Here is a 57671-nt window from a genome sequence, read left to right on the forward strand (position 1 = left end):
GACGTCTTCCACGCCCTGGACGAGCAGACCGTCGTCGTCCCCGGCACCGGCACCGGCACCGGCACCCTGGACGTGATCGTGCCGTCCCTGGCGAAGTCCCTCGCCGCAGTTCACGAACAACGCCGGGCGCTGGAGACGCAGATCGAGGCCCTCCTGGAGGCCCACCCTCTTCACCAGGTCCTGACCTCGATGCCCGGCGTCGGCGTCAGGACCGCCGCAGTCCTCCTGGTCACCGTCGGCGACGGCAGCAGCTTCCCCACCGCCGCCCACCTGGCCTCCTACGCCGGCCTCGCACCGGCGACCAGGTCCTCCGGGACCTCCATCCACGGCGAACACGCCCCCAGAACAGGAAACCGGCAGCTCAAACGCGCCATGTTCCTCTCCGCCTTCGCAGCCCTCCACGACCCGGCCTCCCGCACCTACTACGACCGCTGCCGAGCCCGAGGCAAAACCCACACCCAAGCCCTCCTCCGCCTCGCACGCCACCGCATCAGCGTCCTGTTCGCCATGCTCCGAGACGGCACCTTCTACCAACCCCACACCCCCGCCAACACTTGACGAAAGACATAGAGGCACCCCCCCCCCGCACACCCCGCCCCAGCTTCCGCGCAGCCGCGCGCAGTACCGCGCACCGGACGGTTGCACACAGCGCCCCGGAACGCGCAGCGCCGTGCGCGGTACGCTCGGCACCTGCACGGACGAGTGAGGAGACGCGGGTGGCGGCACACGAGCGATGGACCCGGCTGTTGGAGATCCTGGGCGAAGAGGGCCGGATCGACGTCGCCCGGGCCGCCGAACGGCTCGGGGTCTCCGCCGCCACCGTCCGCCGCGACATGAACGAGCTCGCCGGGCAGCAGATGCTCACCCGCACCCGTGGGGGCGCGGTCCTGAGCGCCGTCGCCTACGACCTGCCGCTGCGCTACAAGACCGCGCGCCGTGCGGACGAGAAGCACCGCATCGCCCGTGCGGCGGCCGCCCTGGTCGCCCCCGGCAGCGTGGTCGGCCTCAACGGAGGCACCACCACCTCGGAAGTGGCGCGCGAACTGGCCACCCGCACCGACCTGATGAGCGAGACCAGCACCCCGTCGCTCACCCTCGTCACCAACGCCATCAACATCGCCAACGAACTCGCTGTCCGCCCCCACGTGAAGACCGTGGTCACCGGTGGCGTGACCCGTCCCAACTCCTACGAGCTCACCGGCCCGCTCGCCACCGAGGGGCTCCGGGGACTGGCGCTGGACCGCGCCGTCCTCGGGGTCGACGCGGTGCACCCGGAGTTCGGCGCCGCCACCCACGACGAGGGCGAGGCGGGAGCGAACCGGGCCCTCGCGGAGCGGGCCGAGACGGTCGTCGTGGTCGCCGACTCCACCAAGCTGGGACGCCGGGCCTTCGCCCAGGTCTGCCCGGTGCACGTGATCTCCGTGCTGATCACCGACTCCGAAGCCCCCGACGAGATGGTGGAACGCTTCATCGCGGCGGGCGTCGACGTCCGCCGCGTCTGACGCGAGAGCGCCGAGCGCCCTGCGGGCACGTCCCGCCCACGTCGCACGCACGCGGCACGCACGTCTTGTCGCGCGCTCGACCGTGCACGAGACTGCCGCTGTCGCCGCCGTACGCGCCAGCCGCCGCCCGTGCGGGCCGCCCGGACCCCACAGCGGCCCGGAGTCGCCATGACCGAACCGCTGCTCCGCTCCGCGGAGGCTCCCGTGCTGGTCGGGCGCACCGGCGAACTGCATGCGCTGCTCGACGCGGTGACGCACCCGCCGTCGGTGGCCTTCGTGGAGGGCGAGGCCGGCATCGGCAAGACCCGGCTGATCCGCGAGGCCCTGGGACACCCGTCGGTGCGCGGCCGGCGCGTGCTCCTCGGCACCTGCCAGCCGCTGCGCGAGCCCTTTCCCTACGGCCCGGTCTTCGACCTGCTGCGCCGGCTGGCGAAAAGGCTGCCCACCGGGCTGGACCCGGTATGCGGCGCGCTGCGCCCCTACCTGCCGGAACTGGCCGGCAGTCTGCCGCCCGGGCCCGAGCCGCTGCGGGACCTGCGGGCCGGCCGGCACCAGCTCTTCCGTGCGGTGCGCGCCCTGCTGGAGGCGCTGGGCGGGGCCGTGATCGTCGTGGAGGACCTGCACTGGGCCGACGACGGCACCCGCGACCTGCTGCGGTTCCTCGTGGACGACCCGCCGGACGGGCTGACGGTCGTCCTCGGCTACCGGCGCGAGGACCTGCCGGGCGCGGGCCTCCCCCTGGGACGCGCCTACCGGCACCCGCCGGGCACCACGTCCGTGCTGATCCCGCTGGGCCCGCTGGACGTTCCCTCGGTGCGCAGCCTCTACGCCTCGCTCACCGCCTCCCCGGAGACCTCCGGCGAGTTCGCCGCCGAACTGCACCGGCGCACCGCGGGCATCCCCCTGGTGCTGGAGGAGGTGATCCGCGCGCTGCCCGGCGACGTGCGGCAGCGGTGGCGCGACGTCGAGGCGGGCCGGGACGCGCTGGACGAGATGGAGGTGCCGGCGCTGCTCCGGGACGCCATCGCCGACCGGATGGCCGGGCTCTCCCCCGCCGCAGCCGACGCCGTGCGCGCGGCCGCGGTGCTCCAGGTGCCGGCCGGAGAACGGCTGATCGCCGCCGTCATGGACGACCCCGGCACCCCGGCCCTCTCTCCGAACGGCACAACCAGCGGCACGACCAGCGGCCCCCCGAACGACACGGCGGACGGCCCGGCGGACGGCGCCGCGGCGGCACTGCGCGAGGCGCTGCGCGCCGGGGTGCTCCACGAGTCGGGAGCCGACCGGTACGGCTTCCGCCACTCACTGGCCCGGCAGGCCGTGTACGCCGCGCTGCCCGGCCCGGACCGGCACCGGCTGCACCGGAGGGCGAGGGAGGTGCTGGCCGCCGAGCGACCGCAGCCCCTGGTCCAGTTGGCCCACCACGCGCGGCAGGCGGGCCCGGTCTCCGAGTGGCAGCGCTACGCCGAGGCCGCCGCGACGTCCGCCCGGGAGATGGGCGACGTGGCACTCGCCGTGCAGGTGCTGGAGGAACTGCTGTCCGACGCGCGGCTGGAGAGGCTGGAGTGCGCACGGATCGCCGCCGAGCTGAGCCGCGACGCGGTGGTCGGCCTGGCGCACCGGCGCGCCACCCGGCTGCTGAGCCGCGTCGTGCGGGACGACCGGATTCCGGAAGGGCTGCGCGGCGAGATCCGGCTCAACCTGGGGCTGCTGCTCTACAACCAGGCCGGCAACTACACCGAGGGCCGGGTCGCCACCGAACTCGCCGTGGAGGAGCTGCGCGACCGCCCGGCGCTCGCCGCCCGCGGCATGGCCGCCCTGGCGTTCCCCAGCTGGGACGTGCACCCGCTGGCCACCTGCCAACGGTGGATCGAGCGGGCCGAGGAACTGGTCGCCGACGAGGGGGATCCGGCACTCCGCACCGCGGTCCGCGGCAACCACCTGGCGCTGCGGATGTCGACGGGCGACCCGGAGGCCGCCCCCGCGGCCGAGCGCCTCATCCGGGAGGCCGGCGCGGACAGTGACGTCCGTCAGGTGGCGCGCGCCTGCGGCAACTTCGCCGAGGCGGCGACCTCGCTGGGGCACTACGCGGCGGCCTGGCGGTACCGGGCGGAGGGCCGTCGGCTGGCCGCGCAGTGCGGGGCGGCGTTCTTCGAGGGCATCGTGGAGGGCACGGCGCTGCGCCTGGAGTGGTACGCGGGACGGTGGACGGGCCTGGCCGAACGCGCCCGGCACACCCTGGAGGTGGTGCAGGGGGTGTCCGGGATCGCCGCGGACGCGCGACTGGTGCTGGGCCTGCTGGCGTCCGCGCGGGGCGAATGGGACGAGGCGGTGGAGCAGCTGGAGGCGGCCGGGCTCGCCGACCCGGGCAACGCGCCCGCCCCCATCCTGGCCTGCGCCTCCGCGGCCACAGCCCGGCTGCACCTGGCGCGCGGGGAGCCGGAGGCGGGCTGCGCGGAGGCCGAGAGCGGCGTGGCACGGATCCGGCGGAAGGGCGTGTGGGTGTGGGCGGGCGACCTGGCGCCGATGGCGGTCGCCGCCCTGGTGCGCGCGGGGCGCCCGGAGGACGGGGCCCGGATCGCCGACGAGTTCGCGGCCGGGATCGAGGGACGCGACGCGCCACTGGCCCGCGCGGCCCTGCGCGCGTGCCGGGGCGTACTCGCGGCGGCCTCCGGCCGCCAGGACGAGGCGGCGGAGGTGTTCGGCGCGGCCCGGGAGGCATACGCGGCGCTGCCGCAGCCGTACTCCGCCGCCCGTACGGGGGAGGCGGCCGCACGCTGCCGGCTCGCGGCGGGCCTGCCCCACGCGTCGGAGGAACTCGCCGCGATGGCGGAGGAGTTCGCCGCCCTCGGGGCGACTCGGGACGCGGCACGCTGCCGCCGGGTGCTGCGCGGCAGCGGCGTCGTCCTGCCCTCGCGGCGTGGCCGTCGCGGGTACGGCGACGCGCTGTCGCCGCGCGAGACGGAGGTGGCCCGGCTGGTGGCGCTGGGCCGCACCAACCGGGAGATCGCCGACGTGTTGTTCCTGTCGCCGCGCACCGTCGAGCAGCACGTCGCCCGGGTGCTGCGGAAGCTGAACGTCTCCTCCCGCGACGAGATCGCGCTGCCCGGCACGGCGTGACACGGCGCACGGCGTGACACGGCGCCGCCCGGCACGGTGTGCAACGGCGCCTCCGGCACGTGGTGCAACGGCGCCTCCGGCGCCGACTTTGCGTAGCCCTACGTACCGCATCCCGGATTGTTCCGCGCCGGGCCCGCCCCGAAGGTGAGGTCGCGTTCGGCCGGCGCTCCCCCGCCGGCCGGAGACCCCACCGAAGGAGCAGAAGCATGCAGATGGGAACGAGGCGCTTCAGAGCGCTCGCGTGCGGGGCCGTGGCCACGGCCGCCCTGCTGGCCGCGGGCCACACCGCGTCGGCCGGCGAACCGGGCGCGGACGCACCGCGCGAGGTGGTCCGGAACGCGGACGCCCCCGGGGCGGTCGAGGGCCGGTACATCGTGGCGCTGAAGGGCGAAGCGTCGGTACAGGCCGACGCGCGGACACAGGTGCGCTCCGCGGCACGGAGCCTGGCGGCGGACCACGGCGGCGAGGTGGAGCGGGTGTACTCCGCCGCCTTCCGCGGGTTCGCGGTGTCGGCCACCGCGGCGCAGGCCCGGGAGCTGGCGGCCGACGACGCCGTCCGGTACGTCGAGGCGGACGGCGTCGCGCGGGCCACCGGCACCCAGCCGAACCCGCCCTCCTGGGGCCTGGACCGCGTCGACGGCGTCCTGGACCGGAGCTACACCTACCCGAACGAGGGCGACGGCGTCACCGCGTACATCGTGGACACCGGCATGGACCTGGACCACCCGCAGTTCGAGGGCCGGGCACGCAGCGGCTACGACTTCATCGACGACGACACGGACGCGAGCGACTGCCAGGGGCACGGCACCCACGTCGGGGGCACCGTCGGCAGCCGGGACCACGGCGTGGCGAAGAACGTCGACCTCGTCTCCGTCCGGGTCCTGAACTGCCAGGGCACCGGGCAGTGGTCGCAGATCATCGGCGGCATCGACTGGGTCGCCCGGAACGCGGACGGCCCGTCCATCGGGAACATGAGCCTCGGCGGCGGAGCCAGCTCCTCGGTGGACGACGCGGTGCGGGGCGCGCTGGACGCGGGCGTGCAGTTCGCGGTCGCCGCGGGCAACGCGAGCGAGAACGCCTGCAACACCAGCCCCGCGCGGGTGCCGGGCGTCCTCACGCTCGGCGCCACCACCCGCAGCGACGCCCGCGCGAGCTACTCCAACTACGGCTCCTGCCTGGACCTGTTCGCGCCGGGCAGCGACATCACCTCCACCCGTAACGGCGGCGGCTCGCACAACCTGAGCGGCACCTCGATGGCCACCCCGCACGCGGCCGGCGCGGCGGCGCTGTACCTGTCGGAGAACCCCGGGGCCTCGCCGCAGCAGGTGCACCAGGCGATCGTCGGCGCCACCGACTCCGGCGAGGTGTCCAACCCGGGCGGCGGTTCGCCGAACCTGCTGCTGAACGTCTCCCGGCTGGGCGACGGAGGCGGGGAGCCGCCGAACGGCGAGGCCCCGCAGGCGGCGTTCGACGTGCAGTGCGGCTTCGACTCCGGCTGCACCTTCGACGCGAGCCGGTCCACGGACGACGCCGGGATCGTCTCCTACGCCTGGGACTTCGGGGACGGCACCACCGGCGAGGGCGAGACCGCCCGACACGGGTACTCCGGTGCCGGCACGCCGACGGTCAGCCTCACCGTCGAGGACGAGGAGGGGCGGACGGACACCGCCACCCGCAGCCTCCAGTGCTTCGACTTCGGCAGCGGCTCCGCATTCTGCTTCCCGCAGTGACGCGGCGGCGGAGGAGGGGCCGCCGAACCTGCACCGGAGCATGAACGAGGGCCCCGGCACGCACAACCGCGTGCCGGGGCCCTCCGTCTGCGAAGTCGGGGTGATCCGTTCAGCGCCCCTCCGGAGCGGTGCCGTTGGGAAGCCGGCTCAGCGACCGCGGCCCGGCCGGGGCAGGGGTTCGCCGTACCAGCGTTCGACGAGCCGCGCGGCGATGGAGATGCCCGACGGCGGCAGCACCTCGCCGGAGGCGAACGCGGCGCGCAGGTCTTCGCGGGAGAACCAGCGGGCCTCCTCGATCTCGTGACCGTCCACCTGGATGCGGGAGGAGGAGGCGCGCGCGGTGAACCCGAGCATCAGGCTGGACGGGAACGGCCACGGCTGGCTGCCCACGTACGCGACGCCCTCCACGGGCACCTCGACGCCGACCTCCTCGCCGACCTCCCGGACCACCGCCTGCTCGATGGACTCGCCCGGCTCCACGAAGCCGGCCAGGGTCGAGAAGCGGCCCTCCGGCCAGTGCACCTGGCGGCCCAGCAGGGCGCGGTCGTGCACGTCGGTGACCAGCATGATGACCGCCGGGTCGGTGCGCGGGTAGTGCTCGGCGCCGCAGGCGGGGCAGCGGCGCACGTGGCCGGCGGCGGCGATCACGGTGCGTTCGCCGCAGCGGGAGCAGAACCGGTGCAGACGCTGCCAGTTCTCCAGCGCGACGGCGTGCACCAGGAGTTCCGCGTCCCGCTCCGGCAGCAGCACGCCGGCCTCGCGCAGCCCGGCCGGGCGGGCGATGTCGTCCATCCGGCCGGGGAGGGCGTCCTTCTGCAGCGCGAAGTAGGCGACTCCCTCCGGGTCCACGCCGAGGAAGTAGCGGTGCGACTCGGTGACGGGCGCGTCGAACGACGGCATGGTGACCAGCTCGGTGCACCCGTCCCCGGTGTCCTCGATCAGCGCCTGCCCGCCGGACACCACGAAGACGCGCGTCGTCGGATGGCTCCACGCGGCCGCGAGCCACGCCTCGTCGAGGCGGCGGTGTGCGGCGCGGTCGATGCCGCCGGTGCCGGTCAGGGTGATGGCGGGGGCGGCTTCGGAGCTGTCGGCGTCGGGTGTCCAGATGGTCACGGCTGCTTACCGGTTCCCCTCGTCGGCGGCGTGCGTCCAGTTCAGGCCCAGATCCTCCCAGAGGTAGGCGGCGGTCTCGACACCCTTCGCGAGAAGGTCCAGTTCGACCTTCTCGTTCGGCGCGTGCCAGCCGTCGGACGGGACGGAGATGCCGAGGAACAGCACGGGGGCGCCCAGCACGTCCTGGAGGTCGGCGGCGGGCCCGGATCCGCCCTCGCGGGTGAACCGGACGGTGCGGCCGAAGGCGCGGCTCATCGCGCGGACGGTGGACTGCAGGGCCGGGTGGTCGAGGGGCGTCAGGCAGGGGCGGGTGGCGCCCCAGAAGGTGATCTCGTGCCGGATCCCGGCGGGCACGGACCGCGCCGCCCAGTCCCGTACGGCCTGCTGGACCTTTTCCGGGTCCTGCCCGGCGACCATCCGGAAGGAGAGCTTCAGTTGGGCCGCGGAGGGCACGATCGTCTTGCCGCCGGGGCCCTGGTAGCCGCCGCCGATGCCGTTGACCTCGGCGGTGGGGCGGGCCCAGATGCGCTCCAGCGTGGTGTACCCGCGCTCGCCGCTCGCGGCCTGCGAGTGCGCGGTGCGCAGCCAGGCCGCCTCGTCGAACGGCAGCTCGGCGAAGAGCGCGCGCTCGCGGTCGGACAGTTCGATCACGCCGTCGTAGAAGCCGGGGATCGCGACCCGGCGGTCGTCGTCGTGCAGGGAGGCGGCCAGCCGCGCCGCCTCGGTCGCCGGGTTGGGGACCGCCCCGCCGAAGGAGCCGGAGTGGATGTCCTGGTCCGGCCCGTACAGGTCGATCTGGCAGTCGGTGAGCCCGCGCATGCCGGTGCAGACGGTGGGGGTGTCGGCCGCCCACATGCCCGTGTCGGAGACGACGACCGCGTCGCAGGCGAGCCGGTCCGCGTGCACGCGCACCAGGTCGGGGAAGTGCGGGGAGCCGGACTCCTCCTCGCCCTCGATCAGCAGCTTGAGGTTCACGGCGGGCGCGCTGCGGCCGGTGGCGGCGAGGTGCGCGCGGACGCCGAGCGTGTGGAAGAACACCTGCCCCTTGTCGTCGGCGGCGCCCCGGGCGTACAGCCGGCCGTCCCGGCGGACCGGTTCGAACGGCTCCGTGTGCCAGCCGTCGGCACGCTGCGCGGGCTGCACGTCGTGGTGGCCGTAGACCAGCACGGTGGGCGCACCGGGGTCGCCGGAGGGCCACTCGGCGAACACAGCGGGGTGGCCGGGGGTCTGCCACACCTCGACCGTCGGGAATCCGGTCGCGCGCAGGGCGTCCGCCAGCCAGTCGGCGCTGCGTCGCACGTCGGCGGCGTACGCCGGATCGGCGGAGACGGAGGGGATGCGGAGCCAGTCCTCCAGGGCGGCGAGGAAGTCCTCACGGTGGGTGTCGACGTAACTGCGGACCGCGCTGTCCGGGGTGGTGCTCATGCCCCCGACCCTATCCGGCCCCTCCCCCGGTCCTTCCCCGCCGCCGGGTGCCCCCCGGCGGGCGCCGGGGCGGGGAGCCGCGGCAGGCGGGCGCCCGGGCTTCACGGCAGGAGCAGTCGCTCCAGCGCCGCGCGGTCGGGAAGGCCCGGCGGCCGCACGACACGGCCGGAGCGCACGTAGAGGAACGCCGCCGTCACCGCCTCCGGCGGGACGCCGCACTGCTCGGCCCACGCCACCCGGTACACCGCGAGCTGCAACGGGTCCGCGTCCTGCCTGCGTCCCGTCTTCCAGTCGACGATCTCGTACGCCGGGCCGCCGTCCGGCCCGGCGCCTTCCTCCCGGTAGACGGCGTCGATCCGGCCCCGCACGGTGCGCCCCGCGAGGGCGAGCTGGAACGGCGCCTCGACCCGGTACGGCGTCCGGTGCGCGTACGCGGTGCGGGCGAAGGCCGCCTTCAGCGCGGCGAGATCCCGTTCGTCCTCGATGCCCGCCGCTTCGTCGGCGCCGGGCAGCTCGTCCGGGCCGAGCATCGGCAGCGTCAGCTCCTCGAAACGGGACTCCACCCAGGCGTGGAAGCGGGTGCCCCGGCGGGCCGCGGCCGGCTGGGGCGGGCGGGGCATGGGGCGGGCCAGTTCGCGGGCGAACCCGTCGGGGTCGGCGGCCAGCCGCAGCAGCTGGGAGGCGGACAGCGACCCGGGCAGCGGCACGTCGTGCACGGTGGCGCGGGAGCGGCGCAGTTCACCCTCCAGCGCGTCGAGGTCGCGGTCCCACCCCTCCACCAGCCGTGCGTCCTCGGGCGCGAGCCCGGCGGGGGCCTCCGCGCCCCCGTCGCGCGGGCCGGGCAGGGCGGTGGCCGGCGGCACCGCGTCCGCGTCGCTCGCGCCGGGGTCGCCTCGGTCGCCGCCAGGGTCCTCGCCGTCGCCGTGCAGGTGGGCCAGTACGCGCGCGGCGGCGGTCCGGCGGCGGCGCAGCGCGACCGGGTCGAGCGGCAGCGGCCAGGCCGCGTCGTCGCCGTCGCCGGACAGGGCGGGGTTCTCCGCGCCGTGTTCCGGTGCGTCGGCCCACGCCTCGACCTCGCCGTACGCCGGGCCGGCCGCACAGTGGTCGCGCAGCGCCTCCAGGAAGGCGGACGGCCCGCGCGGGCGTTTCTGCGTCGGCCCCCACCAGTGCCCGGAGCCCAGCAGCAGCGACCGGGGGCGGGTGAAGGTGACGTAGCCGAGCCGCAGTTCCTCGGTGGCCTGGTGGTCGCGCTGGCGGACGTCGTACGCCTTGAGGGCCTTGGCGTTCCATCCCTCGACGCGGGGCAGGGTGTCGGCGTCGCCCCGCAGGTCGTGCGGCAGGACGCCGGGACGGGTGAGCCAGGACTCGCGGGGCTGAGTGCTGGGGAACTGCTTGGCCACCAGGCCGGGTACGGCGACCACGTCCCATTCCAGGCCCTTGGACTTGTGCGCGGTGAGCACCTTCACGGTGTTCTCCCCGCCGGGCAGCGAACCGTCCAGACCCTTCTCGTACTGGGTGGCCGTGCGCAGGAATCCGAGGAAGGCGAGCAGCGTGGTCTCGCCGTCGAGCGAGGCGAACCCGGCGGCGATGTCCAGGAAGGCGCCGAGGGTCTCGCGGCGGCGGGCGGCCAGCGCATGCGGGGAGGCGGAGAGTTCGACCTCCAGCCCGGTGACGGCGAGGACGCGGTGCAGCACGTCCATCAGCGGGTCGCCCAGGGACCGGCGCAGGTCCCGGATCTCGGCGGCCAGCCGGGCGAAGCGGACGCGGGCCTCGGCGGAGAAGGGGAGTTCGTCGTCGGCGTCGCCCTCGAGGAAGGTGTCCAGCGCGTCCGCGAGAGAGGTCACCTCGGCCGGGTCGACGCCCTCCACGGCCGCCGCGAGGCGCAGGTCGGCGTCCTCGCCGGCCGCCGCGTCGTCCCGCCGGACCAGCAGCCGGGCCCGCCGGCCCAGCAGCGCCAGGTCCCGCGGGCCGATGCGCCAGCGGGGCCCGCTCAGCAGCCGCACCAGGGGGGCGTTGGCCGTCGGGTCCTGGAGCACCTCGCACACGGCGACCAGGTCGGCGACCTCCGGCAGGTGGACGAGCCCGGAGAGGCCGACGACCTCGACCGGCACGTCCCGCTCCACCAGGGCGCCCTGGACGGCGGCGAAGTCGCCGCCGGTGCGGCACAGGACGGCGATCTCGCCGGGCGGGGTGCCGGTGCGCACCAGGTGCGCGAGGGAGTCGGCGAGCCAGTCCAGCTCCTCGGCGTGCGTGGCGTGCAGGGCGCAGCGCACGAGGCCGTCGTGTTCGGCGCCGGGCGCGGGGCGCAGCGCCTCGACGCCCTCGTGCCGCTCCCGCAGCGGCGCGGCGAGCGCGTTGGCGAGGCGGAGCAGGCGACCGCCGCTGCGGCGGTTCTCGCTCAGCGCGAGCCGGGGGGCGGGCGTGCCGTCCCGGTGGGGGAAGTGGCGCGGGAAGTCGTCGAGGTTGGCGACGGACGCGCCGCGCCATCCGTAGATGGCCTGGCAGGGGTCGCCGACGGCGGTCACCGGGTGCCCGGCGCCGGCGCTCGTGCCGCCGCCCGCGCCCGCGCCGAACAGTCCGGCGAGCAGGATGCGCTGGGCGACGGAGGTGTCCTGGTACTCGTCGAGGAGGACGACCCGGCATGCGTCGCGCAGGATGCGGCCGACCTCCGGGACGTCGCGGGCCAGGGCGGCGGAGAGCGCGATCTGGTCGCCGAAGTCCAGCAGGTCGCGGTCACGCTTCCGGGCCCGGTACTCCTCGACCAGGCCGAGGAGTTCGGCACGGCCGATCGCGGTCCCGGGGACACGCCGCAGGTCCTTGTTGGTGAGCTCGGTGGCGGCGAGCTCGGCGCGCAGCCGGGCATCGTACGCGCGCAGGCGAGCAGGCGGCACCAGGTGTTCGGACAGTTCGGCGTCGAGGGACAGCAGGTCCTGCACGTGGGTGCTGAGGCTGTTGCGGAGCCCTTCGAAGGGGCCGCTCGCGGCGGCGAGCACGCGGGCGGCGAGCTGGAAACGGGTCGCGTCGGCGAGCAGCCGGGCGCCGGGCTCGACGCCGAGGCGGAGGCCGTGGTCCTTGAGGAGCCTCCCGGCGAACGCGTGGTAGGTGAGGATCTGCGGTTCGCCGGGCGGGTCCTCGTCCGCCGCCTGCGCGGGGGCGGGATCGGGGTCGGTGACCCCGGCCCGCACGAGGGCGGCGCGCACGCGTTCGGCGAGTTCTCCGGCGGCCTTGTTGGTGAAGGTCAGCCCGAGCACCTGCTCGGGGGCGACCTGACCGGTGCCGACCAGCCAGACGACGCGCGCGGCCATCACGGTGGTCTTCCCCGACCCGGCGCCCGCGACGATGACCTGCGGCGCGAGCGGCGCGGTGATGCAGCGGAGCTGTTCGGGGGTGAACGGGATGCCGAGCAGCGCCTTGAGCTGTCCGGGGTCGGTGAGCGGAGGTGGTGCGGGCACGCTGCAAGACGGTATCCGCCGGGTCCGACAACGGGCCGCAGTGGGGCTCCGCGCCGCGCCCGCCGGTCCTCACTCGACGACGTGGCGCCCTTCGGGCTGCGCCGAACACGCGGACCGGAACGCGCAGTTGCCGCAGTGCGCGCCCGTCGACGGCGCGAAGCGCTCGTCCAGGACGCGGCCCGCGGCCTCCGCCAGCAGCTCGCCGACCCATTCCCCGTCCGGCGGTTCCTGCCGCTGCACGGCCGGCAGCGCGTCGCCGCCGTCGCGCCGTGTCGCGCCGATCCGCAGGTGCACCAGTTCACCCCCGCCCGGTTCACCGCCGCCCGGCTCGGCGCCGTCCGCGTGCAGCGCGAGCTGGTAGACGGCGAGCTGCGGGTGCCGTTCGACGTCGGCACCGCTGGGCTTGGCCTTCCCGGTCTTGAAGTCGACGACGTACGCCCGCCCCTGCGCGTCCCGTTCGACGCGGTCCATGCTGCCGCGGATGCGGATCTCGTGCGCCCCGGCGTCCAGCGTGACGTCGAAGCTCTGCTCGCTGCCGAGGACTTCGCGTCCGGCGTCCTGGCCCGAGACGTGCCAGCGCAGGAACCGTTCCAGCGCGGCGCGGGCGTTGTCCTTCTCCTGGCGGGATCTCCACGGCGCGTCGAAGGCGAGCCCGTCCCACACGCTCTCCAGACGTTCCATCAGCGTCGCCAGGTCGGCGGGGGTGCCGCCGGAGGCGACCTCGTCGGCCAGGACGTGCACCACGTTGCCGAAGCCCTGCGCGGTGCTCGCCGGGGCGTCCGCCTTCACCTCGCGGCCCAGGAACCACTGGAGGGAGCAGGTGCGCGCGAGCTGGTCCAGGGCGCTGCCGGACAGCGCCACCGGCTGGTCGCGGTCGCGCAGCGGCACCTCGGCACGGGTCGGCTCGTACAGCCCCCACCAGCGGTGCGGGTGCGCGGCGGGCACGAGGGAATGGCCCTCGTCGTCGCGCAGGGCGGCGAGCCGGGCCAGGCGCCGGGCGGCGGCCTCGCGGAGCGCGGGGGACGCGTCCGGGTCGACGGTCGTCGCGCGCAGCTCGGCGACCAGCGCGGGCACGGACAGCGGTCGGCGCGGGCGGCCGGCCACCGCACGCGGCTCGACGCCGAGTTCGGCGAGGAAACGGGACGGCTGGTCGCCGTCCTCGGCCTGCGCGCGGACGGCGGTGACGACGAGGCGTTCGCGGGCGCGGGTCGCCGCCACGTAGAACAGCCGCCGCTCCTCGGACAGCAACGCGCCCGGCGGCAGCGGCTCGGCGAGGCCGTCCCGGCCGATGCGGTCCGCCTCCAGCAGCGACCCGCGCCGCCGCAGGTCGGGCCACAGACCCTCCTGCACACCCGCCACCACCACCGTGTGCCACTCCAGGCCCTTGGCGCGGTGCGCGGTCATCAGGCGCACGGCGTCCGGGCGTGACACGCGGGCGGTGAGAGTGTCGGCGGCGATGTCCTGGGCGTCGATCTCCTCCAGGAAGTTGAGCGCGCCGCGGCCACCGATGCGTTCCTCGGCACGTGCGGCGGCGGCGAACAGGGCGCACACGGCGTCCAGGTCGCGGTCGGCGTTCCGACCGGCGGGACCGCCGCGCAGCGCCGCGCGTTCCAGCCGGTCGGGCCAGGGGGTGCCGTTCCACAGCTCCCACAGGGCCTCCTCGGCGGTGCCGCCGCCGGCGAGGAGTTCCCGGGCCTTGCGCAGCAGCAGCCCGAGCCGCTGGGCTCCGCGCGCGTACGCGGTGTCGTGGGCGACGAGGCGTTCGGGCTCGGCGAGTGCCTCGGCGAGCAGCGTGTCGGACGGGCGGGGCACGACACGGCCCGCCGCGCGTTCCTCGTCCCGCAGGGCCCGGCCCAGCCGCCGCAGGTCGGCGGCGTCCATGCCGCCCAGCGGCGACGCGAGGAGCGTCAGCGCGGTCTCCACGTCCCACCCGGCGCCCGTCCCCGGCGCGGCGGGTGCCGCCGCGGCCGGCGCGGTGTTCTCGTGGTCCGGCGCGGTGTTCTCGTCCGCCTCCGGTGCGGCGTCACCCGGCACCTGAGGGGTACCGGGGGCCGCCTGGCCCAGCCGGGGGACGGGCCCGGCCGGGGGCGGCGCGGCGGGGCCGTCGGTTCCGGGGCCCTCCGCGGGGGGCGCGGGCCCGGACGACGCGGGCGCCGGTGCCGTGGGCACGGGCGCGCCCGGACCCGGCCGGACGCCCGGACGGGCCGGGGGCAACGGCCCCGAGCCCGCCTCCGCCTCCGCCTCCGGCAGGGCCTCGGCACCGCGCTCCGCAGGGGGGCGCGCGCCGTCGGTCACGGCCTGTGCGGCCGCGCGCAGGGCGGTGAGGAGCGGGGCGACGGCGGGTTCCTGGCGGAGGGGAACGTCGTCGCCGTCCGTCTCGACGGGGACGCCCGCCGAGGTGAGGACGCGCCGCACGACGGGCAGGGTGCGCCCGCCCGCGCGGACCAGCACGGCCATCTCGCCCCACGGCACGCCGTCCTCGAGGTGGGCACGGCGCAGCAGATCGGCCACGGTGTCGAGTTCCGCACCGGGGGTGGGGCAGGTGAGCACCTGCACGCGTCCGTCCCCTCGGGCTTCGCCCTGGCGGCCTCCCGTGTCGCGGCCCGTGCCGCGGCCCGGCTGCAGCGCCCGGTGGGCGCGCACGGCGTCCGCGGGGAGGCGGTGCAGCGGCATGCGGCGGGCGAGTTCCCGCGTCGCGGCCAGCAGGTGCGCGCCGGAGCGTCGCGAGGTGCCGAGCACCCGCACGGGCGCCGGTGCGCCGCCGGGCTGCGGGAAGGTCGCCGGGAAGTCGAGGATGCCGCCGACGTCCGCGCCCCGGAAGGCGTAGATGGACTGGTCCGGGTCGCCGAAGGCGACCAGCGTCGGCGCGCCGAGCGCGCGCAGCAGCCGCACCTGGGACGGGTCGGTGTCCTGGTACTCGTCGACGTACACCGCGTCGTAGCGGGCGCGCAGCTGCGCCGCGACGTGGTCGCGCTCGGCCAGCAGCACGGCCCGGTGGACGAGTTCGGCATAGTCGAGGACGCCCTGCATGTCGAGCACGTCCAGGTATTCGGCGAGGAAGGCGGAGGCGGCGCCCCAGTCGGGGCGGCCGGTGCGGCGGGCGAACGTGCCCAGCGCCTCCGGGGCGAGGCCGATTTCCCGGCTGCGGGCGAGGACGGCCCGCACCTCGTCGGCGAAGCCCCGGGTGGTCAGGCAGGCGCGCAGTTCGTCGGGCCAGGCCGTGCGGCCGCGTCCCTCCGCTTCGAGGTCGAGCTGCCCGGCGAGGAGTTCGCGGATGTAGAGGTCCTGTTCGGGGCCGGACAGCAGCCGCAGCGGCTCCGCGAACAGGACGGCGTCCTGGTACGCCCGCACCAGCGCGTAGCAGTAGGAGTGGAAGGTGGTGGCCTGCGGGGCACCCGTGCCGCCGAGACGCGCGGTCATCCGGTCGCGCAGCTCGACGGCGGCCTTGCGGCTGAAGGTGAGCACGAGGAGCCGTTCCGGGTCGGCACCGCGGCGCACGCGCTCGGCGACCGCCTCGACCAGCGTCGTGGTCTTGCCGGTGCCGGGTCCGGCCAGCACCAGCAGCGGACCGGTGGGGTGGTCAACCACGGCGCGCTGCCGTGCGTCCAAGGCAGGGACGTCGGCGGGCACCGGCGGCGTGCGCAGCAGCCGGTACGCGCCGGCCGCCGCCGGAGCGGACGGCGCGTACCGGTGCGACGCGGACGGAGGAAGGGAGGTGCTCACGTGGATCGCCTTGCGGAGGGTGGCTGGGCCGGCGGGGGCTACGAAGAGCCGACGATACGCGGTGGGCACACGCCGTGCGGGGTTCCCCGCCGGCCCGGAGTGCGCCGCGGACGCGGCGCGCACCGTGGGTCGCCGGGCCCGCTGTCCGGCCCGGCTCTCCGTCCTCCGCCGCCGTGCCGCGCGCCGGGGACGCCCCGCCCGGGGCCGCCTCCCGGGCCCGGCGTCGTGCCGGACGGCCCCGTCCGGCACGGGGACCTCACCCGGCGGGCGAGGGCGCGCGGATCAGGGGGCACCGGGGTCGTCCGCCCGGCGCGTCGCAGGCGCACCGCGGGCACGGCGCATGTCGAGGCGGAGGCCGTGGTCGCCGGACGAGCGGCCGGCCTCGCGCAGCGGGGTGCCCTCCTCCCGGTAGTGGCCGAGGGCGCGCAGCTCGGAGCCGGGCAGCGGCCTGCCGTCCGCCCGGACGACGCGCCACCAGGGGACGGCCCCGCCGTAGAGCGCCATCACCCGGCCGACCTGACGCGGTCCGCCCTCGCCCAGCCACTCCGCGACGTCGCCGTACGTCATCACCCGGCCGGGCGGAATGCGCTCGGTCACCTCGAGCACACGCTCCGCGTAGTCCGGCAGCTCCGGCGGTTCGCTCACTGGCATGCGAGCCATGGTGCCGTACGGCACCGACAGCTCACCGGGCGCAGTGTTACGCATCTCGCGCCCCACGAATACGCCCTCATACCCCCGGGCACCATTCCGACGTGTCACCATCTTCGTCCGGGCGGTAACAAGTGATGCGAGACCAGGACGAGACGGCGGCCTACATGCGACGGGGGAACGGGCTTCGGGCGGAGCCACCGAGAGCGGAGCCACCGGAACGGCCGGCGCCCCTCGCCGACGGTTCTTCGCAGGACGGCGCACAGATGCGGGACGAGCACGGCAGCCCCGACGGCGCACCGCGCGACGGCGGCGGCCAGGACCGCGGCGGACGCGACGAGGACCGCCGCGACCCCTTGGCGCGCCCGGACCGCGAGCCGCACGACGACGCCGGCACGCCCCAGGCCCGGCCGGGCGGTGCCGCGTCCGCCGACGCCACCGGGCCGGCAGACGCGGCACAGCGGGACGGCGGCATCGACGAGGACGTGCCGCTGCTGCCCGCCCGCGTGCACCGCCCCTCCGACCTGCTGCGCCTGGGCCTGGGCGTGCTGGGCATCGTCGCGGTGCTGACGATCGCCGCGTTCGCGCACGGCACGACCAGCGGCCTGGAGAGCGACGTCGAGAAGGGCACCCAGCAGGCGCCGGCGCTGCTCATCAGCGTGACCGGGCTGGCGGCGAGCGTCGCGGTGCTGCTGGTGCCGGTGGCCTTCGCCATCGAGCGGCTGATCAAGCGGGACGGCCTGCGGATCGCGGACGGCGTGCTGGCGGCCGTGCTGGCGCACGGCGTGTCGCTGGCCACCGACCTGTGGGTGACCGAGGCGGCACCGGGTTCCGTCGAGGACGCCCTGACCAAGCAGCTCGGCGACGGCGTCGTCAGCACCCCGGTGCACAGCTACCTCGCCCCGGTGATCGCCTACATGACGGCCGTGGGCATGGCGCGGCGCCCGCGGTGGCGGGTGCTGCTGTGGGCGGTGCTGCTGCTGGACGCCTTCGCGGTGCTGATCGCGGGCTACTCCACCCCGTTCTCCCTCGCGGTCACCGTGCTCGTCGGCTGGAGCGTCGCCTACGGCACCCTGTACGCCGTCGGCTCGCCGAACGTCCGCCCGACCGCCCAGACGCTGCTCGCCGGCCTGCGCCGGGTCGGGTTCCGGCCGGAGGGAGCGGTGGGGATCGAGGAGCCCGCCCCCGAGGGCGAGCACCCGGACCACGAGCGCGGCCGCCGCTACCGCGTGCGGCTGGAGGACGGCTCGTCCCTCGACGTCACCGTCGTGGACCGCGAGCAGCAGGCGCACGGCTACTTCTACCGGGTGTGGCGCCGCCTCGCGCTGCGCGGCCTCACCCAGCCGCGCAGCACGCAGTCGCTCCGGCAGGCGCTGGAGCAGGAGGCGCTCATCGCCTACGCCGCCATCGCGGCGGGGGCGAACGCGCCGCGGCTGATCGCCACCTCCGAGCTGGGCCCCGACGCGGTGATGCTGGTCTACGAGCACATCGACGGCCGCCGCATCGAGGCGCTGCCCGACAAGGAGGTCGACGACGACCTGATGCGGGCGACCTGGCGGCAGGTGCAGGCGCTCCAGTCGCGGCGCATCGCGCACCGGCGGCTGATCGGCGAGTCGCTGCTGGTGGATCGTTCCGGCGCGGTGTTCCTCACCGACCTGCGAGGGGGCGAGATCGCCGCCGGGGACCTGGTGCTGCGCATGGACGTGGCCCAGCTGCTGACGACGTTCGGCCTGCGGGTCGGGGCGGAACGTTCGGTCGCCGCGGCGGTGGCCGTACTCGGGCCGGACGTGGTCGCGGACAGCCTGCCCCTGCTCCAGCCGATCGCGCTGAGCCGCAGCACCCGCACCACCCTGCGCCGGCTCGCGAAGGAACGCGCGCAGCGGGAGCGGGAGGCGGTGCTGGAGGCCTCCCGGCTGCGCAAGGAGGCGCGGGAGGCCGCCGAGGAGACGTACGCGATCGCGCACGACCGCAAGGCGCTCAAGGCGGAGAAGAACGCCGAGAAGAAGGCGCTGGACGAAGCCCTGGAGGAGGCGCGCGAGGAGGACCTGCTGGCGCAGATCCGCAGTCACGTGCTGCTGATCCGGCCGCAGGCTCCGGTCGAGCCGGCCCGGCTGGAGCGGATCAGGCCGCGCACACTGATCAGTTTCATCGCCGGTGCGCTCGCCGCGTACTTCCTCTTCAGCCAGCTCAGCCACGTGGAGATCGGCCAGGCCGTGGCCGGCGCCGACTACAGCTGGGTCGCCATCGCGCTGGGCTTCTCCGCACTGACCTACCTGGCGGCGGCGATCGCGCTGCTCGGCTTCGTACCGGAGAAGGTGCCGTTCCCGCGCACCGTACTGGCGCAGATCGCCGGATCGTTCGTGAAGCTGGTGGCACCGGCGGCGATCGGCGGCGTGGCCCTGAACACCCGGTTCCTCCAGAAGGCGGGCGTGCGGCCGGGCCACGCGGTGGCCAGCGTGGGCGCGTCGCAGTTGTTCGGCCTGGGCGCGAACATCCTGCTGCTGCTCGCCTTCGGCTACCTGACCGGCACCGAGCACACGCCGACGCTGTCGCCGTCCCGCGCGGTGATCGCCGGACTGCTCGCCGCGGCCGTGCTGGTGCTGATCGTCACCGCGATCCCGGGGCTGCGGAAGTTCGTCTCGGAGCGGCTGCGGTCGCTGTTCGCCGGGGTGGTGCCGCGCATGCTGGACGTGGTGCAGCGACCGAAGCTCCTGCTCACCGGTGTGGGCGGCACGCTGCTGCTGCCGTTCGCGTTCCTGATGTGCCTGGATGCGTCGCTGCGCGCGTTCGGCTACGACGACATGAGCTACGCGACGCTCGCCGTGGTCTTCCTGGCGGGCAACGCGCTGGGCTCGGCGGCACCGACTCCGGGCGGTCTGGGCGCGGTCGAGGCCGCGCTGATCGCCGGTCTCATCACCTTCGGCGTGCCGAAGGAGATCGCGACCCCGGCGGTCCTGCTGTTCCGTCTGATGACCTTCTGGCTGCCGGTGCTGCCGGGCTGGCTGTCCTTCACCCAGCTCACCCGCAAGGGCGCGCTGTAGCGCCGGGCCGGACAGGCGAACGCCGGGCGGACCGCGTACGGGTCCGCCCGGCGCCGTTCTGCTGCGAGGCCGGGTCCGCCGGGGCCCGGTGCCAGGGGTGGGGCCGGCGCCGGGCCCGGTCAGTAGACGGGCTTGTCCGGCTCGATCTGGTTGACCCAGCCGATGACGCCGCCGCCGACGTGCACGGCGTCGGAGAAGCCGGCGCTCTGCAGCACGGCCAGGACTTCCGCGGAGCGGACACCCGTCTTGCAGTGCAGGACGATCCGCTTGTCCTGCGGCATCTCGCCGAGCGCGTCACCCATCAGGAACTCGTTCTTCGGGATCAGCTTGGCGCCGGGGATGGAGACGATCTCGTACTCGTTCGGCTCGCGGACGTCGATGATCTCGAGGTTCTCCCCGTCGTCGATCCACTCCTTGAGCTGCTTCGGGGTGATCGTCGCACCGACGGCGGCCTGCTGGGCCTCGTCGGAGACGGCGCCGCAGAACGCCTCGTAGTCGATCAGCTCGGTGACCGTCGCGTTCGGGCCGCAGACGGCGCAGTCCGGGTCCTTGCGGACCTTGACCTGGCGGTAGGTCATCTCCAGGGCGTCGTAGATCATCAGCCGGCCGACCAGCGGGTCGCCGATACCGGCGAGCAGCTTGATGGCCTCGTTGACCTGGATGGAGCCGATCGACGCGCACAGCACGCCGAGCACGCCGCCCTCGGCGCAGCTCGGGACCATGCCCGGCGGCGGGGGCTCGGGGTAGAGGCAGCGGTAGCACGGGCCGTGCGCGCTCCAGAACACCGACGCCTGGCCGTCGAAGCGGTAGATCGAGCCCCACACGTACGGCTTGTTCAGCAGCACGCAGGCGTCGTTGACCAGGTAGCGGGTGGCGAAGTTGTCCGTGCCGTCCACGATCAGGTCGTAGTCGGCGAAGATCTCCTTCACGTTCGAGGAGTCCAGGCGCTCCTCGTGGATGTTCACCTTCGTGTGGGGGTTGATGCCCAGCACGGTGTCCTTGGCGGACTCGGCCTTGGGACGGCCGATGTCGGCCTGGCTGTGGATGATCTGGCGCTGCAGGTTCGACTCGTCGACCTCGTCGAACTCGACGATGCCGAGCGTGCCGACGCCCGCCGCGGCGAGGTACATCAGCGCGGGCGAGCCCAGGCCGCCCGCACCGACGCACAGGACCCGGGCGTTCTTGAGCCGCTTCTGACCCTCCATCCCGACGTCCGGGATGATCAGATGACGGGAGTACCGGCGGACCTCGTCGACGGTGAGCTCGGCAGCCGGCTCGACCAGTGGTGGCAGCGACACGAAGACCTCAGCAAAGGTGGTCGGTGGATGGTGACCGCCCGGGCGCCGGGCGCCGGACGGACGTTCGTTCCTCCGGTAACACTGCCACGCGCCGTCTCATTCCGAGACACCCGTACCGAGGCGCGAGACGATCTCGTCCCAGTAGCCGGGCAGCGACTCCCAGGGGCTGACGCCGCCGCCGGTGCCGCGGTCGGTGAAGTAGACGGTGCCTGCGCCCTGCCAGCGGGCGATGCGCAGCGCCTCCTCCAGATGCGTGCCCGGCACGCCGTGCACCAGGTGGCAGAAGCGCTCCGGTGGATGGTCCGCCGTCCATTCCGCGACCTGCGACCAGCGGTAGTCCGGCCAGCCGCCCTCGAAGGTGACGAGCTGGTCCGCGAGCTTGGCGTACCCGGGGTAGGGGTGCGTGCCGTGGCCGAGGACCAGGAGCCCGCCGTCGCTGAGGGCCCGCAGCGTGCGGGTGGTGCGGCGGGTCTCGTGCAGATGGGCGGGGTCGGACGGGCAGCGCGCCAGGTAGAAGCCGCTGACGCCGTACCAGTCCAGGAAGCGGCGCGCGTCCGCGACCAGCTCGGCGAACGGCCGGAACCCCTGCCGCAGCTCCAGGTGGCCGAGCACCGGCGTGCCGGCCTCGCGCAGCCGCGCCGCCGCGGCCAGGCAGTACGGGTCGGGGCGGGCGCCGGGGCCGCGTCCCACGTTCAGCACGGCCCAGTGCAGCGGCGGCGCCTCGGCACGGGCCGGCCCCCGCCACTCGCGCGGCGCCAGCATCGGATGGGCCCAGCCGGGCGCGGCCAGGCCGATGCGGGCCGCCGGGGCCTCGGTCGCGGCGGGGGTCCCCGGGGTGGTCAGATGCGGCATGCCGCCTCCATCCAGATGTCGGCGAGCGACTCCTCCAGGCCGATGCGGGGCCGCCAGCCGAGCCGGTCGCGGGCGGTGCGGACGTCGGCCTGCTGCCACAGTCCGCAGCCGTCGGGGTAGGGGAAGGCGGCCGGAGCCCCGTTCGGGCCGGGCACCGTCGGTTCCAGGTCGTGCACGGCGCCGGCGTAGCCGGCGACCCGCGCCAGCACGGACACGGCGTCCCGCATCCGCACCGCGCGACCCGTGCCGATGTTGACCACGCCCTGTGCGGCGGACAGGGAGGCGGCGTGCACGGCACGGGCCACGTCCCGGACGTCGACGAAGTCGCGCTGCACGGCGAGGCCGGGCAGCTTGAGCTCGCTGTCGCCCTGCTGCAGGGCGCGGCGCATGCCCTCGGCGAGCCGCCCGAGCGGCGAACCGGCCGGTGTGCCCGGCCCGGCCGGGGAGAACACCCGCAGCACCACGGCGTCCAGGCCGGAGCCCAGCACCAGTTCGGTGGCGGCCAGCTTGCTCACCCCGTACGGGCCGCCGGGGCGCGGCAGCGCGTCCTCGCTCGTGGAGCTCCCGGGCTGCGCCGGGCCGTACTCGGCGGCGCAGCCGATGTGCACCAGCCGGGCGCTGCAACTGCTGCGGCGCAGCGCCTCGCACACGGTGGCGGCGCCGACGGTGTTGTGCCGGGTCAGCTCCCGTGCCCCGCCGCGCACGGCGCCGGCGCAGTTGATGACGACGCCGGGGTGGACGGCGTCGAGGAAGCGGGTGAGCGCCCCCGGGCTTCCGGAGGACAGGTCGAAGCGCACGTCCGCTTCGTCGCCCCGGCCCAGCGCCGTCAGCTGCACGGCGGGGTCCGCGAGCAGCCGGTCGGCGACGTAGCGCCCGAGGTAGCCGTGCGCACCGATCAGCAGCACTCTCATCGTGCGGCCTCCTCGTGGCGGGTCGTTCCGGGGGACTCGGATGCGGTCATCGGTGGAGCTCCTGTCGGTGTCGTGCACGTGCGTGCGCAGTGGGGTGGTCGGGAGGGCCGCCGGAGGCGGGGCGGGGCGGCGGTCACCGGGCCTGCCGGGCGAGGCGGTCGCCGGGCGGATCCGGCTCCACGCCCGTCGGCGCCGGACCCGGCGCAGGCCCCTGGCGGGGGAGGCGGCCGGACGCCTCCCGGGCGGCGGGCCGCTGGTGCGCGGACGCGCCGGTCAGGGCACGCAGCCCGTACGCCAGCAGCGCCAGGGCCGCCAGCGCGCAGGCGGCCGCCGGAACGACGGTCGGGCCGTACGCCGCGACGGCCTGCTCCACCGGCCGTCCGACGGCGGCGGCGCCGGGCAGCCGGGCCGCCAGCACGGTGCCCAGTGCGGCGGCGATCAGCAGGCAGGCGGCGGCCAGCCCGCCCGAAGCGGCGCGGGGGAAACCGTGGCGGCTCAGCAGCAGCGCCACGAACAGCAGCACGCCGAGCGCCGCCGTGGCAGCGTGGGTGGCGTGCGGGGCCGCCGCGCCGCGCACCAGCAGGTGAGCGGCGGCCTGCACGGCCGACAGTGCGACGGCGAAGAGGCCGACCGTCAGCAGCAGCAACGGCCGTACGCCCGCGGCGAAGTCGCCGAGGCTGCGGCTGCCCGCCAGCCTCCGCCGGGCCCGCGCCGCGAACAGGTGCGCGGACCAGGCCGCCGGCGCGACGCCGAACGCCAGGGCCAGGGGAACGCACAGACACGCGAGCGCCGGCAGGAGACGCCCGACGCCCGCCCCGCCCGCGAGCAGCTCGGTCAGCAGCCAGTCGCCGTACAGCACGTAGCCGAGCAGCCAGCAGGCCCACAGCGCGGCGGTGCGCGTCCGCGGCACGCCGCGCAGCGACAGGCGTACGGCGGCGAGCACCGCGAGTCCGCCGAGCGTCCCCACGGCGGGCCGGGCGTACGGCGGCTCCAGCGGCACGTAGGTCAGCCCCACGACGGTGGCGGCGCAGAGCACACCGGGCAGCAGGTGACTGAGCCCGCGGCCCGCCGCCCGGACCCGGCGCGGCTTCTGCGGCCCGGATCCGTCGGCCGACGGATCCGCGACGGCCCCGTCCTCGGCGCGGGGCACCCGGACGTACAGCTCCTCGGCGAGGGAGAACACGTCGCGGTGCCGGTAGCGGGCGGCGGTGCGGTCGGTGATGCCGTGCGCCTCCAGTCCGGCGGCGATCTCCAGCGGGTCGACGGCCCGCTCGCACAGAGCCCGGTGGCGGTGCATCAGCTCCCGCACGGGATCCGCCGACGCCCCGCGCCGCCCGCCGTCCGCGCGGGACGTCATGCCGTCGGACGGTGCTGCCGCGTCGGCGGCGGGCGCCACCCCTGCGCGGTCGGCACGGCCCGGCTCGCCCGCGAACGGCGGGCGGGCGCCGGCGTCCGGGGCGGGTGCCCGGCGGCCCGAGACCCGTACACCGGGTGCGGGCCCTCCCGGCTTCCGGGGCGCGGAGTCGTCCCGGGGGGCCCGCGGGGCGGCGGAGGGGGGCCGGGGGGCGGCGGGCTCAGCGGACTCAGGCGGTTGGGCGGCCTCGGCCGGCTGGGCGGCGGCCTCGGCCGGCTGGGCGGGCCCGAAAGCGCCGGTGTGGAGGCGGGATTCGGGGGCGGGCGGCGCGGGGCGGGGGGCCCGGGTGGGTGTCGCGGCCGCACGACGACGGGGCGGCGGGCCGTCCAGGGCGTGCAGCGGCCCCGTGGGCGGTTCGGCGAGCGGCACGCCCTCCGCGTCCAGCGCGGCCGACGCGGGATGCCCGGCCTCCGGCCACACCACCTGGTCTCCCGATCCCGGGGTGGCCCCCGCACCCCCCTCGGAACGCCAGGAGTCGAGGGGCTCGGGGCCGGATTCGGCGGGTGGACCGTCGACGTCGTCGACCAGGGTCCACGAACGGGTGTCCCACGCCCCCGGGTTGACGGGGGCGACGGGCTCCGCGGGCTCGGCCTGCCCGGGCGGGCCGGCGCGCCTCCGGTCGGGCCCGGACGGTGGAGGCGTGCCCTCGGGGGCGCGCCGGTGCGGATGGCGGGACGTCATGCGGGGTCCTCCTGGCCGGGCCGGACACCGACGGCCGGGGTACCGGACGCGGCGTGCCGGGCCCAGCTCGGGCCGTGGACGGTGGCGGTCTGCGCCGGCCGGGCGTGCGCGGGCGGGCGCATTCCGGCCGGGCGGGGCGAGGCGGTCGCGGACGCGAGCGCCGCCGGGGGTCTGACGGTGCTGGCCCAGCGGCCGGGGACGTGCGACTCGGCGGGCTGCGCGAACGGCACCGGCGCGCCGTCGGTGTCGAGAGCCGCGGGGGCGCGCGTGCTGCGCGACATCAGTTCGAGGTAGATCCCGCGGAACGCCTCGACGTTCTGCTCGACGGTGAACAGTTCGAGCGCCCTGGCACGCGCCGCCGCGCCCAGGCGCGTGCGGCGGGCGGGGTCGCGGAGCAGCGCGAGACACGCGTCGGCGAGGGCGCGGGGGTTGCGGGGCGGCACCACCAGGCCGGTGCCGCCGATGACCTCGCACACCGCGCCGACGTCGGTGGAAACCGTGGCGCGGGCGCAGAACATCGCCTCCACCAGCGAGACGGGGAAGCCTTCGACGACGCTCGAGAGGACGGCGACGGTGCCGCCGGCGTAGGCGTCGGCGAGAGTGGGGGCGACGGGACCGCCGATCTCCTCGAAGGCCACGGGGCTCTCCCCGACGCTGTGCGTGTCGGCGGCCTCGTCCGGGAACAGGTGCGCGGCGAGCGCGCGCAGGTGCGCCGCGTAGGCGGCGGCGTCGGGTGCGGTGCCGAGTCCGGTGGAGACGATGCGCAGGCGGGCGCCGGGCAGTGCGTGGCGCACCTCGGAGAAGGCGTGCAGCAGAGCGACGAGGTCCTTGGCCGGTTCGACCCGTCCGACCCAGAGCAGGGTGGGCCGGGACCGGCCGCCGCGGCCCGGCGTGTCTCCGTCGCTGCCGCCCGCGGGGACGTCCATCACGGCCTCGCCGACCTCGGTGAACGGCTCGGCGTCCATGCCGGGGTAGACGGTGCGGAGCCGTTCGCGGCGGGCGCCGCAGCGTTCCTGCCAGCGGCGCGCGTGGGTGTTGCCGGGGGTGATGAGCTGAGCGCGGGCGTACGCCTCGTGCGCCAGCCGGCCCTGGAACGAGGCGAGCAGCGCCCGCACGGGCTGCCGCGCGGCGTCGGGCCGGACGCCGGGCGTCGCGCCGCCGGGGCCGACGCCGCCCGCCTGCGCGGGAAGGGGGGTGCTGGCGAGGTAGTGCTCGCGGAGCCGGACCCCGTACTCGGTGATCAACAGGGGCGTGCCGTAGGCACGGGCGGCGAGGAGCCCGGCGAGTGCGGCGGGGCCGCCGCCGACGGCGTGGCACAGGTCGGCGTCGCCCAGGCCGGCGCTGCCGGGGCCCTCGTCGAGCCAGTCCAGGGAGAGCGGGCGCAGGGCACGTTCCAGCCGGTCGACGACGGCGAGCAGGTCGGAGACCTGGGCGGCGTGCGCGGCGCGCAGCGCGCCCGGCGCGCGGCACGCGGACTCCAGGACGCGGACGGCGAGTTCGGAGCGGATCGCGTCCGGCAGGCCGCCGTGGTCGCGGGCGAGGTCCGCGAGTCCGTGCAGACCGGCGGCGAAGCGTTCCGCCGCCGTGGGGCCGGTGCGGTCCGCCCGGTCGGGCTCGTCTCCGTCTGCGGCGGGGGTGCAGATCGCCGCGGCGAGCTCCGCGAAGCACTCGGCGAAGCGGCGGCGTTCGCGGCGCCCGGTGACGCCGCGGGCGGCGGCGCCCTCGGCGCAGGCGACGTGCGCCGGGGGCTCGCCCCACAGCGGGGCGGTGCGGACGTGCCGCACGTTCTGCGGCAGGTCGCACCAGCCGGCCTGTTCCTGGCGCGGGCTGCGGCTGAGCGCGTAGAGCTCGAACTCGTGTCCGCCCAGCCCTCGCACCAGCCGGTCGCACCACAGCACCGACTCACCACGCGCGAAGGGGTAACCACCCTCCGTAAGCAGTGCAACGCGCACGAACGCACCCCCGGCCGATCGACGAGTGGGCCACCGCGTCGGATGCGGTGGATGTGACGCCGACGACGGTATGCGCGACACGGGGGGCTACGACGGACGGTTGTCCGTCGCACCACCGGAAGGGGTGAACGGCCGTGACTTTCCGGACGTTTACGCGTTCAACGGTCTCGCCGAGGCACGCTGTGCGCCGGTCAGCCGTCCTTCTCCGGGTGCGGCCAGGCGTTCGGACGGCAGGTGGCGGCACCGGTGGTGAGGGTCTTGGTCTGCTGCATCATCACGGGCGCGAGGGCCCCGTCGGACCCGCAGAAGCGGTGTCCGAGCCCGAGCCGGTGTCCGACCTCGTGGTTGACCAGCATCTCGCGGTACTCGCGGATGCGGTCGTCGCCGAAGGTCTCCGAACCCTGCGCCCAGCGCCAGGCGTTGATCATGATGCGGTCGGTTGCCGCGGAGTCGCACGACACGTTCTGCACCGTGGTGTCCAGGCCGGACTTGGCGCACCATGCGCCGGTGGTGCCGGGGCTGGCCAGGGTGATGACGAAGTCGGCGCCGTCGGAGGCGACCCGCTGGAAGCTGCGCGCGCCGTCGTGCGCCCAGCTGCGGTCGTCGTTCAGCGTGCGGTGCACGGCTTCGGCGAACAGCTCGGTGTCGAGCGGGAGTTCCTTCTCCACCTCGACGCGGTAGCGGACGACCTCGCCCCGGCCGTCGCCCTCCTCCCGGCCCTCCACGGTGCTGAACTCGCCGGTGCCGTGCAGGTCCGGGTCCAGGGGGAGGACGGTGGCGATCCGCTCCGCGTAGGTCAGCGGACGGGCGGCCTGCGTGTCGGACGGCGTGGGGCGCGGCGCACGGCGGGAGGACTCACCGTCGTCGCCGCGGGCCTCGCCCGCTCCGGCGGCGGCCCGGTCGTCCCGCCGCTGTTCCAGACCGGTGACCTGGCCGGCCACCACGATCGCCAGCACGGTCGTGACCGCTGCGGCGGCCACGCCGGTGAACGTGCGGCCCTTGGTGCGGGCGCGCTGCGGCCCGGTCTCCGGATCGTCGTCGTGGTCTCCGTCGCCTTCGTGGTCGCCGTCGGGGCCCGGCGACGCGGTGTCCCACGGGTCCTCGGCGCGGGGCGGCGGGGCGCCGCGGCCACCGCCGGCGGCACCGGAGGCCCGACGGCCCGGCATCTCGGGCGGCGGTGCGGAGCGCGACGCGGAGCCGCCGACGAACACGTCGTCGTCGAAGGCGTCCAGATAGTCCTGGCGCGGGCCGTCCCGCGGGCCGGGCGCCGCTCCGCTGCGCGGGGCGCCGGGCCGGGGACCGCCGGAGCGCGGCGGTCCGACCGTAGGGGTGGAGCCGGTGGCAGGGCCGTCGCCCCAGGCGCCGCCGGGTTCGCGGTGCTGCGGGTGACCGCCGCGCGCCTGCGGCGTCCCGCCGGGGGGCGTGCCGTACGCGGCCGGGCCCGGATAGGGGACTCCCGCCGGGCCACGCTCGCCCGGGTAGGGCCGGGGCACGGCCGGACGGCGCACGGAGCCGGACGCGAACGGTGCGGGGCCCGAGGAGCCGGGGGGCGGCGCGGGCCGGGCGGCTGCGGCACCGTCCGGACCACCGGTCGCCCAGGGCTGGGCACCCACCACGGGTCCGGCCTCGGCCACGGTCCGGGCCGGGGTCTCCGGCGGAGCGTTCCGCTTGCGGCTGTGGCGTCCCACTACGCTCCCTTCACTGCCTGCTCGCTCCGTTCGGATGTCTCCGCCAGCAGCTCGCGGAAGGCCCGCGCGACCACGTCGGGGTACTCCATCATCGCCACGTGCCCGGCCTCCGGCAGCGCGACCAGCCGGGAGGAACGGAAGGCGGCACTCGCCCGGCGCGCCATGCGGAACGAGACCAGCTGGTCGCGGCCGCCGTAGACGAGCAGCGTCGGGGCGAGCACCCGCTCGGCCTGGCGCCACAGGGAGTGCTGACCGCCGAGAGTGTAGGCGTTCACGAGCCCGCGCGCCGAACGGGTCAGCGCGTCCCAGAAGTACGGGAGTTCGAGCCGGCGCGCGTACTCCCGCACCGCGACCTGGAAGTCCTCGGGCGCCACCCGGCCGGGATCGCCGTAGCACAGGGCCAGGACCTCGCGGGTGCGGCGCTCCGGCGTCCAGTCCTTCGTCAAGCGGCCGAAGAGCGACGTCACCCCCGGGAGGGCCAGCAGCGCGGTCGGTACGGCGGTGCGCTGCGGGCGCAGCTCGGGCAGCGCCGGGGAGACCAGAGTGAGCGTGCGCACCAGGTCGGGACGCATCGCGGCGACGCGGGTGGTGACCGCGCCGCCGAGGGAGTTGCCGAACAGGTGGACCGGGCCGCGCTCGGACGCGTCGAGGTGTCTGACCACGGAGCGGGCGTGCGCGGACACGGAGTAGTCGCCGTCGTCCGGCGGCGGCGACCCTCCGAAGCCGGGGAGGTCCACGGCCTCGCCGTCGAGGTGCCCGGCCAGCTCCCGCATCAGCGCGGACCAGTTCTGCGACGACCCGCCGAGACCGTGCACATACAGCGCGGGCGGCAGCCCGCGACGCGCCGGCGGCCGGGCGCGCACGGAGAGCGTGAGACCGGCGAGGGAGACGTCGCGCAGCGTCTCCCCCTCGTGGACGTGCGGCCCGCTCAGGTCGGGGATCGCGTGCGGGACGGCGGTACGCAGATCCGGCTGCTCGGTCGACGACATGGAGCAATGTTACGAGACGATCACGCGGGTACCCATGTGTTCGCCGTCACTGCTGCGGGGACCCGTACGACATACCGCGGGGAACCGGCCGGAACCGGTCGCGTCCCGCAGCGGTTGCACCCGCCTGGAGCAGATTGCGGGACGCCCGCACCGGAAAGGGGAGCCCACATGTCTGTCGACCCGACCGATCCCGAAACGTTCGACGACGTCTACGAGGAGGAGCCGGAGGGAGCCGAGTTCGAGGCGCCCGAGGCGGACGCCGCGGAGCAGCAGGCCGATCTGCTGCGGCAGCGCAGCGAGCCGATGACCGGCCGCGGCTCCGACGAGGTGGACCCGGCGGACGCCGCCGAGCAGGCCCGTGTGGTGGAGGTGAACGAGGACGAGTACCGCTGAGGCGCTTCCGCGGCGCTCCCCGGGCCGGGCGGCCGGGGCGGCGCGATCGCCGTGCGGGCGCCTCTCGCCCCGCCCTGCGGCCAGAGGGTGTCCCGATAGCCTGCGCTGAGCGAGAATGTGCGCTTGCGGAGCGCGGACCCGGGTTACCCGAAAGTACGATGGCGGTCTCGGCGCGCACCGCGCGGAGAAGCAGCAGTCCCCTGGCCCGGCCGGGGAGGCACCAGGGAGGCGAGCGTGACGATCGAGCAGACAGCAGCAGAGGCGCGCCCCCGCGGCACGCGCCTGCCGCGCAGGGCCCGACGCAACCAGCTCCTGGGCGCCGCCCAGGAGGTGTTCGTCGCACAGGGCTACCACTCCGCGGCGATGGACGACATCGCGGACCGCGCGGGCGTCAGCAAACCGGTGCTCTACCAGCACTTCCCCGGAAAGCTCGACCTCTACCTCGCGCTACTCGACCAGCACTGCGACGCGCTCCTCCAGCAGGTGCGCAACGCGCTGGAGTCGACCCACGACAACAAGCAGCGGGTCGCGGCCACGATGGACGCCTACTTCGGCTTCGTCGAGGACGAGGGCGGCGCGTTCCGGCTGGTCTTCGAATCCGACCTGACCAACGAACCGGCCGTGCGCGAGCGCGTGGACCGGGTGAGCCTGGACTGTGCGAAGGCCGTCTGCGGGATCATCGCCGAGGACACCAAACTGCCCTCCGACCAGGCGATGCTGCTGGCGGTGGGCCTGTGCGGGATGGCGCAGATCACCGCCCGGTACTGGCTGGGCGCCGGCCAGCGCATCCCGCGCGACGCGGCGGCCCGCCTGATCTCGTCGCTGTCCTGGCGCGGCATCGCCGGTTTCCCCATGCAGTGAGGCCGCAGCGGGCTCACCACGTGGGCCGGGCTGCGCCCCGGTGTTCGCTGTCGGCATGCGGGCGGGGCCCTCGGCGGGATGCCCGGGGGAGCTAATCTGTGCTGCGTACGGCGCGGCTGTCCGCGCACCCCGACCGTCGGAGGGACATGGCCGTGGAGGTCAAGATCGGCGTGCAGCACGCGCCCCGCGAGATCGTCATCGAGAGCCGGCAGAGCGCCGAGGAGGTCCAGGCCGCCGTGGAGGCCGCGCTGGGCAAGAACAGCACGTTGCTCTCCCTCGAGGACGAGCACGGCCGCCGGGTCCTGGTGCCGTCCGACAAGGTGGCCTACGTCGAGATCGGCGAGCAGGCCGGACGGAAGGTCGGCTTCGGCGCGCTCTGACGACGCGTCCGGGGCACACTCCGAACACCTTGTGGGGTACGGGAGTTGACTCCCGTACCCCACACGTGTGTATGCGGGCGCCGGTTCTCCGCCCGTACGCCCGATGTTCACCTTCACAGCAGTTTCACGTTCTGCGCGGCGAGGGTAGGACCGGATCGACCGGCTCCGCACCAACGGCTCGGGAGGTCCCGTGGTGGCGTACGCACTCGGCTCGGCGATCGTCGGACTGGCCCTGGCATGGGCCGCGGCACACCGGCTTTCCGGGCGGCTGCCGCAACGCAGCCTGGTGCTGCCGACCGGTGCCGGCGGCGGACTGGTGGGCGGGCTGGTGGCCTACGCGGTGATGGGCCCGGGGAACCTCGGCCTCGCCCTGGTGATCTCGGCGGCCGTGAGCGTGGCGATGCTCTCGCTCCTCCACGGGCGCTCCGCCCGCCCCGCCCCGCGCGCGACGGCCGCACCCCGTATCCCCTGAACTCCGGTGTCCGGGGCGGCGGTCCGCCGCCCCGGACAGGCGGGCGCTACGCGGCGAGACCGAGGGCGGCCATCCGCTTGGTGTGGGCCTCGGTGATGCGGGAGAACATGCGCCCGACCTCCGCGAGGTCGAATCCGTCGGCCAGCCCGCCCACGAGCATCGTCGACAGCGCGTCCCGGTCGGCGACGACCCGCTGCGCCTGCGCCAGCGCCTCGCCCATCAGGCGCCGCGCCCACAGCGCGAGCCGGCCGCCCACCCGGCCGTCGGCGTCGATCGCGGCGCGCACCTTCTCGACCGCGAAGCCGGAGTGGCCCGTGTCGTCCAGCACCGCGAGCATCAGCGCGCGGGTGTCCGCGTCCAGCCGGGCCGCGACCTCGCGGTAGAAGTCGGAGGCGATGGAGTCGCCGACGTACGCCTTGATCAGGCCCTCCAGCCAGTCGGACGGCGCGGTGAGCCGGTGGAACTCGTCGAGCGGCGCGGCGAACGGCTCCATGGCCTGCGTCGGGTCCGCGTCGATCTCCGCCAGCCGCTGCCGCAGCCGCTCGAAGTGCTGGAACTCCGCGGACGCCATCGCCGCGAGCTGCGCCTTGTCCGCCAGGGTCGGTGCGAGCTTCGCGTCCTCCGCGAGCCGTTCGAAGGCGGCCAGCTCCCCGTAGGCCAGGGCGCCGAGCAGGTCCACGACGGCGGCCCGGTACTGCGGGTCGGCGGAGGCCTGCTCCCAGCTCTGCGCGGCGATGCCGGTGGCCGCGGCGTCGCCGGCGGCGGCGTCGGTGTGTGTGTCGGGCGTCTCCATAGCCCAGCACGATAGCCCTCCCCACCAGGACCGGAACCCCGCAGCCCCGGTCCGGCGACCGCAGGTGTGAAGTCGTACACACCCGTCGCCCCGGTACACCTGCACGGATCCGGGGTACAGTGCTATAGGAGCCCGCCGGACACGGTGGGCCCGACGCATATCGCGGATGCCCGGTCGGTGGCCCGATCGGCTCCGACCCGACAAGCCCTCCACGTGGCTGGGTGCACCGAGCACCGGCCATGTTCCATGAGGGACCGCTCGCGCGAGATGAGCGCCAGAGCGATGAGCTAGTGGTCCCGCGCCGATCGGTGGACCAGGCCGCAGGAAGGCCCCCGCCGCAACCGGGCACGGTACTGACCCGCCTCGCTCCACCGGGCCCCACCGGTGCCGCCTCGCCTCGCGTCACACAGAAGAGGCAAGCATCCTGTCCACCACGTTCCGAGAGCTCGGAATCCTCTCCGAGACCGCCGAGGCCCTCGAGGCCGTCGGCATCACGTCCCCCTTCCCCATCCAGGAGATGACCCTTCCGGTCGCGCTCGCCGGCGCCGACGTCATCGGCCAGGCGAAGACCGGTACCGGCAAGACGCTCGGTTTCGGGCTGCCGCTCCTGGAGACCGTGACCGTCCCCGCCGACGTCGAGCTGGGCCGGGCGAAGCCCGAGCAGCTGACGGAGGCGCCGCAGGCGCTGGTGGTCGTTCCCACCCGTGAGCTGTGCCAGCAGGTCACCAACGACCTGCTCACCGCGGGCAAGGTCCGCAACGTCCGCGTGCTGTCCATCTACGGCGGCCGGGCGTACGAGCCGCAGGTCGAGGCGCTGCGGAAGGGCGTCGACGTGGTCGTCGGCACCCCCGGCCGCCTGCTCGACCTGGCCGGCCAGCGCAAGCTCGACCTGTCGCACGTCAGGGCCCTCGTCCTCGACGAGGCCGACGAGATGCTGGACCTCGGCTTCCTGCCGGACGTCGAGAAGATCATCCAGCTGCTGCCGGCGAAGCGGCAGACGATGCTGTTCTCGGCCACCATGCCGGGTCAGGTCATCTCCCTCGCCCGCCGGTACATGAGCCAGCCCACGCACATCCGGGCCACCGCCCCCGACGACCACGGCCACACGGTCGCCAACACCGAGCAGCACGTCTTCCGCGCGCACTCGATGGACAAGCCGGAGATGGTCGCCCGCATCCTCCAGGCCGAGGGCCGCGGCCTGGCGATGATCTTCTGCCGCACCAAGCGCACCGCGGCCGACATCGCCGAGCAGCTCACCCGCCGCGGCTTCGCCGCCGGCGCCGTGCACGGCGATCTGGGCCAGGGTGCCCGCGAGCAGGCGCTGCGCGCCTTCCGCAACGGCAAGGTCGACGTGCTGGTCTGCACCGACGTCGCGGCCCGCGGCATCGACGTCGACAACGTCACGCACGTGATCAACTACCAGACGCCCGAGGACGAGAAGACGTACCTGCACCGCATCGGCCGTACCGGCCGCGCGGGCAACTCGGGTACGGCCGTCACGCTGGTCGACTGGGACGACATCCCGCGCTGGCAGCTGATCAACAAGGCGCTGGAGCTGTCCTTCCCGGACCCGGAGGAGACCTACTCCACCTCGCCCCACCTGTACGAGGCGCTCGGCATCCCCGAGGGCACCAAGGGCGTCCTGCCGCGCTCCGAGCGCACCCGGGCCGGCCTCGCCGCCGAGGAGATCGAAGACCTCGGCGAGACCGGGCCGCGCGGCGGCCGCGGTGGTCGCGGCGGTGCCCGCCCGGGCGGAGACGCCACCGAGCGTCCGAGCCGTGAGCGGAAGTCGCGGCCGCGCCGGCGCACGCGTGGCGGGCAGCCCCTCGACGCGGCGGCGGCCGAGGCCGCGGCTCCGGCGGCGGCACCCGGCCAGGGTCCGTCCGAGGGCCCGGCCCGCAAGCCCCGGCGGCGGCGCCGCACCCGGAGCGGTGCGGCAACGGCAGCCGGTGGCGCCGTCGCCGAAGCCCCGGCTCAGGCGCCGCAGGCGTCCGGCGGGGCGGAGGGCGGCGCGGCCGCCAAGCCCCGTCGTCGCCGTCGCACCCGCGGCGGATCCGCCTCCGCTGCGGAGAGCTGAACCCCCTGACCGGTCGGCCGGGCCCTGCCCGGCCGACCGGTCGGTGCCGCGCCGGGCGGGCTCGCACGAGCCCGCCCGGCGCGTGTGCGTCCGGTGCGGCATCGTGCCGGCCGGCCACTCCGCCGCGCCGGGCTGCGTGAACCGTCGGGCCGGGGCTCTGTTCGCTCCGGCGCGCCCTTCCGCGCCTCACGGTGCGGCGGCCCCGGGGGCGGCCGGGCACGCGCCCCGCGGTTCTCGCCGGGGCACCGCACACGCGGTAGCGTCACGGCATGAGCCGACCGCCCCTCCTCGAACTCCCCCACGGTGCCCGTGCGCACCGGCTCCCCACCGCACGCGGCCCGTTCGCCGTCCACGAGATGGGCTCCGCCACCCGCGGCACCGCCCTGCTGATCCCCGGTTTCACGGGCAGCAAGGAGGACTTCATCGGCCTTCTGGAGCCGCTGGCTCATGAGGGATACCGCGTGGTCGCCGTGGACGGGCGCGGGCAGTACGAGACGGGCGGACCGTGCGACGAGAGCGCGTACGCCCCGGAGGAGCTGGCGGCCGACGTCCTGGCGGTCGCCGAGACGCTGAAGGCGGAGTACCCGCTGCACCTGGTCGGGCACTCGCTCGGGGGCCTGATCGCCCGCGCCGCCGTGTTCCGCGACCGCACGCCGTTCGCCTCGCTGACGCTGATGAGCAGCGGTCCCGGTGCCGTCTGCACGGCCCAGCAGTCACGGCTGAAGATGCTGCTCGGCGCGCTGCCGGTGATGGAGATGGAGGACGTCTGGCGGGCGATGCGGGAGCTGGACCCGCCGGAGGCGGCGGACGACCTCACGCCCCCGGCGGTGGCGGAGTTCCTGCACCATCGCTGGCTGGCCAACGTGCCCGAACAGCTGATCGCCACCGCGCAGCAGCTGCTCACCGAGCCGGACCGCACGGCGGAGCTGACGGAACTGGCCGCGAACGGCATGCCGGTGCACGTGCTGTCCGGGGAGCTGGACTACGCCTGGCCGGTACCGCAGATCGACGCGCTGGCCGCGGCGATCGGCGCGCGCCGGACCGTGATCACCGGCGCCGAGCACTCGCCGAACGCGGACCAGCCGCAGCAGACCGCGCAGGCCCTGCTGGCCGGCTGGGCGGTCCCCGCGCGCTGACGGGCGGCGGGACGGGCGACGGCAGGGCCGAGGAGAGTTCCCGCCGGCACGCTCAGGGCGCGTCGGCGGTGAGGTAGCGCTGCACGGTGGGCCCGAGCCAGGCGACGACCTCGTCCCGGCTCATCGCGGCGGCGGGCGGCAGCCGCAGCACGTAGCGGGCCAGCGCCATGCCGAGGATCTGCGCGGCGACGAGGGCGGCGCGCCGCGGCGCCTGGCCGGGCACCGGGCACACCCGGGCGACCGCGGGTCCGAGCTGCTCGCGGAAGATGTGCTGCATGCGGGCCGCGCCCGCTTCGTTGGTGACGCCGACACGCAGCAGGGCGGTGAGCGTCCCGTCCTGTTCCCAGCGGGCGAGGAAGTGCCCGACGAGTGCCGCGCCGACCTCTTCGCGCGGCACTGCGGCGAGGTCCGGGAGCCGCAGTTCGAATTCCGAGGCGGCCGCGAACAGGCCCTCCTTGTTGCCGTAGTACCGCATCACCATGGACGCGTCGATGCCCGCGTCCCGTGCGATGGCGCGGATGGTCGCGCGCTCGTAGCCGTCGGCCGCGAAATGGTCGCGGGCAGCGTGCAGGATCGCGGCGCGGGTGGCGTCGGAACGCCGCGGAGCCGTGGTGGACGCCGTGGTCGTGGCCGGTGTGCCGGCGGGCTTCTCCGTCATGCCAACAATCGTAGGCCAACACATGTTGACAACGCCAGGACCGCGCGCTGTACTGACATCAACAAGCGTTGGCACACACTCGTTGGCACGCTCGCCCGACGCCCCCGGGAGGCGCACATGTCGCACGCCCAGCACCCCACGCGGAACCCCGGCCCCACCGGCCGCATCGACCACCCCGAGCGCACCGACGTCGTGGTGGTCGGCGCGGGCCCGACCGGCCTGCTCCTCGCCGGCGACCTGGCGGAAGCCGGCGTCGACGTCACCCTGGTCGAGCGGCGGCCGCCCGGCCTCAGCAACCTCAGCCGCGCCTTCGGGGTCCACGCCCGGACCCTCGAGCAGCTCGACGCGCGGGGGCTGGCGGACGCACTCGTCGCCACCGGCTCCCGGCTCACCCGCCTCCGCCTCTTCCGGCGGCTCGACCTGGATCTGTCCCGGCTGCCCAGCCGGTTCCCGTTCCTGCTGATCACCCCGCAGTACCAGGTGGAACGGCTGCTGGAGCGCCGCGCCGCGGCCGCGGGGGTGCGCTTCCGGTACGGGACCGAGGTCGGCGGGCTCACCCAGGACGCCGACGGCGTGACCGTCTCCCTCGGCGCGGGCGGCACGCTGCGCGCCGCGTACGCGGTCGGCACGGACGGCCACCGCAGCGCGGTACGGCGTGCGCTCGGCCTGCCGTTCCCCGGGCGGTCGGTGATCCGTTCCCTCGTGCTGGCCGACGTCCGGCTCGCCGAGGAGCCGGACGAGGTGCTCACCATCCGGGGCGTCGGCGACACCTTCGCCGGGCTGGTGCCGTTCGGCGACGGCTGGTACCGGATCATGGGCTGGAGCCGCCACCGCCAGGTCGACGACGACGTGCCCCTGGACCTGGAGGAGGTCAGGGAGATCGCGCGCCGTGCGCTGGGCACCGACCACGGCATGCACGACGCACGCTGGCTCTCCCGCTTCCACAGCGACGAACGGCAGGCCCCCGCCTACCGGGTGGGCCGGGCGCTGCTCGCCGGGGACGCCGCACACGTGCACTCCCCCGCCGGCGGCCAGGGCATGAACACCGGCCTCCAGGACGCCGCCAACCTCGGCTGGAAACTGGCCGCAGTGGTCCGCGGCCGCGCGCCGGAGCACCTCCTGGACACCTACCAGGCCGAGCGCCACCCCGTCGGCCGCACGGTGCTGCGCAGCAGCGGCGCGCTGGTCCGCCTCGCGATGGCGCACCGACCGGCGACGCGGGCGCTGCGGGCCGCCGTGTCCCGGCTGGTGTCCGCGGCCGGTCCGCTGGCCGACCGGGCGATGGGCACGGTCTCCGGCGTGGGCATCGCCTACGGCCGGGAGCGCGGCACGCACCGCCTCACCGGCACCCGCGTGCCGGACCTGCCGCTGGCCACCGGCCGGCTCTACCAGGCCCTGCGCGGGGGCGGGTTCGTCCTCGTGACCCCGGGAGGCGAGGGGTCGCCCGCGGCCGAGGAGCACGGCGTCACGGTCGTCCGCCGCGGCGACGGGGCGGCGTACGGGGTGTACGGGCGCGGCCTGCGGCTGCTGGTCCGGCCGGACGGGTACGTCGCCTGGGCGGGCGGCGCCGCCGACGAGACGTCGCTGCGCGCGGCCCTGAACACCTGGACGGGTACGCCCGCCACGGAGACGGCCGCCTGAGCGCGCCGCCGAGCACGACCGGTCCCCAGCCACGGATGCGGCGCGCGTCCCCCCGGCCTCACGGTCGGGGACGCGGGCCGGGTCAGCCGTTGCCGGAGACGAACCGCGTGACGCCGTTGGCGATCTGCTGAACGGCGATGGCGGACAGCAGCATCCCGGAGAGCCGGGTCACCAGCACCACACCGCCGTCCTTGATGACGCGGATGACCAGCAGCGAGTAGCGCATCACCAGCCACAGCACGAGGTGCATGGCGACGATCGCGCTCCACACCGCGAGGTGGCCGCCCCAGCCGTCGGCGCGCTGCACGGCGAGGATCACCGACACGATGGCTCCCGGCCCCGCAAGCAGCGGCATGCCGAGCGGGACCAGGGCCGCGTTGACGTCCTTGGTCTGCGAGGGCTCGTCCGCCTTGCCGGTGAGCAGGTCCAGCGCGACCAGCAGCAGCAGGAGTCCCCCCGCGACCATCAGGGCCGGCACCGAGACGTGCAGGTAGTCGAGGATCTGCCGGCCGCAGATGCCGAAGACGGTGATCACACCGAACGCGACGGCCGTGGCCTGGAGCGCCATCCGGCGCTGCACCTTGGCGGGACGCCCGGAGGTGAGACCGAGGAACACCGGGGTGATCCCCGGCGGGTCCATGATCACGAAAAGGGTGAGAAAGACGGATCCGAAGAGAGCGACGTCGAACACGAGAGGGCCTTGCCGGGGTGGGGAGGGTGGACGGGGTGAGGGGGCGGGCGCACACGGGCGCACGGCGCCTGCCGCGCGCGCCTCGTGCGTGCGCGCGGCCGGGACGCGACGCGGGCGTGGGGCTGCATGCTTGGGGCCCCACGCGGGGCGACGCAGCAGGGGCGGACGCGTGGGCGGAGCAGACCCGGGCGGGCGGGTGCGCGGGCGCCGCGCCGCCCGTAGGGGGCGGCCGGGCGCGGCGGGGGACCGTACGTCAGCCGGTGACGGGCTTCGCGCCTGACGCGCGGGCGGCGATCTCGGCGTACACATCCGGATCGGTGGTGTGCTCGCCGAGCACGCAGGTCTTGCGGGCGCCGTGGTAGTCGCTGGAACCGGTGGCGAGCAGGCCGAGGTCCGCAGCCATGCCGTGCAGGCGGGTGCGGGTGGCCGGTTCGTGGTCCATGTGGTCCGCCTCCAGGCCGTCGAGGCCGGCGCCGGCGAGCTCCGCGACGGCGGACTCGGGCAGCACCTCGCCGCGCTTGACGGCGAGCGGATGGGCGAAGACGGCGACACCGCCGGCGTTCTTGATCAGCCGGACGGCGTCGAACGGGTTCAGCTCGTGCTTGTCGACGTACGCGCGGCCGTCGTTGGCGATCCACTCGGAGGTGAACGCGTCGGTCACGGTCTCCACGACGCCGAGCTCGACCATGGCGCTGGCGATGTGCGGCCGGCCCACGGCGCCGTCACCGGCGATCTCGGCCACCCGCTCCCAGGTGACGGGGACGCCCAGCTCGCGCAGCTTGCCGACCATCGCCCGGGCCCGCGGCACCCGGTCGTCGCGCACGAGCTCGCGTTCGCGGGCCAGCTCCGGCTCCTCCGGGTCGAACAGGTAGCCGAGCATGTGCAGCGGGATGCCGTCCAGACGGCAGGACAGCTCGATGCCGGTGACCACCGTGAGACCGGCGGGCACCGCGGCCAGCGCCTCCTCGTATCCGGCGACCGTGTCGTGGTCGGTCAGCGCGACGACGTCCAGACCGGCCGCGGCGGCGTTGCGCACCAGCTCGGCGGGCGCGTCGGTGCCGTCCGACGCGGCGGAGTGGGTGTGCAGGTCGATGCGCACGGCGGGGTGCTCCAACTACGGACGGCGGACGGCGGGCGCCCTCACTCTACCGGCAGCGCGCCCCACGGCCGGACGGCGCGGCCCGGCACCGGCGGGCACACACCGGCACCGGCGGGCACGCCCCCGCACCGGCGGGCACCGCGCCGGGCACCCGGCCGCTCAGCCGACGAGACGCGGCGAGAGCGCCCCGATCGGCAGCAGGTCGACCTCCGCACCGGCGTCGCGCAGGTCGGTGAGGACGAGTTCGTCGTAGAGGAGCAGGCCGGACTGCTCCGGCCAGACGACGGCCCACAGCCACAGCCCGCGCGCCTCACCGGCGAAGACGGCGCGGTCGGACGGAGTGCCGTGCAGCAACCAGAGCGGGGTGGGGCGGCCCGCCGCGAGCACCTTGCCGTCCGGAGGCTTCTCCACCTGGAGGTACGGGCCGGGGTCGGGCCCGTCGATACCGGCGTACCGCGCGCCGAGGCCGACACCGAGTTCCTCCGCGATCAGCAGCAGCTCACCGGGCCCGCCGAGGGGCCCCGGACCGGAGCAGGCGACGACGGTGGCCCGTCCACCGCTGCGGTCGTCCCCCGCCCCGGCGACCCCCGTGAAGAGCCATCCGACGGGCAGCGGCCAGGGCATCCACACCGGCACCTCGGCGCGGCCGACGACGACGGAGAGCGCTTCGACGCTGGGCGGCACCACGGGCTGCAGCGGGTGCACCGCTCCGTGCATCCCGCACTGCCAGGTGTCGGCGAAGAGACCGGGCGCCCGCACCCGGCCACCGCATTTCGGGCAACTGGGTTCGCCCCTCATGACCCACCACGGTCCTCCCCTCCCGGCACGCCGTCAAGGACGATCACCCGGTCGGGAAAGTGCATGCAGGCTGAATTTGTGAGACCGGCTAAACGTTCTGCGTGCCGTGTCCGATGCCGCGGGACCGAAGCGACGTCACGGCTCCAGCGGCACGCCGGCCCGCAGCGGGTCGCGGAGGTCCGTGCCGTGCGCCAGCCAGCGTTCCTCCAGAGCGTCGGCGCCCCGCACCCGCTTCCAGGCCGCCTCGTGCGGCGTCATCGGCAGCAGCGGCAGGAACCGCACCGGGTCCAGCGGCGGGTCCAGCTCCAGATCCGGAACCAGACCGCCGCCCTCCGCCACCAGTACGGAGGTGAACGGCGCCCGCGGCCACAGCGGTTCGCCGACGTCCAGCGACGCGCCGGGCGCCACCACGACCCCCTCCACCTGCGGCGAGGCGGCCAGCACGGCCAGCGGTCGCAGCACCTTGTCGGTGTCGGCCGCACCCGCGCGCACGGACAGCAGCAGCTCTGCGCGCGGCCCACGTTCGGGGTCGGCCAGCGCGGCCGCCGGGTCCGTCATCGGCGCGGCGGACATCCCCAGCGTGGCGTAGCGCACCACGTCCCCGTCGAGGAAGCGCAGCACCTCGATGCGTTCGGTGCCCAGGAAGGTCACCGCCGCCCGCGCGTCCGGCTCGCCCAGCGCGGTGCGCAGCCGGGCCTCGACGAGTTGAGAGACGTCCACCATGCGCGCGAGCATAGGCGCGGCGGAAACCCGCCGGTGTCCGGCCCGCCGGGGGCGGCGGATCACCCTGCGGGTGTTACCGTTGACCGCTGGTCAAAGCTGCCGCTGCAGCACCGGGCAGGTTCGTACATCCCCTACGGGGGACCGGCCGGAGGAGGTGGGACTTCATGGATCCGAGTCGACCGTGCAGTACCAACCGTTCTTCCGCACGGCACCCGCGTTCCCACGCCTGAGGCCCGGTATCCCCCACCGCGGCGCGGTGAAAACCCCCGGACCGGCCCGACATCCGGCCGGACCGGCCCACCCGGACTCCGGGCCGCTCCCGGTCGCCGCCGGAGCGCACACGCGGAAGAGCGACGGAACACAGCCCCCCGACCGCCCGCTTCCGCCGTACCCTTACGTCCGCACACGGCGCCCGCGCGGTACCCGCTTTGCGGACCTCCGCCCGCCGCACGCTCCCGCATCCGACGGGGCGTCGGCCACCGTAGGTCCCCATTCCGGGTAGCGCTGCGCCCGCCGCCGACGAGACGGCACGGCACCCGTGAGGAGCCCAGCATGTCCATGATCCGTGACCTGCGCGCCGCCGTCCGCCCCGCACTCCGCCGGGGCGACCGCCAGAGCTACAGCTACGACACCACCCGCGGCCGGTCCACCGCCGTCGTCGACTGCGCCGTCTACCGCGACGGCCACCGCATCACCAACCGTCTCGAGCCGGACGAGGCGCTGCGCGCCGCGCGCTCCGGGGAACCGGGCGACTTCGTGTGGATCGGCCTGCACGAGCCGACCGAGGAGGAGTTCTCCGGCATCGCCGAGGAGTACGGACTCCACCCGCTGGCCGTCGAGGACGCCGTCCACGCACACCAGCGCCCCAAGCTCGAGCGCTACGACGACTCGCTGTTCACCGTCTTCAAGACCATCCACTACGTCGAGCACACCCAACTCACCGCCACCAGCGAGGTCGTGGAGACCGGTGAGGTGATGTGCTTCACCGGCCGGGACTACATCATCACCGTCCGGCACGGCGGCCAGGGCTCACTGCGCGCCCTGCGGCACCGCATGCAGGAGGACCCCGAACTGCTCGCCAAGGGCCCCTCCTCGGTGCTGCACGCCATCGCCGACCAGACCGTCGACGGCTATCTCGCCGTCGCCGACGCCGTGCAGGACGACATCGACGAGGTCGAGATCGCCGTCTTCTCCGAGAGCAGCGGCGGCGGGGGCGGCGCGGACGACGGGTCCACGCAGAGCCGCCGGCGCGGCGGCGACGCCGGGCGCATCTACCAGCTCAAGCGCGAAGTACTGGAGTTCAAGCGCGCCGTGTCGCCGCTGATGCGTCCGATGCAGCAGCTCAGCGAGCGCCCGATGCGGCTGGTCGACGCCGAGGTGCAGAAGTACTTCCGCGACGTCGCCGACCACCTCGCCCGCGTCAACGAGCAGGTGCTCGGCTTCGACGACCTGCTCAACTCCATTCTCCAGGCCAACCTCGCACAGGCGACCGTCGCGCAGAACGAGGACATGCGGAAGATCACCTCGTGGGCGGCGATCTTCGCCGTCCCGACGATGATCGCCGGCATCTACGGCATGAACTTCGAGTACATGCCGGAGCTCCAGTGGAGGGGGTCCTACCCGACGGTGCTCCTCGTCACGGTCGGCATCTGCATCGCCATCCACCGCGGCTTCAAGCGCAACGGCTGGCTGTAGCGGCGTACGGGGCGCGGGGCGCGGGGGAACGTACGCGGACGTACGCGGGTGCGTACGCGTCCACCCGGCAGCACAGCGGGTCGCGTACGCTGCGGAGCATGACCGCCCTCGACCAGGCCCTCATCGAGGAGACCGCCAAGAAGTCCGCCCTGCTGTGGGTGCGCGGACCGCAGGGCCCCGCCCGCGCGCTGTGGCACGTGTGGCACGAGGGTGCGGTCTGCCTCGTGGGGCGCGGCTCGGACACCCCCGGCCCGGACGCGGACCCCGGCAGGACCGAACAGCCCCTGGCCGGCCTCGGCCTCACCGACGGCGGAACCGCCACCGTCACCGCCCGCAGCAAGGACAAGGGCGGTCGCCTCGTCGCGTGGCCCGCCCGCGTCGTGGAACTCCGCCCGGGCACGGAGGCATGGCAGGCGGCGACCGAGGAGTTGAAGGGCAAGCGCCTCAACGCCCCCGACTCCGGCACGCTGCTCGAGCGGTGGTCCCGCGACTGCCGGGTGCTCCGGCTGGAACCGGCCGGCGACCCCGTCCAGGCACCGGACCGCATGCCGGACACCGCGCAGGCCGCCCCTCCGCTGCCCAGCCCGGCCACCACCCGGCGGCCCGCCCCGGCCGGCCTGCCGAAACTGCTGCTGCGCGGCCGCCGCGGGAAACGCCGCTAGAAACACCGCACGGGAGCGCCGGTCACAGCTCCAGCACGCCCACCGTCTCGCCGCCACTGGTCTCCCCCGTGGGCCGGAAGCCGAGCCTGAGATAGAACGCCTCCGGCCCGCCGGCGCCCGGCTTCCACGTCACGTAAGCCTGCGTGCCGCCCCGTCGCCGGATCTCCGCGCACACCGTCTCCACGGCGAACCGGCCGACTCCCCGCCCCTGGCTCGCGGCGGCGACGTTCAGCCGCCACAGGCCGCTGCGGAGCACGCCTTCCGGGTCCCTCTCCGTGAAACGGATGTCGAGGAAGGCCATCAGGAACGCGACCGGTTCCTCGCCGTCGAAGACCAGCCGGGGCCAGGCGACGCCGGGCCACACGTACGCCTCGGCCAGCGAATGCGCGACCGGGTCGACGTACGTCTCCTGCTCGGGCCGCACCTTCAGCTCCATGGCGGCCTCCACGTTCTGAGGGGTGAGGCGCTCCAGCCGCAGCGAGGTCATGGCGCGACCCTATCCGGGGTGATCGGCCCGGCATCGTGCGGCGTACGGGCGCGGGCCGACCCGGTGATCTCTGCACGAGGCGGGTGGTGGCGCTCCCGCGACGGGGGACACAGCCTCCCGTCTCCCCCCCCCGCACACTCCGAAAGGACAGGGCACACCATGCGCCTGACGACCCGTCTGCTCCCCACCGCCGCACTCGCCGCCGCCCTCACCCTCGGCGCCGCCCCCGCCGCGACGGCCCACACGGTCCCGCTCCCGATGAACGGCCCGACCAAGGTCGTGCACGAGAGCGGGTACGGCGACGTGACCGTTCGCTGCCCGCTCGGGTACCGGGCCACCGGCGGAGGCGTCGCCGTCGACCACAAGGACGAGGTCGCCACCCTCTACTCCCGCCCCACTCAGGACGGCCTCGGCTGGGAGGGCCGCGCCCTCGGCGAGGTCGAGCCCCCGGAGAAGAACGGCGGGAAGTCGGACGCGCCCGGGGGGAAGCCCCAGAAGGGCAAGCAGGGCCAGCAGGGCAAGGCCGCGAAGAAGGCCGAGAAGAAGCAGAACGAGCCGGACCGCCCGGACGAGAAGCTCCACGGCCTCCCGCTCACGGTCTACGCCGTCTGCTCCCTCTGACGCCGGGGTCCTCCCCCGCCCTGCGAGCGGCCCGCCCTCTCCCGGGGCGGGCCGCTGTGCGTCCTCACCCGTCGTTAGGGTGCGAGGGTGACCGGCACCTGGGAACCCGGCGCCGCCGGCGTCGTCCCCCTCCCCTCCGGACGCCTCGTCCGCGGGCGCGGCCTCCGCGCGCCGCTGCCCGACGGCCCGGCACCGGACTTCGCGCTCCACCTTCTCGGCACGCAGCCACCGCCGACCCCCTGGGAATCCCGGTGGCTGCGCTGGCCGGACTTCCGCCTCCCGGCGGACCGCGACCTCGCCCGCGTCCTGCTCGCCGAAGCGTGGACGCGCGCCGCCCGCGAACGCGTCGAGGTCGCCTGCGCAGGCGGCCGCGGCCGTACCGGCACCGCCCTCGCCTGCCTCGCCGTCCTCGACGGCGTCCCCGCCGCCGACGCCGTCGCCTACGTCCGGCGCCACTACCACCCCCGCGCGGTGGAGACCCCCTGGCAGCGCAGCTACGTCCGGCGCTTCCAGCCGTGACGTTCCTGCGGCACTCCCGTTCACCTGTTCGCGTGAACCGCGGGCTGTTCGGGTGATGCGGGACGGTGAGCGGACCCAGCATCTGACACATGGTCAGCTCTTCCCACGAGGCGATGCACCGGATCTTCCAGGAGGACCCCGGCGTGTTCGCGCGTACCTTCCGGGCCCTCGGCATCCCGTTCGACGAGCCCGTCACCGCGGCCCTGCTGCCCACGGACCTCACGGAGACGCGCCCCCTGGAGCGCCGCGTGGACACCCTCCTGCGGTTCGACACGGACGCCGGGCCGAGCTTCCTGCTGGCCGTCGAGGCACAGGGCCGGAGAGACCCGGGAAAGGCGTCCAGCTGGGCGTACTATCTCGCTCACCTCTACGCGAAGTACGGCATCCCGCCGGTCCTCCTCGTGGTCTGTCAGGACCAGCGGACCGCGACCTGGGCGAGCGCCCCGGTCCACATCGGGCCACCCCAGTGGAGCGCGCTGACACTCCGCCCCCTGGTCCTCGGGCCCCACAACGTGCCCGTGATCACCGACCCCGCCCGCGCCGCCCGGGACATCCCCCTCGCCACCCTCTCCGCCGTCACGCACGCCCGCGACCCGGAGGTCGCTGACATACTGGAAGCGCTGGCCTCCGCCATGAAGACGCTCGACGACGACACCGCGAGCGTCTTCGCCGAACTCACCGAACTCGGCCTGGGCAACGCCCCGGCAGCCCAGACCTGGAGGAACCTGATGGCCGTCGACCTTTCCTTCTTCCGCTCCGAGACCTCCCAACGCCTCCGCGCCGAAGGCCGGGCGGAGGGCCGGGCCCAGGACGTTCTGCTCCTGCTCGACGAGCGCTCCGTCGACGTCCCCGACGAGGCCCGCCGCCGCATCACCGAGTGCCACGATCTCGACCTCCTCGGCACCTGGCTCCGCCGCGCCGTCACCGCCACCACGGCCGACGAGATCTTCGGCGAAGACTGAACCGGCCGGTCAGGCGTCGTCGGTGGAGGCGGAGATCTTCTTGCCGTAGTCGACGACGTTGCCGTCCTTGGGTGCGTGTATGGCGAAGCCCTGGTTCCACTCGTCGAGTTCGACGGTTCCCGCGCCGCCGGCGCGTTTGAGGCGGAGGGGGTAGGGCGTGCCCTCCAGGGAGACGGCTATGGAGCCGCCGGAGCCGTCACCGGCGAGGACCTGGACGGCGCGGGTGCCGGCGACCTCCAGCCGGTCCCCGGTGGTGCGTTCGCCGTCGAGCACGAGCAGGCCCTCCAGCAGGACGTCCATCCGTGTGAAGCCGCTGAGCTGGTCGTACGCCGCGTCGCCGTCGGGGACCTTGACGTACTTGCCCTCGAGCTTCTGCGCCGCGGCGAGGTCGGCCTCGGAGGGTTCGCCCTTGTCGCCCTTCTCCTGGTCGACCCAGAAGGCGGCGCCGGCCTTGAGGTAGAGGTCCTCCTCGACGCGCAGGAGGGAGAAGGTCTCGCCGCCCTTGGTGGCGACCTCGCCCACGGCGCCGGTGTCCTTGAGCCGCATCTCCAGGCGGTAGGTGTCGCCCTTGGCCACGATGGTGCCGGAGAGGCGGACGGACTCGGCGCCCTCGACCGCGGTGCGGGCCTTCTTCTCGATCTTCGCGGGCGGCAGCTCCTGGACGCCGTTGGTGCCCTTGTCCGGGTCGTCACCGCAGGCGGTGAGGGACACGGTGAGTCCCACGCAGATGGCCGCCGTCAGCGCGGCACTCCGTCGAGTGCGGACCCGTCGCGTCACTGGGGCTTCCTCCGGAGGAAGGTGGGGAGAGGGGACAGGGCCGCACCTTACCCGGCAGGTGTGGGGCCATGATGAGGCAGCCGCCACCTGCCACGTCGCGGGGCGGGGGCGGGTGGGGGCACGTTAGTCTGAAGCGGACGAAACGCCGGGTCGCGGGACGCCACGAGGGGGTGGAACGCCCTCGTTCAGCCCTCGGCCCCGCCCGCCGCGCCCCGGCGGCGCGACCGGGCCGGGAGGAAGGGAGCACGTCCGATGGCAGGTTCCTCCCGGGTCTTCGTCTCGCACCTGTCCGGCGTCTCGGTCTTCGACCCGAACGGCGACCGCGTGGGCCGCGTCCGCGACGTGGTGACCCAGCTGCGGCCCGGCGGGCGGGCGCCCGGAGTTCTGGGGCTGGTCGTGGAGGTCGTGAGCCGGCGTCGGGTGTTCCTGCCGATGACACGGGTGACGGGCGTCGAGTCGGGCCAGGTGATCACCACCGGCGTGCTGAACATGCGCCGGTTCGAGCAGCGCCCCACCGAGACGCTGGTACTGGGTGAACTGCTGGACCGGCGGGTGACGCTGGTGGAGTCCGGCGAGGAGGCCACGGTGCTGGACGTCGGCATCGCGCAGCTCCCGGCCCGCCGCGACTGGCAGATCGACAAGGTGTTCGTGCGCCGGGGCCGGGGTGGCCGGTCCGCGACCCTGCGGCGCCGGGGGGAGACGCTGACCGTGGAGTGGTCGGCGGTGACGGGCTTCGCGCTGGAGGAGTCCGGCCAGGGCGCCGCGAACCTGCTGGCCACCTTCGAGCAACTGCGGGCACCGGACCTGGCGAACGTGCTGCACCACCTGTCGCCGAAGCGGCGTGCCGAGGTGGCGGCGGCGCTGGACGACGACCGGCTGGCGGACGTGCTGGAGGAGCTGCCCGAGGACGACCAGGTGGAGATCCTGGGCAAGCTGAAGGACGAGCGCGCCGCGGACGTGCTGGAGGCGATGGACCCGGACGACGCGGCCGACCTGCTGTCGGAGCTGCCGGAGGAGGAGCAGGAACGTCTCCTCACTCTGATGCGGCCGCAGGACGCGGCACCCGTGCGGCGGTTGCTCACGTACGAGGAGGACACGGCCGGCGGCATGATGACCACCGAGCCGATCATCCTGCGGCCGGACGCGACGGTCGCGGAGGCCCTGGCCCGGGTGCGGAACGCGGACCTGTCGGCGCCGCTGGCCGCGCAGGTGTACGTGGTGCGGCCGCCGGACGAGACGCCGACCGGGAAGTACCTGGGCGTGGTGCACTTCCAGCGGCTGCTGCGCGACCCGCCGTTCACGCTGGTGGGGTCGATCGTGGACAGCGACCTGCGGCCGCTGCCGCCCGACACCCGGCTTCCGGCGCTGACCAGCTACCTGGCGACGTACAACATCGTCGCGGCGCCCGTCGTCGACGACGGCGAGCACCTGCTGGGAGCCGTGACGGTCGACGACGTCCTGGACCACCTGCTGCCGTCGGACTGGCGCGAGTCCCCGGCGGCGGCCCTGCCCGACCTGTCGGGGGACGGCGCGCCGGGGCCCGCGACCGACACCGGCGGCGCCGCGACCACCGAGGAGCTGCGCGAGGACGTACGAAGGGCCTTCGATGGCTGAGCGCGACGAGCAGCGCCCCTCCCGCGCGGGCGCCGCCGCGGCCGGCACGGGCACCCGGGTACGGCTGGACCAGCCGCGGGTGCCGCGGCGCAGCCTGCTGCCGGAGTACGACCCGGACGCCTTCGGGCGCCTGTCGGAGAAGATCGCCCGCTTCCTGGGCACCGGCCGCTTCATCGTCTGGATGACGGCGGTGGTGATCCTCTGGATCGGGTGGAACGTGGTGATGCCGCCGGCCGTGCGGTTCGACGAGTACCCGTTCATCCTGCTGACGCTGGCGCTGTCGCTCCAGGCGTCGTACGCCGCGCCGCTGATCCTGCTGGCGCAGAACCGGCAGGACGACCGGGACCGGGTGAACCTGGAGCAGGACCGGAAGCGCAACGACCGCAGCATCGCCGACACGGAGTTCCTGTCCCGGGAGGTCGCGTCGCTGCGGCTGGGGCTGGGCGAGGTGGCGACCCGCGACTGGATCCGCTCCGAGCTCCAGGACGTGGTCAAGGAGCTGCAGCACACGAACGGTCACGGCCCGGCGCCCGACGCCCCGCCGCACGACGGTCACGGCTACGAGCACCCGGGTGAGCATCGCCGGGCGGGGCGGGGCCGCGAAGGGGACGGGCGCGAACCGCACGGCCGCGACCGCCGGACGGACACGGAGCCCGGCGCGCAGCGCGGCCCGCGGCGCCACAGGGGTGACCAAGACCGCTGACGGCTCCCCTTCGGGACGGCGGTCCCGTCCCCTTACCATTTCCCCATGGCTACCGAACCGTACGAGACCACTCCCACCGAGGACGCGGTGCGCGCCGCACTGGCGACGGTGAACGACCCGGAGATCCACCGGCCGATCACCGACCTGGGGATGGTCAAATCCGTCGACGTCGCACCGGACGGCTCGGTCGCGGTCGGCGTCTACCTCACGGTCTCGGGCTGCCCGATGCGCGACACGATCACGGCGAACGTCACCGAGGCCGTGCAGAAGGTGCCGGGCGTCTCCGGCGTCAGCGTGGAGCTGGACGTGATGAGCGACGAGCAGCGCCGTGAGCTGCGCGACTCGCTGCGCGGCGGCAAGGCCGAGCGGGAGGTGCCCTTCGCGCAGCCGGGGTCGCTGACCCGCGTGTACTGCGTGGCGTCCGGCAAGGGCGGCGTCGGCAAGTCCTCCGTCACGGTCAACCTCGCCGCGGCGATGGCGGCGGACGGGCTGAAGGTCGGCGTCGTGGACGCGGACATCTACGGCCACTCGGTGCCGCGCATGCTGGGCACGGACGACGCCCGTCCCACCCAGGTCGAGGACATGATCATGCCGCCGTCGGCGAACGGCGTGAAGGTCATCTCCATCGGCATGTTCACCCCGGGGAACGCGCCGGTCGTGTGGCGCGGCCCGATGCTGCACCGCGCGCTGCAGCAGTTCCTCGCGGACGTGTACTGGGGCGACCTGGACGTGCTGCTGCTGGACCTGCCGCCGGGTACCGGCGACATCGCGATCTCCGTCGCCCAGCTGATCCCGAACGCGGAGATCCTGGTGGTGACGACGCCGCAGCAGGCGGCCGCCGAGGTGGCCGAGCGGGCCGGGTCGATCGCGGTGCAGACGCACCAGAAGATCGTCGGTGTGATCGAGAACATGTCCGGTCTGCCCTGCCCGCACTGCGACGAGATGGTGGACGTGTTCGGCACCGGCGGCGGCCAGCGGGTGGCAGACGGACTGACCAGGACGACCGGCGCCCAGGTGCCGGTGCTCGGTTCCATCCCGATCGACGTCCGGCTGCGCGAGGGCGGCGACGAGGGCAGGCCCGTGGTGCTGACCGACCCCGAGTCGCCGGCCGGCGCGGCGATCCGCGCGGTGGCGGGCAAGATCGGCGGACGCGAGCGCGGGCTGTCCGGCATGTCGCTGGGGCTGACGCCGAGCAACAAGTTCTGACGCCCCCGGGCGGGCACGCCGCAACACGGCGAAGGGCCGCACCCCGAGGGTGCGGCCCTTCGCCGTCGCGCGCTGCGGGGACGTCCGGCAGGGGTCGCGGGGACGCCCGTCCGGTCCGCCGGCTCAGTCGGCGGGCGGCGCGTAGCCCGCGATGTCCTTCACCACGGAGAAGCCGAGGCCGTACGCGCTCATGCCGCGCCCGTAGGCGCCGATGTGCACGCCCTCCTGGGCGGGCCCGGCGAGCACCCAGCCGTACTCGGACTCGCGGTAGTGGAACTCGGTCGGCACCCCGTCCACCGGGAGGGTGAGCCGGGACCAGCCGGAACCGCCCAGGTCGTCGGCGAGCTCCCAGGAGAGGGCGGTCTGCTGGTCGAGCCAGTCCTGCCGCAGCGCCCGCTCCATCTCGGTCGGCCAGGTGCAGGACAGCAGCCCCGAGCCGGCAAGCCAGGCGGCGGTCGACACCGAGGTCGCGTCCAGCACGCCGGTGCCGTCGCCGCTGTGGCGCACCGGACGCCCCGCGACGGTCACCACCACGGCGAACCGCTGGACCTCCAGGCCCTGGTCCCCCTTCCAGGACGGCACTTCGCCGTGGCCGGTCGAGCCGTGCTCGACGGTGCCGTCGGCGGCCGTGCCGACCCGCATCAGCCAGCGGGCGCCCGTGAACGCCTCGTCGAGGCCGTACCAGGGGAAGTCGGCCGTCAGGTATCCGTCGACCCCCCGTCTCGCTCCGGGCGCGTCCTGTGCGGCGGGCGCTTCTTCGCCGGCCGGCGTACCGCCGGGCACTGCCTGCGGTTCCACCCGACTCGTCGTCTCCATGTGCGCGACGCCTCCTCGTTGGCTTCCTCGGTCGGCCCGGCTCAGAGGCCCGGGACGCCCGACCACGGACACAGGGAGGATAGCCACCCGGAACGGCCGTGTCGGGCATGCCTGACGTTACGCGCCCCCCGAATGCTTCGCGCGCCGACGCGGAAATCCCCGCGGACGTGCGGAGTAACTGCTATCGCCCCAGGGTGACGCGAGTGGCGGGGGTGACGGAGGTCACGCGAGTGACCGGCGGGAGGGGTGGTCGCCGAAGCACCGGGACGGAGTACGGCGACCGCCGGACGAGGGCGGGCCGGAGGCGGCGCGAGGGGCGGTCTCAGGTGGCGTCGGCGTCGTACGGCGGCGCGTCGTCCGCCGCCGTACGCGTCGCCTTCCCGCCGTCCTTGTCGAGCCGCACGCTGCCCGGCTCCTCGGCGGCGGACGCCGTGGAGCCGTTCGGGGAGGCGCTGACGGGGACCGTGCCGGAGTCGTCGTCCCGGCTGTTGACCGCGTCGGTGACCTCGGCGAGGTCCTTGCGCAGGTCGAAGCCGTTGCGGATCTCCTTGATGCCCAGGTCGTCGTTGTCCAGCAGGTGCTTGCGGGCGAAGTTCTTCGGGTTGAGGTCCTCGAACTCGAAGTCCTTGAACTCCGGGCCCAGCTCGCTGCGGATGTCCTCCTTGGCGTTGTCGGAGAACGCCCGCACCTTCCGGACGAACCCGGCCACGTCCTGGATCAGCTTGGGCAGCTTCTCCGGACCGAAGACGAAGACGGCGAGGACGATCAGCGCGATCAGCTCGAAGGTTCCTATGTCGAAGAACACCTTCACTCCCTCAAGCGTCGTCGGCGACCGTCGTCTGCGTGGCCCTGCCGGTGTGTGACCGGGACGGGTGCGTGACCGCCCGGCCCCCGACGTCACGGTACCGCAGGCTGGCGGCCCTGTGGACGCCCCGGGCGCAGGTGCTGCGGCCTTCCCGCCGCCCCGCCGGCCGGGCGGGTCAGCCGCCCGCGGACGAGCCGAGGGTCAGCCGTACGACGCGCTCCTCCCCGTCCCGTTCCACGGTGAGGGAGAGACGGTCGCCGGGGCGGTGGCTGCGGATGCGCACGATCAGTTCCTCCGCGTCCTCCACGGGTGCGCCGTCGACCCGCGTCACCACGTCTCCGGCCCGGATGCCCGCCTCGTCGGCGGGACCGCCGGGGACCACCGACGGATCGCCGTCGTCGTCCGCGGCAACCCGTGCGCCGTCTCCGCGGTGGGCCAGGTCGAGCGAGACCCCGATCACGGGATGGGTGGCGCGGCCGGTGTTGATCAGTTCCTCGGCGACCCGCCGGGCCTGGTTGACCGGGATGGCGAAGCCCAGCCCGATGCTGCCGCCCCCGGTGTCGCCGGGCATGCCGTAGGGGCTCTCGTCCGCGGACCGGATGGCGCTGTTGATGCCGATCACCCGGCCCTCGGCGTCGACGAGCGGGCCGCCCGAGTTGCCGGGGTTGATGGAGGCGTCGGTCTGCAGCGCGTTCACGTAGCTCACGTCGCCGCTCTCCGTCTCGCCGCCGGCGGTCACCGGGCGCTCCTTGGCGCTGATGATGCCCGTGGTGACGGTGCCCGCCAGGTCGTAGGGCGCGCCGACGGCGATGACCGGGTCGCCGACCCGGACGGAGTCGGAGTTGCCGAGCGGCAGCGGGTGCAGGCCGGACACGCCGTCCACGCGGAGCACGGCCAGGTCGTACCCGGCGTCGCTGCCGACCACCTCCGCGTCGGCGGTCTGGCCGCTGTGGAAGCGGACCTGCACCTCGCCCGACGCGCCGCCGTCCCCGGCGGGCCGGACGACGTGGTGATTGGTGAGGATGTGGCCCCGGTCGTCCAGCACAAAGCCCGTGCCGGTGCCCTGACCGCCCGGCCCGCTGACGTGGATGGTCACCACGCCGGGCAGCACGGCCTGCGCGATCGCCGCGACGCTGCCCTCGGCCCGGCGGTTGCTCTGCTCGGCGGACGCCTGCGGGAGCCGGACGGTGCTGAATCTGCCGTTCCGTTCGGCGTACGTGCCGACCACACCACCGCAGACGCCGGCGACCAGGGCGAGGAGCAGCGCGCCGACCAGGACACCGGCCCGGCCGCGCCGTCGCCGGGGTGGCGCGGCCGGGGACGCCGGGGGCGGGGCGAGTGGCGCCGCCCACGGGTCGTACCGCAGGACCCGGACCGCGGGCGCGGTCGGGGGCGCGGTCGGGGGCGGCTGCGCGTCGCCGTGCGCAGGCGGTCCGACGACCGCCGGAGGGAGGTGGACGCCGTGCGCGGGAGTGGGCTGAGGGCGCTGCACCGGCGGTGCGGGCGCCCAGGGCCCGGGGCCGCCGTACGGCGGGGTGCTGTACGGGTCCGGGGCGTGCAGCGGACGCGCGGCGGCCGGCGGCTGGGCGGGGGCTGTGGCGTCCGCGCGGGCCGACGGGGGTGGGGCCGGCACCGGGTCGGCCTGCGGAGGCTGCGTGCCCGGCCCGGTCCCGGGACCGGGATCGCCGGGGCCGGCCCGGACGGGCGACGGCGCGGCGGGTGCCCCGGCGGCGGGCGGAGCCGGGCGGCTCCACCACCGGGGCGTGCGGGCGGTCGGCTTCCCCTCGGTCATGCGGAGGATTCAACCAGCCGGACGCACGGAAGTCCTCCCGGCCCCGCGCATTCCTTCCCCGCAGCGGCCGCCCCGCACCACCGGAGTGGCGCCTGAGGGCGTTCTGCCGCTCACGGCCGTGACGCAGGAGGCCCGCCCGGGCGGATGGCTCGGGCGAGCACCGCCGCGCGCCGCACGCGTCTGCCGGGCCGGTCACGGGAGAGGCCACGGATCCGCCGGTTCGCCCGGGAGGACTACGGCCGGGGGCCGGCCATGGGGAGCGCGGGGGCGGGGGCGGGCGCCGGCTCGGCGTTCGCTCCGGTCGGCGGCGCTTCCGGCACCACCCGGGGCGGCAGCGCGGCACGCGTCAGCGACGGCGTGAAGACGGAGTATCCGGCCAGCGGGGCACGGCTGTGCGAGGCGGCGACCAGGGCGATCGGCGCCCGCATGGGCGTGGCGGCCAGGCTGCGGGCACCGCGCTCCGCGCTCAGCGCGGTGGCCGTGCGCCGGCGCGACTCGCCTGCTGCGGCGGCCGTGGTCGCGGCGGGCCGCGCCTGGTTGGCGGTCGAGGCCGTGCCCCGTTCGCCGGGGGCCTGGGTGGCACCGCTGAGCGTGGCGCCGCCGACCGTGCCGCTCAGGGCGAGCGCCGCCATGGAGAACGCGCCGGCCGCGGCGAACGCGAACCGCCGGCCCCGCGAGGCGGAACGGTCGAGGTCGTGGTCCCGGTGCGAGCGGGCGCCGTGGGCGGGAGCGAGCACGCTGGGCCCTGACCCGCCCGGCAGCGGGGCGAAGAGCAGGGGCGAGCGGCCCCCGCCGAAGCCGTCGGCCGACGCGGTCAGGGGGGCGTCGCCACGGGGCAGGCCGCCCGGCCCGGAACCGCCGGGCATTCCGCCGGCGCCGCCTGCCGGGAGGCCCTGGAGACGGGCCAGCAGACCGTCGGACGGCGGCGGGGGCGCGGTGTCCGCGAAGACGCTCTTCAGCCTGCGCTGTGCTTCCGCCTCGGTCTTGCAACTCCAGCACGTCGCCAGGTGCGAGAGGACGCGTTCCCGCGCATCGTGGCCCAGCTCGCCGTCGATCAGTGCGGCGAGCCGGTCCCCGAGATGCTGCTCGACCGGCGTGAGCCCGTTGTCGGCGGAGTTCACCCGTGACCGACCCCCTCGGCCGCACCACCCGCCGGCACCGCCACGGCGGTCGTCGACACGGTCTGCGGCTCCGGCACCCACGGCCCGGATTCCGTCGCATCGCCCGGCTGCTCCTGCGGCTGCCCGGCCTGCTGCTCCGAACGCGCGGCCGGCGAACGGTGCTTGAGCGCCTTGCGCAGGTGCGAGCGTCCGCGGTGGATGCGGCTGCGCACGGTGCCCAGCTTCACGCCCAGCGTCGCGGCGATCTCCTCGTAGCTCAGCCCCTCGATGTCGCAGAGGACCACCGCGGCCCGGAACTCCGGGGCCAGGGTGTCCAGCGCCTGCTGCACGTCGGCGTCGAAGTGCGTGTCGTTGAAGTGCTGCTGCGGGGTGGGCTCGCGGCTCGGCAGCCGCTCCGCCGCGTCGTCGGCGAGGGCGTCGAACCGGATGCGCTGCTTCCGCCGCACCGTGTCCAGGAAGAGGTTGGTGGTGATGCGGTGCAGCCAGCCCTCGAAGGTGCCGGGCGTGTACGTCGACAGGGAACGGAAGACGCGGACGAAGACCTCCTGGGTGAGGTCCTCGGCGTCGTGCTGGTTGCCGGTGAGGCGGTAGGCCAGGCGGTAGACCCGTGCGCTGTGCGTGCTGACGATCTCCTCCCAGGAGGGAGGGGTCCATGCCTGCGCATCCGCATCGGTGTCGAAGGTGGCGGTCTTGGCGGAGTCGGCGGCGGTGTGGACGCGGTCAGCGGTGTCGGTCACGGATTTCGGCTCGCCCGTCGGCCGACGAAAGCGCCTCAGCACTCCCAGGCCACCGCGCGCAGCCGCACCTCCCCTGTCGGCTCTGGTGGTGTCCAGTGGAGCCCCAACCATAGCCACCTCGCCCGTTAGCTCCGGATAAGCAGAATTGACCGGCTTTCGGTCCTGCTTCGCAGGTCTCTTTCCTCTCCCCACAACGCCCGGTCCCATCATCGGGTTCCCGGCTCAACGGATACAGTCACCGTTGCGTCGTCCACGGGGACAGGAGAGGGCCATTACCGGCAACCGGCAGACGAGCTGGGCGTTCGCCGACGCCTACGGCTCCGAGCTCGCCGAGAACGCGGAGAGCGCAGCCCTGGACTGGGCCCGCGAGCGCGCCCGCGACGCCGGAGTACGCCCGGTTTCACAGGGCACGGGGGCCGCGCTCCGGCTGCTGGCGGCCACCGTGGACGCCAAGGCGGTCGCCGAGATCGGGACCGGGACCGGAGTCTCGGGCATCCACCTGCTGCGCGGGATGCGGCCGGACGGCGTCCTCACCACCGTCGACCTCGAACCGGAGCGGCAGACGTTCGCCCGGGAGGCGTTCCGCACCGCCGGCTTCGCCGGGAACCGGGCGCGCTTCATCCCCGGCCACGCCCTGGACGTGCTGCCCCGTCTCGCGGACGGCGGGTACGACCTGGTGTTCTGCGACGGGGCCCGGTCGGAGTACCCGGACTACCTGGACGAATCGCTGCGCCTGCTGCGGCCGGGCGGGCTGCTCTGCTTCGAGGGCGTCTTCGCCGGCGGCAGCACCGTCGACTCCGGCGACCGGCGCCCCGAGGTCGAGCGGCTGCGCGAACTGCTGCGGACGGTGCGGGAGAGCGAGGACCTGCTGCCGTCGCTGCTGCCGGTCGGCGACGGGCTGCTGTGTGCGGTGAAGCGGGCCTCCGGCCGCTAGACGGCAGACGTACGGCAGGCGGCGCGCAGGAGAGCCGCGAGCCCCCAGGCTCACGCCGCATGCCACGGCGGCACCCGGAACCTCGGGCCGTACAGACGGCTCCGCCCCGGGGCCGCGCGGCGCGCGATGCTCCCGGGGCGGAACGGTGATGACTGGGTCAGCCGCAGACCTTCTTCAGCTCTTCGCCAAGCGCTACCGCCTCGTCGGGGGTCAGCTCGACGACGAGTCGCCCGCCGCCTTCGAGCGGAACGCGCATGACGATGCCCCGCCCCTCCTTGGTCACCTCGAGCGGGCCGTCGCCCGTCCGCGGCTTCATGGCCGCCATGCTCGTTCCCCTTCCTGAAACCAGCTCATCGTCAGCCGACGGCCCCTGCACAGGCACGTGTCACCGGCATCGAACACATTGCTTCTCCACCATTATCCCGCATCGCACGACCCGATGACCAACTTCGGTCGGCAACCCTTCGGCAACGCGCCTGCGCAAAACCACCCAATTCGGCGATCAGTCGCCCGGAATTCCGCCCCCTGTTCGCCGGGACGCCGCCTTTTACCGTTCATCGGGCCGTACGAGTTTGACGCACGTCACATTCCGCGGAAGCCGCCGGGCATCGTTGCGCCTGTCGGAAGCCGGGTGCTCTGGGGGATGCTGTGCCCATGTCCGACACCGTGCTGTACGACGTGACCGAGGGACTCGCCACCGTCACCCTCAACCGCCCCGACGCGATGAACGCGCTCGACACCGCCACCAAGGACGCCCTGCGGGACGGCCTGCGGCGGGCAGCGGACGACCCGGGCGTCCGTGCGGTGCTGCTGACCGGCAACGGGCGGGCGTTCTGCGTCGGACAGGACCTGAAGGAGCACATCGGCGCCCTGCGCGACAAGGGCGGCGACGCCCTGACCACCGTCCACGACCACTACAACCCGATCACGCTGACCCTCGCGGCCATGCCCAAGCCGGT

47 protein-coding genes and 1 pseudogene (1 of these 48 running past the window's edge) are annotated in these 57671 nt (G+C 75.0%); 22 read left to right on the forward strand and 26 right to left on the reverse strand.

Translation table 11 applies throughout. The features are described from left to right. The 4 genes from K304_RS0115170 to K304_RS29225 form a co-directional block, all read left to right on the forward strand. Nucleotides 1–558 (forward strand): IS110 family transposase (locus K304_RS0115170; protein ID WP_027764439.1); only part of this gene is annotated, 558 nt, incomplete at its 5' end. 158 nt (nucleotides 559–716) lie between these two features. Beyond that, nucleotides 717–1502 carry a DeoR/GlpR family DNA-binding transcription regulator gene (locus K304_RS0115175; RefSeq protein WP_027764440.1) on the forward strand — a complete coding sequence of 262 codons (786 nt, stop codon included), beginning with the start codon at nucleotides 717–719 and terminating at the stop codon, nucleotides 1500–1502. 168 nt (nucleotides 1503–1670) lie between these two features. Continuing rightward, the gene (locus tag K304_RS29220) at nucleotides 1671–4622 is read left to right on the forward strand and encodes a LuxR family transcriptional regulator (RefSeq protein ID WP_037790574.1); all 2952 of its coding nucleotides are present in this window, start codon (nucleotides 1671–1673) and stop codon (nucleotides 4620–4622) included. A 206-nt stretch (nucleotides 4623–4828) separates the two neighbouring features. Then, the gene (locus tag K304_RS29225) at nucleotides 4829–6352 is read left to right on the forward strand and encodes a S8 family serine peptidase (RefSeq protein ID WP_486591679.1); all 1524 of its coding nucleotides are present in this window, start codon (nucleotides 4829–4831) and stop codon (nucleotides 6350–6352) included. Nucleotides 6353–6499: 147 nt separating this feature from the next. Here the strand turns inward: K304_RS29225 and nudC are convergent, their stop codons facing one another. The 5 genes from nudC to K304_RS29230 all read right to left on the reverse strand — a co-directional run bounded on the left by nudC (nucleotide 6500) and on the right by K304_RS29230 (nucleotide 16716). Then, nucleotides 6500–7465 (reverse strand): NAD(+) diphosphatase, encoded by a 966-nt coding sequence (gene nudC / locus K304_RS0115190; protein ID WP_027764441.1) that lies wholly within the window; start codon nucleotides 7463–7465, stop codon nucleotides 6500–6502. A 6-nt stretch (nucleotides 7466–7471) separates the two neighbouring features. Continuing rightward, nucleotides 7472–8890 (reverse strand): dipeptidase, encoded by a 1419-nt coding sequence (locus K304_RS0115195; protein WP_027764442.1) that lies wholly within the window; start codon nucleotides 8888–8890, stop codon nucleotides 7472–7474. 101 nt (nucleotides 8891–8991) lie between these two features. Continuing rightward, nucleotides 8992–12342, reverse strand: coding sequence for an ATP-dependent DNA helicase (locus tag K304_RS0115200; protein WP_037790576.1), 3351 nt, complete (start codon nucleotides 12340–12342; stop codon nucleotides 8992–8994). 69 nt (nucleotides 12343–12411) lie between these two features. Then, complete coding sequence (locus K304_RS0115205) at nucleotides 12412–16065, reverse strand: ATP-dependent helicase (protein WP_486591680.1); 3654 nt, start codon at nucleotides 16063–16065, stop codon at nucleotides 12412–12414. Nucleotides 16066–16347: 282 nt separating this feature from the next. Then, nucleotides 16348–16716 carry an MGMT family protein gene (locus K304_RS29230; RefSeq protein ID WP_486591681.1) on the reverse strand — a complete coding sequence of 123 codons (369 nt, stop codon included), beginning with the start codon at nucleotides 16714–16716 and terminating at the stop codon, nucleotides 16348–16350. A gap of 263 nt (nucleotides 16717–16979) precedes the next feature. Between K304_RS29230 and K304_RS0115215 the strand changes: the two genes are divergently transcribed. Continuing rightward, entirely contained in the window at nucleotides 16980–19754 is a 2775-nt protein-coding gene (locus K304_RS0115215) for a lysylphosphatidylglycerol synthase domain-containing protein (protein WP_486591682.1), read from the forward strand. Between the two features lie 119 nt (nucleotides 19755–19873). On the opposite strand, the gene moeZ is transcribed toward K304_RS0115215, so the two are convergent. From moeZ to K304_RS29250, 7 genes are all read right to left on the reverse strand, one after another. Next, the gene (gene moeZ, locus K304_RS0115220) at nucleotides 19874–21052 is read right to left on the reverse strand and encodes an adenylyltransferase/sulfurtransferase MoeZ (protein WP_027764446.1); all 1179 of its coding nucleotides are present in this window, start codon (nucleotides 21050–21052) and stop codon (nucleotides 19874–19876) included. Between the two features lie 96 nt (nucleotides 21053–21148). Continuing rightward, entirely contained in the window at nucleotides 21149–21904 is a 756-nt protein-coding gene (locus K304_RS0115225; RefSeq protein ID WP_027764447.1) for a spherulation-specific family 4 protein, read from the reverse strand. Beyond that, nucleotides 21892–22815 carry an NAD-dependent epimerase/dehydratase family protein gene (locus tag K304_RS0115230; protein WP_027764448.1) on the reverse strand — a complete coding sequence of 308 codons (924 nt, stop codon included), beginning with the start codon at nucleotides 22813–22815 and terminating at the stop codon, nucleotides 21892–21894. The genes K304_RS0115225 and K304_RS0115230 overlap by 13 nt, the downstream gene beginning before the upstream one ends. A 133-nt stretch (nucleotides 22816–22948) precedes the next feature. Beyond that, nucleotides 22949–24910, reverse strand: a complete 1962-nt coding sequence (locus K304_RS32185) for a hypothetical protein (protein WP_078529160.1) — start codon at nucleotides 24908–24910, stop codon at nucleotides 22949–22951. Then, entirely contained in the window at nucleotides 24907–26862 is a 1956-nt protein-coding gene (locus K304_RS29240; protein WP_078529162.1) for a DUF3492 domain-containing protein, read from the reverse strand. Before K304_RS29240 ends, K304_RS32185 begins: the two co-directional genes overlap by 4 nt. A 191-nt stretch (nucleotides 26863–27053) precedes the next feature. Next, nucleotides 27054–28550 carry a DUF3152 domain-containing protein gene (locus K304_RS29245; protein WP_051308489.1) on the reverse strand — a complete coding sequence of 499 codons (1497 nt, stop codon included), beginning with the start codon at nucleotides 28548–28550 and terminating at the stop codon, nucleotides 27054–27056. After that, nucleotides 28550–29539: an alpha/beta fold hydrolase gene (locus K304_RS29250; RefSeq protein WP_051308490.1), complete on the reverse strand. Its 990-nt coding sequence runs from the start codon at nucleotides 29537–29539 to the stop codon at nucleotides 28550–28552. Before K304_RS29250 ends, K304_RS29245 begins: the two co-directional genes overlap by 1 nt. A 168-nt stretch (nucleotides 29540–29707) precedes the next feature. Here K304_RS29250 and K304_RS0115255 point away from each other — a divergent pair, with 168 nt between their 5' ends. The 4 genes from K304_RS0115255 to K304_RS0115270 all read left to right on the forward strand — a co-directional run bounded on the left by K304_RS0115255 (nucleotide 29708) and on the right by K304_RS0115270 (nucleotide 31645). Continuing rightward, entirely contained in the window at nucleotides 29708–29932 is a 225-nt protein-coding gene (locus K304_RS0115255) for a hypothetical protein (RefSeq protein WP_027764449.1), read from the forward strand. A 240-nt stretch (nucleotides 29933–30172) separates the two neighbouring features. Next, the gene (locus tag K304_RS0115260) at nucleotides 30173–30793 is read left to right on the forward strand and encodes a TetR/AcrR family transcriptional regulator (RefSeq protein WP_027764450.1); all 621 of its coding nucleotides are present in this window, start codon (nucleotides 30173–30175) and stop codon (nucleotides 30791–30793) included. A gap of 152 nt (nucleotides 30794–30945) precedes the next feature. After that, complete coding sequence (locus K304_RS0115265) at nucleotides 30946–31173, forward strand: DUF3107 domain-containing protein (RefSeq protein ID WP_037790613.1); 228 nt, start codon at nucleotides 30946–30948, stop codon at nucleotides 31171–31173. Nucleotides 31174–31366: 193 nt separating this feature from the next. Next, nucleotides 31367–31645 carry a hypothetical protein gene (locus K304_RS0115270; RefSeq protein ID WP_311671942.1) on the forward strand — a complete coding sequence of 93 codons (279 nt, stop codon included), beginning with the start codon at nucleotides 31367–31369 and terminating at the stop codon, nucleotides 31643–31645. Between the two features lie 46 nt (nucleotides 31646–31691). On the opposite strand, the gene K304_RS0115275 is transcribed toward K304_RS0115270, so the two are convergent. Continuing rightward, on the reverse strand, nucleotides 31692–32438 hold the full coding sequence (locus tag K304_RS0115275; protein ID WP_027764453.1) for a ferritin-like fold-containing protein: 747 nt from the start codon (nucleotides 32436–32438) through the stop codon (nucleotides 31692–31694). Nucleotides 32439–32742: 304 nt separating this feature from the next. On the opposite strand from K304_RS0115275, the pseudogene K304_RS29255 reads away from it, so the two are divergent. Both K304_RS29255 and K304_RS0115285 read left to right on the forward strand, forming a co-directional pair. Further along, nucleotides 32743–34503 (forward strand): annotated as a pseudogene (locus K304_RS29255) (DEAD/DEAH box helicase); the annotation flags it as partial. A 281-nt stretch (nucleotides 34504–34784) separates the two neighbouring features. After that, nucleotides 34785–35651 carry an alpha/beta fold hydrolase gene (locus tag K304_RS0115285; protein ID WP_027764454.1) on the forward strand — a complete coding sequence of 289 codons (867 nt, stop codon included), beginning with the start codon at nucleotides 34785–34787 and terminating at the stop codon, nucleotides 35649–35651. 52 nt (nucleotides 35652–35703) lie between these two features. Here K304_RS0115285 and K304_RS0115290 read toward each other — a convergent pair whose 3' ends face one another. Next, nucleotides 35704–36309 (reverse strand): TetR/AcrR family transcriptional regulator, encoded by a 606-nt coding sequence (locus tag K304_RS0115290; RefSeq protein ID WP_027764455.1) that lies wholly within the window; start codon nucleotides 36307–36309, stop codon nucleotides 35704–35706. Between the two features lie 117 nt (nucleotides 36310–36426). Here K304_RS0115290 and K304_RS29260 point away from each other — a divergent pair, with 117 nt between their 5' ends. Then, complete coding sequence (locus K304_RS29260) at nucleotides 36427–37950, forward strand: FAD-dependent oxidoreductase (RefSeq protein ID WP_078529166.1); 1524 nt, start codon at nucleotides 36427–36429, stop codon at nucleotides 37948–37950. 82 nt (nucleotides 37951–38032) lie between these two features. Here the strand turns inward: K304_RS29260 and K304_RS0115300 are convergent, their stop codons facing one another. From K304_RS0115300 to K304_RS0115315, 4 genes are all read right to left on the reverse strand, one after another. After that, a complete protein-coding gene (locus K304_RS0115300) occupies nucleotides 38033–38641 on the reverse strand; it encodes a MarC family protein (protein WP_027764456.1) in 609 nt (202 codons plus the stop codon). Nucleotides 38642–38894: 253 nt separating this feature from the next. Next, nucleotides 38895–39740 (reverse strand): PHP domain-containing protein, encoded by an 846-nt coding sequence (locus K304_RS0115305; protein ID WP_027764457.1) that lies wholly within the window; start codon nucleotides 39738–39740, stop codon nucleotides 38895–38897. A gap of 159 nt (nucleotides 39741–39899) precedes the next feature. Beyond that, a complete protein-coding gene (locus K304_RS0115310; RefSeq protein ID WP_027764458.1) occupies nucleotides 39900–40538 on the reverse strand; it encodes a DUF6758 family protein in 639 nt (212 codons plus the stop codon). Nucleotides 40539–40673: 135 nt separating this feature from the next. Beyond that, nucleotides 40674–41261: a suppressor of fused domain protein gene (locus K304_RS0115315; protein WP_027764459.1), complete on the reverse strand. Its 588-nt coding sequence runs from the start codon at nucleotides 41259–41261 to the stop codon at nucleotides 40674–40676. A 552-nt stretch (nucleotides 41262–41813) separates the two neighbouring features. Between K304_RS0115315 and K304_RS0115320 the strand changes: the two genes are divergently transcribed. Beyond that, a complete protein-coding gene (locus K304_RS0115320) occupies nucleotides 41814–42956 on the forward strand; it encodes a magnesium and cobalt transport protein CorA (protein WP_027764460.1) in 1143 nt (380 codons plus the stop codon). Between the two features lie 98 nt (nucleotides 42957–43054). Continuing rightward, nucleotides 43055–43618, forward strand: a complete 564-nt coding sequence (locus K304_RS0115325; protein WP_037790580.1) for a hypothetical protein — start codon at nucleotides 43055–43057, stop codon at nucleotides 43616–43618. Between the two features lie 22 nt (nucleotides 43619–43640). Here K304_RS0115325 and K304_RS0115330 read toward each other — a convergent pair whose 3' ends face one another. Further along, nucleotides 43641–44105 carry a GNAT family N-acetyltransferase gene (locus K304_RS0115330; RefSeq protein ID WP_037790583.1) on the reverse strand — a complete coding sequence of 155 codons (465 nt, stop codon included), beginning with the start codon at nucleotides 44103–44105 and terminating at the stop codon, nucleotides 43641–43643. 159 nt (nucleotides 44106–44264) lie between these two features. Between K304_RS0115330 and K304_RS0115335 the strand changes: the two genes are divergently transcribed. The 3 genes from K304_RS0115335 (at nucleotide 44265) to K304_RS0115345 (ending at nucleotide 46207) form a co-directional block, all read left to right on the forward strand. Next, nucleotides 44265–44726: a hypothetical protein gene (locus K304_RS0115335; protein WP_027764463.1), complete on the forward strand. Its 462-nt coding sequence runs from the start codon at nucleotides 44265–44267 to the stop codon at nucleotides 44724–44726. 87 nt (nucleotides 44727–44813) lie between these two features. Beyond that, entirely contained in the window at nucleotides 44814–45245 is a 432-nt protein-coding gene (locus tag K304_RS0115340) for a protein phosphatase (protein WP_027764464.1), read from the forward strand. Between the two features lie 89 nt (nucleotides 45246–45334). Further along, complete coding sequence (locus K304_RS0115345; protein ID WP_027764465.1) at nucleotides 45335–46207, forward strand: hypothetical protein; 873 nt, start codon at nucleotides 45335–45337, stop codon at nucleotides 46205–46207. Between the two features lie 9 nt (nucleotides 46208–46216). Here K304_RS0115345 and K304_RS0115350 read toward each other — a convergent pair whose 3' ends face one another. Then, nucleotides 46217–46984 carry a hypothetical protein gene (locus K304_RS0115350; protein WP_027764466.1) on the reverse strand — a complete coding sequence of 256 codons (768 nt, stop codon included), beginning with the start codon at nucleotides 46982–46984 and terminating at the stop codon, nucleotides 46217–46219. Between the two features lie 252 nt (nucleotides 46985–47236). On the opposite strand from K304_RS0115350, the gene K304_RS29265 reads away from it, so the two are divergent. Genes K304_RS29265 through K304_RS0115365 form a run of 3 tightly spaced genes read left to right on the forward strand, consistent with a single transcriptional unit; the run spans nucleotide 47237 to nucleotide 50507 of the window. Beyond that, nucleotides 47237–48598 carry a magnesium transporter MgtE N-terminal domain-containing protein gene (locus K304_RS29265; RefSeq protein ID WP_078529168.1) on the forward strand — a complete coding sequence of 454 codons (1362 nt, stop codon included), beginning with the start codon at nucleotides 47237–47239 and terminating at the stop codon, nucleotides 48596–48598. After that, nucleotides 48591–49301, forward strand: coding sequence for a DUF1003 domain-containing protein (locus K304_RS29270; RefSeq protein WP_078529170.1), 711 nt, complete (start codon nucleotides 48591–48593; stop codon nucleotides 49299–49301). The genes K304_RS29265 and K304_RS29270 overlap by 8 nt, the downstream gene beginning before the upstream one ends. A gap of 45 nt (nucleotides 49302–49346) precedes the next feature. Next, complete coding sequence (locus K304_RS0115365) at nucleotides 49347–50507, forward strand: Mrp/NBP35 family ATP-binding protein (RefSeq protein WP_027764467.1); 1161 nt, start codon at nucleotides 49347–49349, stop codon at nucleotides 50505–50507. A 123-nt stretch (nucleotides 50508–50630) separates the two neighbouring features. On the opposite strand, the gene K304_RS0115370 is transcribed toward K304_RS0115365, so the two are convergent. The 5 genes from K304_RS0115370 to sigE all read right to left on the reverse strand — a co-directional run bounded on the left by K304_RS0115370 (nucleotide 50631) and on the right by sigE (nucleotide 55889). Then, nucleotides 50631–51323: a hypothetical protein gene (locus tag K304_RS0115370; protein WP_027764468.1), complete on the reverse strand. Its 693-nt coding sequence runs from the start codon at nucleotides 51321–51323 to the stop codon at nucleotides 50631–50633. 322 nt (nucleotides 51324–51645) lie between these two features. Continuing rightward, complete coding sequence (locus tag K304_RS0115375) at nucleotides 51646–52128, reverse strand: sec-independent translocase (protein WP_027764469.1); 483 nt, start codon at nucleotides 52126–52128, stop codon at nucleotides 51646–51648. 175 nt (nucleotides 52129–52303) lie between these two features. Further along, the gene (locus tag K304_RS0115380; RefSeq protein WP_027764470.1) at nucleotides 52304–53920 is read right to left on the reverse strand and encodes a trypsin-like peptidase domain-containing protein; all 1617 of its coding nucleotides are present in this window, start codon (nucleotides 53918–53920) and stop codon (nucleotides 52304–52306) included. A gap of 233 nt (nucleotides 53921–54153) precedes the next feature. Continuing rightward, nucleotides 54154–55041, reverse strand: a complete 888-nt coding sequence (locus K304_RS0115385) for a zf-HC2 domain-containing protein (protein ID WP_027764471.1) — start codon at nucleotides 55039–55041, stop codon at nucleotides 54154–54156. Further along, nucleotides 55038–55889 (reverse strand): RNA polymerase sigma factor SigE, encoded by an 852-nt coding sequence (gene sigE, locus K304_RS29275; protein ID WP_486591683.1) that lies wholly within the window; start codon nucleotides 55887–55889, stop codon nucleotides 55038–55040. Before sigE ends, K304_RS0115385 begins: the two co-directional genes overlap by 4 nt. Before the next feature lie 130 nt (nucleotides 55890–56019). On the opposite strand from sigE, the gene K304_RS0115395 reads away from it, so the two are divergent. After that, nucleotides 56020–56712, forward strand: coding sequence for an O-methyltransferase (locus K304_RS0115395; protein ID WP_027764472.1), 693 nt, complete (start codon nucleotides 56020–56022; stop codon nucleotides 56710–56712). A gap of 157 nt (nucleotides 56713–56869) precedes the next feature. Here the strand turns inward: K304_RS0115395 and K304_RS32190 are convergent, their stop codons facing one another. Then, entirely contained in the window at nucleotides 56870–57037 is a 168-nt protein-coding gene (locus K304_RS32190; RefSeq protein ID WP_106965600.1) for a DUF3117 domain-containing protein, read from the reverse strand. A 329-nt stretch (nucleotides 57038–57366) separates the two neighbouring features. Between K304_RS32190 and chcB the strand changes: the two genes are divergently transcribed. Beyond that, on the forward strand, nucleotides 57367–57671 hold the 5' end (the start) of the coding sequence (gene chcB, locus K304_RS0115405; RefSeq protein WP_027764473.1) for a 2-cyclohexenylcarbonyl CoA isomerase. It continues 484 nt past the right edge of the window; 305 of the gene's 789 nt are visible here — the first part of the coding sequence; its start codon is at nucleotides 57367–57369; the stop codon falls past the right edge of the window.

The organism is Streptomyces sp. CNS606 (genome assembly GCF_000426325.1).

What these genes read in the sequence shown, in the direction of transcription:
- K304_RS0115330 (WP_037790583.1), bottom strand. Translation starts at nt 44,105, where the DNA reads ATGACCTCGCTGCGGCTGGAGCGCCTCACCCCTCAGAACGTGGAGGCC.
- K304_RS0115225 (WP_027764447.1), bottom strand. Translation starts at nt 21,904, where the DNA reads ATGCCGCATCTGACCACCCCGGGGACCCCCGCCGCGACCGAGGCCCCG.
- K304_RS0115315 (WP_027764459.1), bottom strand. Translation starts at nt 41,261, where the DNA reads ATGGTGGACGTCTCTCAACTCGTCGAGGCCCGGCTGCGCACCGCGCTG.
- K304_RS0115365 (WP_027764467.1), top strand. Translation starts at nt 49,347, where the DNA reads ATGGCTACCGAACCGTACGAGACCACTCCCACCGAGGACGCGGTGCGC.
- K304_RS0115275 (WP_027764453.1), bottom strand. Translation starts at nt 32,438, where the DNA reads ATGGAGACGCCCGACACACACACCGACGCCGCCGCCGGCGACGCCGCG.
- K304_RS0115310 (WP_027764458.1), bottom strand. Translation starts at nt 40,538, where the DNA reads ATGAGGGGCGAACCCAGTTGCCCGAAATGCGGTGGCCGGGTGCGGGCG.
- K304_RS29265 (WP_078529168.1), top strand. Translation starts at nt 47,237, where the DNA reads ATGGCAGGTTCCTCCCGGGTCTTCGTCTCGCACCTGTCCGGCGTCTCG.
- K304_RS0115370 (WP_027764468.1), bottom strand. Translation starts at nt 51,323, where the DNA reads ATGGAGACGACGAGTCGGGTGGAACCGCAGGCAGTGCCCGGCGGTACG.
- K304_RS32185 (WP_078529160.1), bottom strand. Translation starts at nt 24,910, where the DNA reads ATGACGTCCCGCCATCCGCACCGGCGCGCCCCCGAGGGCACGCCTCCA.
- K304_RS29250 (WP_051308490.1), bottom strand. Translation starts at nt 29,539, where the DNA reads ATGTCGTCGACCGAGCAGCCGGATCTGCGTACCGCCGTCCCGCACGCG.
- K304_RS32190 (WP_106965600.1), bottom strand. Translation starts at nt 57,037, where the DNA reads ATGGCGGCCATGAAGCCGCGGACGGGCGACGGCCCGCTCGAGGTGACC.
- K304_RS29225 (WP_486591679.1), top strand. Translation starts at nt 4,829, where the DNA reads ATGCAGATGGGAACGAGGCGCTTCAGAGCGCTCGCGTGCGGGGCCGTG.
- sigE (WP_486591683.1), bottom strand. Translation starts at nt 55,889, where the DNA reads ATGGTTGGGGCTCCACTGGACACCACCAGAGCCGACAGGGGAGGTGCG.
- K304_RS0115215 (WP_486591682.1), top strand. Translation starts at nt 16,980, where the DNA reads ATGCGGGACGAGCACGGCAGCCCCGACGGCGCACCGCGCGACGGCGGC.
- K304_RS0115325 (WP_037790580.1), top strand. Translation starts at nt 43,055, where the DNA reads ATGACCGCCCTCGACCAGGCCCTCATCGAGGAGACCGCCAAGAAGTCC.
- K304_RS29260 (WP_078529166.1), top strand. Translation starts at nt 36,427, where the DNA reads ATGTCGCACGCCCAGCACCCCACGCGGAACCCCGGCCCCACCGGCCGC.
- K304_RS0115230 (WP_027764448.1), bottom strand. Translation starts at nt 22,815, where the DNA reads ATGAGAGTGCTGCTGATCGGTGCGCACGGCTACCTCGGGCGCTACGTC.
- K304_RS29230 (WP_486591681.1), bottom strand. Translation starts at nt 16,716, where the DNA reads ATGCCAGTGAGCGAACCGCCGGAGCTGCCGGACTACGCGGAGCGTGTG.
- K304_RS0115320 (WP_027764460.1), top strand. Translation starts at nt 41,814, where the DNA reads ATGTCCATGATCCGTGACCTGCGCGCCGCCGTCCGCCCCGCACTCCGC.
- K304_RS0115380 (WP_027764470.1), bottom strand. Translation starts at nt 53,920, where the DNA reads ATGACCGAGGGGAAGCCGACCGCCCGCACGCCCCGGTGGTGGAGCCGC.
- K304_RS29220 (WP_037790574.1), top strand. Translation starts at nt 1,671, where the DNA reads ATGACCGAACCGCTGCTCCGCTCCGCGGAGGCTCCCGTGCTGGTCGGG.
- K304_RS0115285 (WP_027764454.1), top strand. Translation starts at nt 34,785, where the DNA reads ATGAGCCGACCGCCCCTCCTCGAACTCCCCCACGGTGCCCGTGCGCAC.
- K304_RS0115255 (WP_027764449.1), top strand. Translation starts at nt 29,708, where the DNA reads ATGTCTGTCGACCCGACCGATCCCGAAACGTTCGACGACGTCTACGAG.
- K304_RS0115290 (WP_027764455.1), bottom strand. Translation starts at nt 36,309, where the DNA reads ATGACGGAGAAGCCCGCCGGCACACCGGCCACGACCACGGCGTCCACC.
- K304_RS0115345 (WP_027764465.1), top strand. Translation starts at nt 45,335, where the DNA reads ATGGTCAGCTCTTCCCACGAGGCGATGCACCGGATCTTCCAGGAGGAC.
- K304_RS0115195 (WP_027764442.1), bottom strand. Translation starts at nt 8,890, where the DNA reads ATGAGCACCACCCCGGACAGCGCGGTCCGCAGTTACGTCGACACCCAC.
- K304_RS29270 (WP_078529170.1), top strand. Translation starts at nt 48,591, where the DNA reads ATGGCTGAGCGCGACGAGCAGCGCCCCTCCCGCGCGGGCGCCGCCGCG.
- K304_RS0115335 (WP_027764463.1), top strand. Translation starts at nt 44,265, where the DNA reads ATGCGCCTGACGACCCGTCTGCTCCCCACCGCCGCACTCGCCGCCGCC.